This window comes from Streptomyces sp. NPDC104761 (assembly GCF_055583445.1).
This window is the reverse complement of sequence record NZ_JBVJNZ010000001.1, coordinates 1-54,745: the sequence shown is the minus strand read 5'-3', so window position 1 is coordinate 54,745 and position 54,745 is coordinate 1. Positions and strand designations below refer to the sequence as shown.

The following is a 54,745-nucleotide window of genomic DNA, read 5'->3' as shown; positions in this document are numbered from 1 at the left end:
CTCGTCGGGCCGGTGCGAGGGCACCGGGCAGGAGGTCTCCGGCGGCGGTGCGCACGAGCTGTCCGTCGACCGTCCAGCCGGGCCGTTTCGGCGCCGGGGCCCGGACCGCGTCCACGGCGTCCCGGCCGCGCAGCAGCCAGGCGGTGCGTACCGGTGCGCCGGCCACGGCCAGCTGGGCGAGCGCGTCGAGCCAGCCGCGCAGTCCGCTGCCCGCACGGGGCTCGCAGGCCACCGTGGTGTGCGGGCGGTCGCCGAGGATCTGCCCGACGAGCCGGGTGAGGACGGTCCCGGGCCCGGCCTCCACGAAGACGCGGGCCCCGGCCTCGTACATCGCCTCGATCTGGGCGGCGAACGCGACGGGTGAGCCGATCTGGGCCGCGAGTTCGGCGCGTACCGCGTCGGCGTCGGGCCGGTAGGGTGCCGCCGTGCGGTTGGACCACACCGGGAACTCGGGCGGTCGCACGGCCGAGTCCGCGAGGACCTCCGCGAACCGGTCGCCCGCCCCGGCCACGACCGGGCTGTGGAAGGCGCAGGCCACCGGGATCCGCTTGGCGCCGAGACCGGCCGCGCGCAACGCCCGTACGGCTTCGGTCACTTCGCCGGTCGGGCCGGAGATGACGGTCTGCCGGGGCGAGTTGTGGTTGGCGACGACCACGGAGGCCGGGGCGTCGGCGGTCCGCAGCGCGCGCTCGACCTCGTCCGCCGCGCCGGACACGGCGGCCATGGTGCCGGGTTCGTCGCCGGCGGCGGCCAGGATCGCGGCCGCGCGTTCGCCGCTCAGCCGCAGCAGGGTCTCTGGCGTGAAGGCACCGGCCGCGCTGAGGGCGACGAGTTCGCCGTAGCTGTGTCCGGCGGCCATGTCGGGGTGGACGCCGGCCGCCGTCAGGAAGGCGTGGGCGGCGAGGCCGGTGATGCCGAGGGCGGGCTGGGCGGCCCGGGTGTCGGTGAGGGCGGCCCGGCGGCGCTCGCGGGTGTCCTCGTCGAAGGCGGCCGGCGGGTAGAGGGTGTCGGCGTGGGCGCGGCCGAGCTGGAGGTAGTACTGCAGTTCGGGGAATGCGATGAGGAGGTCGGCGAGCATGCCGGGGCGCTGGCTGCCCTGGCCGGGGAAGAGGAAGGCGACCTTGGCATCGGCGTCGCGGGGCCCGTCGGCCAGGTGGATCCCGGCGCCGGGGTCATGCTCCCCCGCGAGGACCCGGCGCAGCTGTGCGGCCAGCCCGGCGACGTCGGCCGCGACCACCGCGGCCCGTACCGGCTCATGGGAGGCGTCCGCGCGGCGGGCGGCGGCGAGCGCCAGGTCGCGCAGCCGCCAGGAACCGGTCGAGGCGGCCCGCAGGATCTCCTCCACGCCCCGGTGCGCGGCCTTGTCGTCCCGCCCGCGGAACACGAACAGCTCGGCGGGCCAGGCGTCCAGCCCCTGCTCGGGCGGTACGGCGCTGTCGTACGCGCCCAGCACCACGTGGAAGTTGGTGCCGCCGAAGCCGAACGCGCTGACCCCGGCGACCCGTTCGCCGGGCGGGACCGCCCAGGGCCGGGCCTCGGTGTGGAAGGCGAACGGGCTGTCCGCCTCCTTCCAGGCCGGATTGGGGCGGTCGAGGTGCAGGGTGGGCGGCTTGACGCCGGTGTGCAGGGCGAGGGTGGTCTTGATCAGCCCGGCGAGCCCGGCGGCGCACTTGGTGTGCCCGATCTGGGACTTGACCGACCCGAGGCCGCAACCGCCGCCGGCCGCGCCGGCTTCCGCGAACACCTTGCTGAGGATGGTGAGTTCGGTTCGGTCGCCGACGACGGTCCCGGTGCCGTGCGCCTCCACCAGGCCGACCTGCGCGGGCGAGATGCCGGCGTTGCGGTACGCGCGGAGCAGCGCAGCCCGCTGGCCCTCGGGGCGGGGTGCGGTCAGGCCCAGGGAGCGGCCGTCGCTGGACGAACCGAGCCCCTTGATCACGCCGTAGATCCGGTCGCCGTCCCGCTCGGCGTCGGCCAGTCGTTTCAGGACGACGCAGGCCACGCCCTCGCCGAGGGCGATGCCGTCGGCGGAGCCGTCGAAGGCGCGGGAGCGGCCGGTCGGGGACAGGGCGTGCACCGAGGAGAAGAGCACGTAGTCGTTGATGCCGTTGTGCAGGTCGGCGCCGCCGCAGAGGACGACGTCGCTGGTGCCGGCGGTGAGTTCCTTGCAGGCGACGTCGACGGCGGCCAGCGAGGAGGCGCAGGCCGCGTCCACGGTGTAGTTGGCGCCGCCCAGGTCCAGGCGGTTGGCGATCCGCCCGGAGATGACGTTGGCGAGCATGCCCGGGAAGGAGTCCTCGGTGAGCCCGGGCAGCTGGTCCGCCAGGCCGTCGGGGACCCTGCCGTAGTAGGAGGGCAGTACGGCGCGCAGGGTGGCCGCGTTGGAGAGGTCGCTGCCGGCCTCGGCGCCGAAGACGACGGAGGTGCGCGACCGGTCGAACTCCCGTCCCCGTGTGCCGTATCCGGCGTCGTCCAGGGCGCGCCGGGCGGCCTCAAGGGCCAGCAGCTGGACGGGCTCGATGTGGCCGAGGGAGGCGGGCGGGATGCCGTAGCCCAGCGGGTCGAAGGGGATGGGCGGCAGGAACCCGCCCCACTTCGAGGTGGTGGAGCCGTCGGCGTGGTGCACGGCCGGGTCCCAGCGCTCCACGGGCACCTCGGTCACCGCGTCGTGTCCGGCGACCACGTTCGCCCAGAAGGTGGCGAGGTCGGGGGCCCCGGGGAACATGCAGGCCATGCCGACGATCGCGATGTCGAGCGGGGCGGGCGCCGGGAGCTGGGCCGGCCGCGCCGCCGCCGTCGTGCGCCGGGCCAGGAAGTCGGCGGCTCCGGCGGTCACGGCGTGGTGCAGGGCGGCCACGGTGGTGGCCGCCGAGCGCAGGACGGCGACCTCTCCGGCCATGAACATCCCGTCGGCGAACTGGCGTTGCTCGTCCACGGCGGTCAGCTCGCCGCCGGCCGTCCGGTCGACGCCCTTGCTGGCGATGCGCAGCCGGCCGACGTTGAGCCGTTCCAGCTCCTCCCACACCCGCCGGTCGGGCACCCCCCTGTCCCGCAACTCGGCCTCGCGCTCGCGGTAGGTGAAGGTGAACGGGCTGGGCACGCAGCGGGTGGCGTGGCCGGGTGCGGTCTCCAGCAGGGCGGTCGAGGCGGCCGCCATGACCTGGCGCTGGAACAGGGGCTGGATCGCCCCCCGGTCCACGGCCTCCTCGGTGAAGAGGTAGGCGGTGCCCATGAGCAGGCCGACGGCCGCGCCCCGGGCGGTGAGCGGCTCGGCGAGCGCGGCGACCATCGCCGCCGAGCGTTCGTCGTGGATGCCGCCCGCGAAGAAGACCTCCAGGCCGTCGACGTCGGGGAAGTCCTCCAGGACGGCGAGCTGGGCCTCCCAGAGCGGGAAGCTCGCGCGCGGTCCGACATGGCCGCCGCACTCGGAGCCCTCGAACACGAACTTCCGGGCCCCGGCCTCCAGGAACTGCCGCAGCAGCCCGGGCGAGGGCACGTGCAGGAAGGTGCTGATCCCGGCCCGCTCCAGCGCATCGGCCTGCGCGGGCCGGCCGCCCGCGACGATGACGTGGCTGGGCCGCAGCTCCCGCACCGCCTCGAGCTGGGCGTTCCTGAGTTCCTCGGGCGCGAAGCCCAGGACGCCGACGCCCCAGGGCCGTCCGTCGAGCGCGGCCCTGGCCTCGGTCAGCATCTCGCGGGTGAGCGCGCCGTCGGCGAGGGCCAGGGCCAGGAAGGGCAGCGCCCCGTCGTCGGCGACGGCGGCGGCGAAGGCGGCCCGGTCGCTCACCCGGGTCATCGGGCCCTGCGCGACGGGCAGCCGGGTGCCGAGGGCACGGCTCATGGCGGAGGTGCCGGGCCGCAGCGCCTCGACGGCGTCGGAGTCCACGCCGATCGCCGCCGTCAACTCCTTCACGGTCCGCCGTACGTCGCCCCAGCGCTCGGCGAACCGCGCGGCGAGGAAGCCGTCCTGGCCCATCGGGAGCAGCTGGGTGCGCAGGTCCTCGGCGCCGAGCAGCGCGGTGACCGCGGCCGGGTCGTCGGCGGCCGGGCGCACGGCGTCCGGGCCGCGGCGGTGCAGGACCCGGTGACCGGCCACGACGGCCGTCTCGGAGCCGTCCAGGGAGCGCAGTGCGGCCGCCGTCGCCTCGGGGAGCCGGGACTCGGCGAGCAGGGCCAGCTGGCTGTCGAGGACCACTCCGGCCGCGCCGCCGGCCACCGCGGCCGCCGCCGTGCGCGGCCCGATACCGCCGGCGGCCCAGACCGGCACGTCCAACTCGGCTGCAGCGAGCAGCTGTTGGAGGAGGACGAAGGTGCTCAGGTGGCCGACCCGGCCGCCGCTCTCGGCGCCCCGGGCGATCAGCCCGTGCGCTCCGGCCGCGACCGCCGCGCGCGCTTCGGCGAGGTCGGTCACCTCGGCCAGCACGCGCGTGTGCGGGGCGAGTTCGGCGATGCCCCAGGGTGCGTCGGCGGCCCGGACCACGGTGTCGGGCGCCGGGCCGAGCTCGTCCGGGGCGAGGACACAGCCGGCGGCGACCCGCACGCCGTACGGCCCCGGTGCCGCCCGTCTCAGGCGGGCCAGCGCCTCCCGGGTTCTTCGGTCGCCGCGGCCCAGGTCGAGGACGCCGAGTCCGCCGGCGGCACAGACCGCTGTGGCGAGCCTGGCATCGGGTTCTCCGAAAGGGGTGATGCACATGATCAGGTCGACGGCACGCACAGGGGACGTCATGACGCTCCGAATAATCGGGAGGACAGCACGGTGGGGGATGTGTGCGGCGGAAAGCTCTGGTGAGGCCACCGGAAACTAGCGAGTTCATTACTCGCGGGTCAATAACGGAGGGGACCCGTCACGTCCGGTAGTATTGATTCGGCCAGCGGGAGGAATTCACCGCAAGAGCCGAAAATCCGAGCAATCCACTGCGGATCGGCGACCACCCGGGACCCGCATCACCGACGGCACAACGCCACAAGCCCGTCATAGCGCACCGGCCATTCACCCGGTACTCACCACGGCGCAACGCACCGTGCGGCCGCGCCGAGCTCTGTAAATTCGGGATGACTTCGGTCCACTGGCTCGATCGTGGCACACCGGAAACCCGCGGCGAACGCCGCTGCGCAACCCCTCACCCAATCCTGACAAAAATCTGTCGTCAACCACATCGCTTCAAATGAAACACACACCGGGGAAAATTCTTGTAAACCCTTGAAGTAAAGGGCCGGAAAGCCCTTGCTCGCCGGCCGTTCATTGACAGGAATTCAGTGGTGGTCGCCGCCCACCCGCACGCCCGTGCGCAGCTTCAGGTCACCCGCCGAGGCGCCGACCCAGACCGTCCGCCGCCCGGTGCCGAGCGTCCAGCGGTGCTGCCGGGCGTCCCAGGAGGACAGGGTGCGCGCGGCGACCCGCACGGTCACCCGCCGCCGCTCCCCGGCCCGCAGCTCCAGGCGCCGGTAGCCGCCCAGCACCCGTACCGCCTGGTCGAGCCGGAGCTCCGGGGAGGGCCCGACGTACACCTGCGGCACCGCGATCCCGGTGCGGCGCCCGGTGTTGTGCACGGTGAAGGTGACCTCCAGTGCGCCGTGCGTCCACCGGGTCTGCGGGTCGGAGTAGGCGAAGGAGGTGTAGGAAAGCCCGTGCCCGAAGGGGAACAGGGGCCGCACCCCCCGTGCGTCGTACCAGCGGTAGCCCGCATGGATGCCCTCCGAGTACTCCTCGACACCGTCGACGCCGGGGTAGCGGCGCGGGTCGCCCGCGACCGGGTGGTGGTCGTCGTCGGCCGGGAACGACTGGGTGAGACGTCCGCCCGGATCGGTGTCGCCGAAGAGGACGGCGGCGGTGGCGGCCGCACCCTCCTGGCCGGGGTAGTACATCTGGAGCACGGCTCCGGTCCCCGCCAGCCACGGCATCGAGGTGCACGAGGAGGTGTTGAGGACGACGGTGGTGCGCGGGTTGGCCGCCGTCACCGCGCGGATCAGCTGTTCCTGGTGGCCGGGCAGGGCGACGGTGGTGCGGTCGAGTCCCTCGGTGGCGTCCTCGTAGGCGAAGAGCACGACATGGCGGGCCGCCCGGGCCGCGCCGACCGCGTCGGCGACGTCCTGGGCGCGGGTCGCGCCGGTGATGCGGCGCAGCCGGAACAGCAGACCGGAGTCGCCGCCGTCGGCGGATATCCGCACCGTGTGGGCGCCCCGGCCGAGTCGGAGTGTCCTACGGCGGACGCCCAGACCGTCGGGGGCCGCGGCGACCAGGCCGCCGGAGAAGTACTCGCCGTATCCGGCGGCGAGCGGGAAGAGCTCCTCGCCGTCGAGCAGCACCTTGGGGCGGGCGGTGGCCGCGGAGGAGAAGTGGAGCACGAAGGTCCACTCGTCGTCCTCGGCGACGGTGAGCGTGCCGTCGTACACCCAGGTCTTCCCGGCGCCCACCTGCTGCCCCTCGCTGGTGAAGCCGGGGCTGAGGGCACCGGCCGGCAGGGTCTTGCCGAACAGGTCCTCGCCGAGGGCGTAGCCGACCGGGCCGCGCGTCCGGGCCCTGATGGCGTCGAGCGGGCTGTCGGCATGGTCGGGGACGACATGGGCGCTGCCGCCGCCGCTGACGAAGGGCAGCGATCCGGTCGGTCCGATCACCGCGACGCTGCCGCCGTCCAGGGGCAGGGTGCCGTGCTCGTTGCGCAGCAGGGTCGCGCCGGCCTTGGCGACCTCCAGGGCCACGGCGGCGCCCGCCCGGACATCGCGGTCCGGGCGGGGCGGGGCGCTGCCGTCGAGGAGGCCGAAGCGGTCCATCACCGCGAGGATCCGCCGTACCGCCCGGTCGACGTACCGCTCCGGCACGCTGCCGTTCTGCACCGCCGACCTGAGGGCCGTACCGAAGTACGTGCCGTCGGGCATCTCCATGTCGAGGCCGGCGGTGATCGCGGCGACGGTGCTGTGGGCGGCGAACCAGTCGGTCATCACCCAGCCCGCGAAGCCCCACTGGTCGCGGAGGATGTCGCTGAGCAAGGTCTTGTTCTCGCAGGCGAAGGTGCCGTTGACCCGGTTGTAGGAGCCCATGACCGCGCCGGTGCCGGCCGCCACCGCCGCCTCGAAGCCCCGCAGTTCGAGTTCGTGCATGGTCTGTTCGCCGGCGTGCACGTCGATCGTGTCGCGGTCCTGCTCCTGGTTGTTGAGCGCGAAGTGCTTGACGGTCGCGATCAGGCCCTCGCCCTGGATGCCGCGGATCTCGGCGGCGACCAGGTCGGAGGCGAGCAGCGGGTCCTCGCTGAACGTCTCGAAGTTGCGGCCCGCGTACGGGGTGCGGATGAGGTTGACCATCGGGGAGAGCAGCACGTCCTGGCCGAGGGCGCGGCCCTCACGGCCGATCACCCGGCCGTAGCGGCGGGCCAGTTCGGGGTCGAAGGCGGAGGCGAGCAGTACCGGGGCGGGCAGTGCGGTGGCGTGTTCGGTGATGCGGACACCGGCCGGGCCGTCGGCGAGCCTGAGGGGCGGGATGCTCAGGCGGGGGACGCCGGGCACGTAGCCGGCCTGGCCGAGCGAGTCGGGGTCGTCCGCCCCGTGCAGCAGGGAGATCTTCTCGTCGAGCGTGAGTCTGGCGAGCAGCCCCTCGACGCGGGGGCCGGCCCCGGTCTCGGGTCTGCCTGCCGCCGCGGCGGGCGTGAGCGGGATGAGGCCGCCGGTGGCCGCGGCGGCGACCGCGACGGCACCGGCCGTGAGGCGCAGGGCGGATCGTCGGGAGAAGGTTTCGGACATGAGCCGTCACTCCTTCGGTGTGCGGGCACGACGATGTGGACCGCGGAGACGCCGAAGGCGTCCGGAGCGCGTTCGGCCTGTGAACGCATCAACCGCCACAGGACCTTGACGAGCCGTCAGCCGTACCACCGGCGCGTCGGAAACGTAGAATCCGGTGGTGACTCGTGTCAACGATCCGAACAGGAAAAGGGCCCGGCTCCGACAAGAACCGAAGACGAGGGGGGTGGCCTCTTGGGGACCGGGGCCGGGGCCGGGGCGGTGGGCCGTCCGCCGAAACGGATCGGCTCGGCCGCCGTCCGCCGAAACGGATCGGACCGGGACCGGCCGCCGCCCCACCGAAACGGATCGGATCCGACCGGCCGCCGTCCGCCGAAACGGATCGGACCGCCCGACGCCCGCCGCCCGCCGCCCGCCGCCCGCCGCCCGCCGCCCGCCGCCCGCCGCCCGCCGCCCGCCGCCCGCCGAACGGATCAGCCCCGCCGGCCGTCGTCCGCCGAAACGGATCGGACCGGGACCGGCCGCCGCCCCACCGAAACGGATCGGATCCGACCGGCCGCCGTCCGCCGAGACGGATCGGATCGGACCGCCCGCCGCCCGCCGCCCGCGTCCGCCGTCCGCCGAACGGATCAGCCCCGCCGTCCGCCGCCCGCCGAACGGATCAGCTCCGCCGTCCGTCGTCCGCCGAGACGGATCAGCTCGGCCGGCCGCCGGGGCGGGCCGGGCGCCGCCGTCCGTCAGGTGTGGTCCGCGCCCGCCCGTTTGCGTGCCCGGTAGTTGCGCAGGTTGGCCGCGTTGCCGCAGACGTGGACGTCGTGCCAGACGCCGCTGTTGTTGCGGGAGCGGTCGTAGAAGGCGGTCTGGCAGCGGGGGTTGCGGCAGGACTTGAGGCGGCGCAGCATGTCGGTGCACTGCGCCTGGTAGATCTCCGTGAGGGCGAGTGAAGCCACCTGCCGCCAGCCCGTGCCGCGGGGCTCGGCGTGGACGACCCCGTGCCCGTCGAGCCGCAGCGCCGTGGGCAGGGTCAGCACCGACGCCGCCGGGCCGGGTCCGGCCGCCGGGTCGCCGTGCCCGCCGTGCAGGCTCCGGCCCAGGTCATGACGGAAGTCGCGGAGGCCCTCCACGTCCTCGGCCGTCAGTTCGATGCCGGGTGCGGTCCGGTGGGTGACGCCGCTCCAGCTCCGCAACGCCTGGTCGAGCCAGGCACGGGCGTCCTCGGCGGTCTGCAGCAGGTCGGGCTTGCGCGGCTTGCCGGCGGACAGCGTGTTCAGCAGGTCCTGCACGAAGGCCAGGCCGCCCGGGGCGGGCTCCAGGCCGTATCGGGCGGTGGCGGTCCAGGACATCGGCGGGATCTCTTTTCGTGAGGGAGCCACGGCATCGCACCTTTTCAGCTCCTCCAGTCGAAGTTAACCCAGGTCACAGACATGGTCAAAATCCACACACCTATGTCGCCGGTAGGAGCAGCATCCGGCATCCGGTGCACCCCGGGCGAGGCCAGCGTCACATCAGATCGACATATCCATGGGGCATACACTTCTGTCTATCGGCGTTGTGTCCGATATCGGGCGTTCGGCACCGCCCCACGAGTCGCTCCTCTCCGGCACGGAGCGCGCCGCCATCCGATGGAGGTCCAAAGATGATCATTGATGCTGCGGAACTCGACGCCGCTCACGCCTACAAACTGCTGATCGGAAGCATCATTCCGCGGCCGGTCGCCTGGGTCAGCACGGTGTCCGCCGAGGGCGTGGCCAACCTCGCGCCCATCTCGTTCTTCACCGCCGTCGGCAGGAAGCCGCCCATGGTCTCGATCACGCTGCAGCCGCAGGCGGACGGCGTCACGCCGAAGGACACCTTCGTCAACATCCGTGACACCGGCGAGTTCGTCACCAACCTGGTGACGCTGCCGCAGGCGGACGCCATGCACGGTTCGGCGTTCGGGTACGAGGCGGACGTGGACGAGTTCGAGGCGCTCGGCCTGGGCAAGTCGCCGTCCGAGGTGGTCCGCGCCCCCCGGGTGGAGGATGCGCCGATCTCCTTCGAATGCGTCGTCGACCGGATCATCCCCGTCGGCGACGACAAGGTCGACCACGTGGTGTGGGGGCGGGTCGTGCGCTTCCACGTCCGGGACGACCTCTACCTGGACCGGGGCCGGATCGACACCGCCGCCCTGCCGGCCGTGGGACGCCTGGCCGCCGAGTACACGCTGGTCGAGAACGTCTTCACCACCCCCCTGGACAGGGAACTGCTGACGGCGAGGGACGGCCGGCGGATGCGGCGCCTGGACGGGCAACCCACCGACTGGTCCCCGATCGACACCGAGCAGTGGTCCCCGTCCGGAGCCACGACCGCCCCCTGAAGATGAGCGCGGCGCCGGCTTCCAGGGCCGCCCGCCGTCCCGGCCCCCGGCCGCCCCACACGGCCCCGCTGCCGTCGGTCCACCACACGTCATGGAGAAACCCCGAGTGCGCCCCAGGTCCCACCCGCACCAGTCCCACCCGCCCCACCCCGCCCAGCACCGGCGCCGCCGTCCCGTTCGGGTGTGGCTGCAGCCGTTCCTGATCGGCCTGGTCATCGTCTCGGCGTTCGTCAGCTGTTACATCGGGCTCATGCGCGATCCCCAGCCCCACCGGATCCCCGTGGCGGTCACGGCTCCCGAGCTGGCGGACAAGGTCCAGCAGGCCATGGGGGACTCGCTCGACGTCCGGCACGCCCACTCGACCGCCGAGGCACGCGACGCGCTGCGCCACCGTGACGTCGTGGCCGTGCTCGGCAGCGGCCCGCACGGCAAGGGCCTCGAACTCGACGTCGCGAGCGCGAACGGTCTGTCGACGACCACCGCGGTCACCAAGCTCGCCACGGCCTACGCGCACGGCGCCGGCCGGCACCTCGGCGTCTCCGACCTCGTGCCGCTCGCCCGGTACGACGCCCGGGGCCTGGCCGGGTTCTACGTCTCCTTCGGAGTGACCCTCTCCGGGTTCGCCCTCGCGCAGAACGTCGTGGGACTGAGCGGCCTGCTCCAGCTCCGGCACCGCTTCGCCCTGATGGCCGCGTTCGCCGCGGCGTCCGGCCTGGTCGCGGCCGCCATCGCCGGCCCCGTTCTCGGAGCCGTCCCCGCCCCGTATCTGCCCCTCGCCTTCGTCCTGGCCCTGCTGGCCGCCGCCGCGGCCTTCACCACGAAGATGCTGGCCACCTACGTCGGCCCGCTCGGCATCCCCCTCGCCACCCTGTTGCTGCTGACCGTCGGCAACTCCACCAGCGGCGCCACCATCGGCGCCGACCTGATGCCGAGCGGCGCCCGGGCCCTGTCGGAGCTGCTGCCACCGGGCGCCGCCGTCCGTGCCATCTCCGATCTCAGCTACTTCCGCGGCTCCCACGTCCTCGCCCCACTGGCCACACTCGTCCTGTGGGCCGCGGCCTCCGCAGTCCTGCTGGCCTTCCGCACCGCCAAGCAGAGCCCGGCCGCGGCAACCGGCTCATGACCCGGGCCGGCGCAGCAGCCACTGCGCGAAGGTCCGTCGCGGGGGCCGCACCACCACACGGCCGTGGGCCTTCTGACCGGACAGTTCCACGCGCAGAGTGACCGGCGTTCCCGGACTCGCAGGCGGCTGACGGTACTTGACCTTGGTGTGCACCAGTTGCAGGCCATCGGTGTCGACCACGATGCCCGGCCTCGTGATCAGCGTCAGCGTCTTCCCCGTCATGGCCACGTCGATCCGCAGGGTGTCGTGCGTGATCACGGCATCGGTGAAGTCGAGCGTCACCTCGCAGTACGTCACGGCGAGTTCCAGCCTGCGCGGTACCACCCAGCGCCCGGTGCGCTCGACCGCTCCGCTGTGGACCTGTTCGATCCGCACCACGTCCTTGACTTCCGCCCCGAGCGCCCCGACCGTGGCCGAGACGGGCGGCAAGTCGGCGGTGAGCGTCGCCAGTTCGCTGAGAGTCCGCGCCGACAGGGCGGCTTCCAGGCGCTCGTCCAACTCGTCCGCGGTCAGCAGACCGTCCCCGGCCGCGATACGCAGCACGTCCACCACCCGGTCCCGGTCGGCGTGCGAGGCCCGCAACTCGGGCGGCGCGCCGGGGCCGGACTGCTTCCCGGTGGGCGAGATCTCTCCCGGCATGGTTCCGTCCTGGTCCTGTCGAAAGCTGTCCGCGCGACGCGGGCAGCGGCGCGGACAGCAGAGTAACGCCATGTCGCGACATCACTCCCGGGCCGGCCGGACCGCCTCCGGCCACAGCGGCTCAGGACGCGTGTCCGCCACGCACCGCGCACTGTCGCGACCAGCCCGGACGTCGTACAGGGCCGGCGTCAGCCGAGCAGGCCGCCCACCCCGTTCACCGCGTTCACGGTGGCCGGAACGGAGTCGAGGACGTCCTTGACGGTCGTCGGTGCGGAGTCCAGGACGTCGGCGACCGCGTCGCCGGCCGACGACGGTCGTGAGCCGACGGGTTCGCGGGGAGCGGTCGGTGTGGGGGTGCCGGGAGGGTGCCGGTCCGAGGCCTGTGCGACCCGTGTGCTGTAGGTCCCACCCGGTTCGGCGGACTGTTCCTGTGGAACGGGCGGCGGGGTGGAGGTCCCCGTCGGCCCGGCCTTGCGGGGGCCGGGCGGTGTGGAGGGGGTGGCGCCCGGCGCCTCGGGTGTCTGCGCCGAGCCGCCGCTCCCGGAGGCCAACTCCCATCGCTGGCGCACCGATCCGTTCCGCCCGGCCACGACCACCCGGGTGCCGTCGGCGGCCAGCGCGAGGTTCTTGTCCCAGCGGAGCAGGAGCTCGCCGCGCACCGTCAGGTCGTAGGAGACCTCCCCCGCGTGCACCAGGCAGCCGGAGACCACGACGCTGCGCGCACCTGGGTCGGCGGCCAGGCAGAGGGTGGGGTCGAGCGCGCTGCGCAGCATGCCGTCGTCCTGGTAGGACCACTGCTGGGAACCGGCGTCCGAACACCGGCCGAGCAGCAGTTCCGCCCCGGTCCGCACCCGGCCCCCGCGCACGTCGACGCAGCGCCCGGCGTCGAGGCTGCGCAGCCTGCCGTGGGCGATCTCGACGGGCTCGCCCACCGAGGCCGGGGACGCGGAGCCCGCGGAAGGCGGGTTCACGACGGAGCCGGACCCGGTGGTGCCTCCGACGGGGGCTCCCCAGGTGGTGGTGCCGGGGCGGGGTACACCGTTGTCGTCGGACCAGCCCTTGGCCACCAGCACGGTGGCGAGGAGGACAAGGGAGACCAGGCCCGCACCGGCCAGCAGGGCCGTGCGCCGTCCGCTCCCGGCCTCGATGCGGTGCCGTCCGCCGGGCACCGCGGCGGTGCCCGCGTCCTCGTCTCCGGCCGGCCAGGCCTCGACGGCCCCGCCGGGTCCGGGCCGCGAGTCGAGATAGCGGCGGGCGCCCCAGCCGAGCACGGTCTCGGCGAGCAGCACCTCGAGACCGCCGTCGAAATGGCTGAGTTGTTCGGCGGCGTGCCGGCAGTACCGGCACTCGGTGAGATGCCGTTGCACATCGGGGAGCAGAGCGCCGCCCCGGCGAATGGGGACATCGAGCAGCCGGTTGTAGAAGCGGCATTCCTTCGAGGGCGCGAGTTCCCGGTGGGCGCGCACCAATCCGGTCCTGAATTGTTCGCGGGCCTGACCGAGGGCGGCCGTCGCGGTGACGGTGTCGACGCCCAGCAGACCAGCGGGTATGTTTATGGGTTCGGCTTCGACCTCGGTGTGCCAGAGGAGGCATTGCGAGGCCCCGGGAAGAGCCTGGAAAGCGCGTTCGGCAAGTTGCCGCCTTTCCGGGGTGCCGGGTCTTGCGGCGCTGAGTCCGCGGCCACCGGTGGTCTTGCGCAGTTCCGGTGCGACCACCGATACGGCCTCGTCGGCGGCCCATGTGCGGACAGTCTCCCGTACCGCCACCAGCAGCTGCGGGCGCAGGGCGCCGCCCACCGCGCCGCCGGCCAGCCGGCCGAGGACCCGCTCGAAGGCGGCGCTGGCGACGAGTTGGGCGGTGGGGGTGGCCGCGGCGAGGCAGACCACGGCGTAGTCGCAGGTGGCACGCCAGTGCCGGGCGAGCAGCAGGGCGACGGCATGATGCCTGGCCGCGGGGGCACCGGCGAGCTGGGCGATGAGATTGCGGTCGGACTCCGCCGGGGTCGAACCGGGGCGGGGCGAGTAAGGCGGGCGTGGGGGGTAGGGCGATGGCACTGAACCATTTCCTTCCGAGCCGCAGGACGGCATGCGAAATGGCGCCCTGACGGAATGCAGTGCTGATTGGTGCGTACCTTTTGGATCCATAGCGGGCGGCCGACCTGCCGGCCGTACCGTTCGGTGGACCCTCCCGCGGGGTGGCTCACCTTTGCACACAGGTCTCGCGGGAAACAAGAAGTTGAGGTGACCGAAGTTCAAAGAACAGGGAATTCAGATAAGTTACCGGCGGTATCCGCATCCGGCCCGGATTCAGCGGCCGCGCAGGTTCAACTTGTGCACGCCCGGGACCCGATGGCACACGAAATCTTCAACTCCCGGACGGTCGGGGTCACCAAGGGCGCAGCGCCGGGTTCCACAGCCGTCTCCCACGTTTCTCCCGGCCCCCTCTCATCCCGGTGGGCCAGCATGTGCCGCATGATCGCCCCCCACTCCCCCGCCCCCTCGTCCCCCCGGCAGGTCCGCAAGGCCGTCGTCCCGGCCGCCGGGCTCGGCACCCGGTTCCTGCCCGCCACCAAGGCGACACCGAAGGAGATGCTGCCGGTCGTCGACAAGCCGGCCATCCAGTACGTCGTCGAGGAGGCCGCCAAGGCCGGGCTCGACGACATCCTCATGGTCACCGGCCGGCACAAGCGGGCCATCGAGGACCACTTCGACAACGCCTTCGAGCTGGAGCAGGCACTGGCCGCCAAGGGCGACACCGTGCGCCTGGACGCCGTACGCGACCCCGCTCGGCTCGCCGACATCCACCACATCCGCCAGGGCGACCCGCTCGGCCTCGGCCACGCCGTGCTGTGCGCCAGGCACCACGTGGGCGACCAGCCCTTCGCGGTGCTCCTCGGCGACGACCTGATCGACGCCCGCGAGACCCTGCTCAGCCGGATGCTGGACGTCCGCGACCGCCACCAGGGCAGTGTCGTCGCGCTGATGGAGGTCGACCCGTCACAGGTCCACCTGTACGGCTGCGCCGCCGTCGAACCGACCGGCGAGCACGGTGTGGTCCGGGTGACCGGCCTGGTGGAGAAGCCGTCCCCGCAGAACGCTCCCAGCACCTACGCGGTCATCGGCCGCTACGTCCTCGACCCCGAGGTGTTCGACGTCCTGGAACGGACCGCCCCCGGCCGCGGCGGCGAGATCCAGCTGACGGACGCGCTGCAGGACCTGGCAGCGGCAGGCACGGTCCACGGGGTGGTCTTCGACGGACTGCGCTACGACACCGGCGACAAGGCCGACTACCTGCGCACGGTGGTCCGGCTCGCCTGCGAACGCCCGGATCTGGGGCCGGAGTTCACGGCCTGGCTCAAGGAGTTCGTGGCGGGCCTGACGGAGACGGGGGCCGGGCACGAGGAGAGCCGCGCCGCCTGAGCGGCCCCGACGAAGGACGGGGTGAGGGGTCGGCACCCCTCACCCCGTCCGACAGGTGACAACGCAATGCGACGCCGACGTCCGGCACCGGCGTCCGGCACCGCCGGGCGTCGGGTACCAGCGGACGTCCGATACCAGCGGACGGCCGACGTCGCCGGCCCGCCGGCCGGTCAGCTGTTGGGACGCAGCGTCCAGACGACTGTCATCTCACCGGTGACCGCGCCGTCCTCGCGCGTGATGGCGACGGCGACCGGGAACTCGGGGCGCTCGCCCGCGTCGAGTTCGGCGACGACGTCCGCGATCGGACGGCCGAGGGTCGCGGTGGCCTTGACCGGGCCGAGGGCGACCTTCTTGTAGGCGATCTCGGCGCTGACGGCCAGCGGCACGGCCCGCGAGAGCTGGTCGCCGAAGGCGGCGAGCACGATCGCGCCGCTCGCGGACTCGGCGAGGGTGAACATCGCGCCCGCGTGCGGGCCGCCGATGTGGTTGTGGAAGTCGCCCTGGTCCGGCAGCGACAGCACGGCCCGCTCCGGAGTGGTCTCCAGGTACTCCAGGTTGAGGGTCCGCACCATCGGGACCGTGGCGGCGAGCATCTCGCCGATCGACATCTGGTCAGTGCTCATGACGGTTATGTTACTAGTGAGTAGCAGGGTCTGACCAGAGCGGTTCCCGTGATCGTCCGGTGACGGCCGTCATGGCGGGGGCACGGTCCCCGCCATGGACCGGACCGGCCGCCGCTAGGGTTACGGGCCATGTGGCCAGAACAGCAGCCGCCAGGGGGCGAGCAGTACCCGCAGGGCAACCCGTATCAGCAACCGGGTTACCAGCAGCCGAATCCGTATCAGCAGCCCGGCTACCAGCAGTATCCGCCGCAGGGCGGGTACGGGCAGCAGCCGCAGTGGGGCCCGTCCGGCCCCGCCGGCGCTCCGCAGCCACCGCAGGGCGGGGGCGGGGGCGGCGACCGCACGAAGCTGGTCGCGGTCATCGCGGCGGCGGCCGTCGTGGTGGCGGCCGGGGTGACCGGGTTCCTCGTCCTCGGCGGCAAGAAGGACGACAAGGCGGACACCGGCGGGAACCGGCAGGTGAGCCGATCGCCCACCGTCACCGCCTCCGCCTCCGCGCCGGCGGACGACGATCCGCGCGGCGGCGACGCGGCCGAGAAGCCGACGATCGCGGGCTGGAAGACCGTCGTGAACCCCAAGTGGGGGACGGCCTTCGACGTACCGGCCGACTGGGAGGTCCTCACCCCGGGGACGTCCATCGGTTTCGAGGACAAGGACGGCAAGCCGATCATCACGATGTCGGCGCCGGCCCAGTACAAGTCGAAGTGGTGCACGAGCGACGACGACAAGGACGGCAGGACCGAGGACACGTCCCTGGCGGGGGTGGGCACGAAGGGCGAGAGCGGCGCGAAGACCCCGGGCGACGCGGCCGTCACGGAGGTCCCCTGGTGGGTGTACGGCGGCTACACGTACCCGGACAAGAAGAGCATCACCTACGACAAGAAGGCCACCGCCTACACCACCGCGTCGGGGCTCAAGGGCGCCTACGCCTGGGCGCGTTCGACGAACAGCCCGCAGAAGGGCAAGTGCGCGAGCGACGGCAGGGCGATCACCTTCGGGTTCGAGAACTCGGCCGGCGACCTGGTGTCGTGGGACTTCTACGGCGCCCAGGGAGTCGACGGCGAGGTCCCGACGGCGACGATCATGAAGATCCTCAGCACGGTCCGGCTGCACGGCACCCCGACCGGCAACTGACCGCGGCCGGGGCCCGGATACCGAAGGCGCTGCTACCGAAGGACCGGACAGCGAAGGCCCGGGCAGCGAAGCATCGGATACCGAAGGACCGGACAGCCGAGGACCGGACACCCGAGGACCGGACGCCCCGGAATCGGATTGCAAGGCGGCCACCCGGCAGGGATAGTCGGGCGGTGACCTCAGCCTCCGACTCCCCCGGCTCCCCGGGTGCCCCCGGCACCGCCTCCCGCCTGCGCAGACCTGCCTGGGCGGGCCGCAACTACAGCCTCCTGACCGCGGCGACGATCGTCACGAGCCTGGGTGCCAACGGCTCCCTGATCGCCGCCGCGTTCGCGGTGCTGGACGCGGGCGGCGACGCCGGGGACGTCGGGCTGGTGGCCGCCGCCCGTACCTTCCCGCTGGTGCTGTTCCTGCTCGTCGGCGGCGCCGTGGCGGACCGTTTCCCCCGCCACCGCGTGATGGTCGCGGCGAACGCCCTCAACTTCCTCTCCCAGGGCGCCTTCGCCGTCCTCGTGCTCACCGGCGACCCCCGCCTGTGGCAGATGATGCTGCTCACCGCGCTGGGCGGCACCGGCCAGGCGTTCTTCAGCCCGGCGGCGGAGGGCATGCTGCTCTCCTCGGTGAGCGGCGAACAGGCGGGCCGCGCGTTCGCCGTGTTCCGGATGGCGATGCAGAGCGCCGCCCTCGGAGGCGCGGCCCTGGGCGGCGCGCTGGTGGCGGCGGTGGGCCCCGGCTGGGTACTGGCGGTGGACTCGGCGGCGTTCGCGGTGGCCGGTGCGCTGCGGTCCTTCCTCGACGTCGGCCATATCCCGCCGCGCGCACCGGGCGGGGGGATGCTGGCGGATCTCCGAGAGGGCTGGCGGGAGTTCACGGGCCGCCCCTGGCTCTGGGGCATCGTCGTCCAGTTCTCGATCGCGAACGCGGTGGTGGGCGCCGCCGACGCGGTCTACGGCCCGCTGGTCGCCCGCGACAGCCTGGGCGGACCGGGGCCCTGGGGCCTGGCGCTGGCCACGTTCGGCGCGGGTACGGTGGCCGGCGCCCTGCTGATGACCCGCTGGAAACCCCGTCGGCTCCTGTTCGTCGGCACCCTGTGCGTCTTCCCGCTGGCGCTCCCCTCCGCGGCGCTCGCGGTCCCCACCTCCGTGGAAGTCCTCTGCGCGGTGATGTTCGTGGCGGGCACGACGGTCGAGGTCTTCGGCGTCTCCTGGATGACCGCGCTGCACCAGGAGATCCCCGAGGAGAAGCTCTCGCGGGTCTCGGCCTACGACTGGTTCGGCTCCGTCTCCCTGCTGCCCCTGGCCACGGCGCTGGCGGGCCCCGCCGAGCAGGGCTTCGGCCGGGGCCCGGCGCTGTGGGGCTGCGCGGGCCTGGTCGTCGCCGTCACGGCCGCGGTGCTGCTCGTCCCGGACGTACGCAACCTCACCCGCCGCACGGTCCCGGTCACCGCCAGCCCGTCGGCCGTCTCAGCCGATCCCGAACGTTCCGCCGGGGGGCTCGGGTGACGGCACGGCGTCCGCGTCCCCGACCGGCCGGGCCGCGCCGACGAACTCCCGCAACGCGGCCCCGTGTTCGACCCGCGCCGGAAAGGCGTCGGCGGCCGTACGACGGGCCAGCGCGCCGGCGTCGACCGGCCGGTGCGAGGCGATGAGCACCGCGTTGCCGAACCGCCGCCCGCGCAGCACACCGGGCTCGGCGATCAGCGCCAGTTCCTCGAAGACGGTGGCGAACGTGGCGAGTTGGGAGCGCAGGAAGCCGAAGGGGGCGGAGTCCGCGAGGTTCGCGAGGTAGACCCCGTCGCCGCGCAGCACCCGCTCGGCCTCCCGCGCGTACCCCAGCGAGGTCAGATGCGCGGGGATCCGGGAGCCGCCGAAGACGTCGGCGACGATCACGTCCGCCGAATCCGCGGGCGCCGCTTCCAGCCAGCTCCGCGCGTCGGCGGCGTGCAGGGCGATCCCGGTGCCGTCCGCCAGCGGCAGATGCTCGGTGACCAGCTCCAGCAGCTCCCGGTCGGCGTCCACGACGTCCTGCCGGGACCCGGGCCGGGTCGCCGCCACGTACCGGGGCAGCGTGCAGGCACCGCCGCCGAGATGCAGCACGTCCAGCGGCACGCCGGTCTCCGCCACGGCGTCCAGTACGTACCCGAGCCGCCGGGCGTACTCGAACTCGAGGTGCGTCGGCTCGTCGAGGTCCACGTACGACTGCGGCGCCCCGTCGACGGTCAGCAACCAGGCCCGCTCCCGATCGACATCGGGCATCAGCTTGGCGGTCCCGTGCCCGGTGACCCGGACGACGGGTATGGATTCGTTCACTTCTCCATTGTGCGGTGCCGATGCCTGCCCGGGGGCGCGGGGAACCGCGCGACCGGCCCCCCACCGGCCCGCGGCCCCCCGCACACCGCGCACCGCAACCTCACTCCACGGAGGTCACGGTCCCCGCCCCCACGGTCCGGCCGCCCTCACGGATGGCGAACCCCAGCCCCGCCTCCAGCGGAACGTCCCGCCCCAGCTCCACGGTCATCTCCACCGTGTCCCCGGGCCGGGCGACCGCCGTCTCGCCGAGGTCGACGTCCCCGACCACATCCGCCGTACGGATGTAGAACTGCGGCCGGTACCCCGTCGAGACGGGGGTCGTGCGACCCCCTTCGCGCCCCGACAGGACGTAGACCCGCGCCGAGAACCGCCGGGCCGGCACCACGCTCCCCGGCGCCGCGACCACGTGCCCCCGCCGCACCGCGTCCCGGGGCACGCCCCGCAGCAGCAGCGCCACGTTGTCCCCGGCCTGCGCCTCGTCCATCGGCTTCCCGAAGGTCTCCAGGCCGGTGACGACCGTCTCGACGTCCGCGCCGAGCACCTCGACCCGGTCCCCGACCCGCACGGTCCCCCGCTCGACCGCACCGGTCACGACGGTCCCGCGCCCGGTGATGGTGAGCACGTTCTCCACCGGCAGCAGGAACGGCGCGTCCAGGTACCGCTCGGGCATCGGCACGTACGTGTCCACCGCGTCGAGCAGTGCCTCGATGGACGCGGTCCACCGCGGGTCGCCCTCCAGCGCCTTCAGCCCGGAGACCCGTACGACGGGTACGGAGTCGCCGCCGTAGCCGTGCGCGGTGAGCAGCTCGCGGACCTCCAGTTCGACGAGCTCGACCAGTTCCTCGTCGGCCGAGTCCGCCTTGTTCAGCGCGACCACCACGTGGTCGACGCCCACCTGCCGGGCGAGCAGCACGTGTTCGGCGGTCTGCGGCATGATCCCGTCGAGCGCGGAGACCACGAGGATCGCGCCGTCCAGCTGCGCGGCCCCGGTGACCATGTTCTTGACGTAGTCGGCATGGCCCGGCATGTCCACATGGGCGTAGTGCCGGGTGTCGGTCTCGTACTCGACGTGCGCGATGTTGATGGTGATGCCGCGGGCGGCCTCCTCGGGGGCCCGGTCGATGCGGTCGAACGGCACGAACGTGCCGGTGCCGCGCTCGGCGAGGACCTTGGTGATGGCGGCGGTCAGGGTGGTCTTGCCGTGGTCGACGTGGCCCATCGTGCCGATGTTGAGATGCGGCTTGGTGCGGACGTATGCCGTCTTGGGCATGGCTGTACCTCGAAGCTTGTCCGTAGGAAGAGCGGGGACCCCGAGGAACTGCCCGACCCTCCCCCTGCGGGGTCCGCCGGACTTTCCGGGGAGGGTCAGCTTCGGGCGCCGTCGACAGCGGCCGTGAGAACGGGAACGGCAGCCTTCGGCGCATCCGCGACTGCGGATGCTGCGACGAGGAAGGCGAACCGGAACATGAGACAGATCATGTCCGACGCGTCGCCCCACGTCGAACGGTTTTCCGCGGCTCCGGTTCACCCAAGGGACGGGAACCGTACGGCGATCACACATCCGCATCGGTTAGTGTCACCGAATGCTCGATGCCAACCGCTCTGGCACCGCCACGGCCTCTCCCCGGGCCGCTGCCCAGGAGCTGGCCATCGCCGTGCCCGCTCCGCCGGGCTTCGGTGCCCGCTGCACCCGCGTGCTGCTGTCGCCGTGGTCCCGGCTGTCCCTGCTCGTCGCGCTGCTGGCGGCGGCCGGGGCGTCGGTGCTGCTCTTCGAGCCCCAGAAGCTGATGACACAGGGCTGGCCGCCACACGTGGCGGGCACCACCGCGGTGGTGGTCTTCGCCGTGGCGTACGGCCTGATCACGGTGGCGTTCGTGCCACGGCCGATCCTGAACCTCGCGGCCGGTGCGCTGTTCGGCTCGGCCCTGGGCATGGGTGCGGCGATGGCCGGCACGGTGCTCGGGGCGTGGATCTCCTTCGTGCTCGGCCGGATGCTCGGCCAGGAGGCGCTGCGCCCGCTGCTGCGCGGCCGGCTCCTCAAGGCGGCGGACAACCAGTTCAGCAAGCACGGCTTCCGCTCGATGCTGGCGGTACGCCTGTTCCCCGGCGTTCCCTTCTGGGCCGCGAACTACGCGGCCGCCGTCTCGCGCATGCGCTGCACGCCGTTCCTGGTCGCGACCGCCCTGGGCTCGATCCCGAACGTCGCCGCCTACGTCGTCGCAGGCGCCCGCGCCTCGACCCCGACCTCACCGGTCTTCCTGATCTCGGTGGCGGCGATCGTCGTCCCGGCGGTGGCGGGAGCAGTGGTGGCCTGGCGCAAGCGCCACCACCTACGCCCCAAGCGATAGCGCCCCGCCCCCCGCGCAACACCCCGTACTGCAGCGCCCCGTAAGGGGCGCGGGGAACTGCGCGACCAGCCCCCACCACGCCGCAGCCGCCCGACGACACCACGCGGCACCCCCTCAGGCGCCCGGCACCCCCCTACCGAACCGCCTCCAGAATCATCGCGTTGGCCAGCCCACCCGCCTCACACATCGTCTGAAGGCCGAAGCGAGCGCCGCGTTCCCGCATCGCGTGCACGAGCGTCGTCGTCAGCCGAGTCCCGCTCGCCCCCAGCGGATGCCCCAGCGCGATGGCCCCGCCGTTCACGTTCACCTTCGCCAGATCCGCCCCGGTCTCCTGCCGCCAGGCCAGCACCACACTGGAGAACGCCTCGTTCACCTCGAACAGGTCGATGTCCCCGATGCCGAGCCCGGCCCGCCGCAGCACCTTCTCCGTCGCCGGGATCACGCCGGTCAGCATGAGCAGTGGGTCGGAGCCGGTGACGGCGAAGTCGCGCAGGCGGGCCAGTGGCCGCAGCCCGAGCCGGGCCGCGGTCTCACCGGAGGTGATCAGCACGGCGGACGCGCCGTCGTTGATCGGGCTCGCGTTGCCCGCGGTCACGTTCCACTCGATCTGCGGGAACCGCTCGGCGAACCCGGGGTCGTAGTAGGCGGGCTTGAGCCCGGCGAGGATCTCGGCGGTGGTGCCGGGCCGTACCGACTCGTCGCGGGCGACCCCGTCCAGCGGCGCGACCTGCGCGTCGAAGAGTCCCGCTGCCCACGCGGCCGCCGCCTTCTGGTGCGAGGAGACCGCGAAGTCGTCCATCTCGGCCCGGCTGATCGACCACTTCGCGGCGATGAGCTCGGCGCTGATGCCCTGCGGGACCAGGCCCTCCGGGTAGCGCGCGGCGACTCCGGGCCCGAAGGGGTCCTTGCCGGCCGGCACGTTGGACCACATCGGCACCCGGCTCATCGACTCGACACCGCAGGCGATCACGATGTCGTAGGCACCGGACATGACGCCCTGCGCGGCGAAGTGCACGGCCTGCTGGGAGGAGCCGCACTGGCGGTCCACGGTGGTCGCCGGGACCGTCTCGGGGAAGCCGGCGGACAGCAGGGCGTACCGGGTGGTGTTCATGGCCTGCTCGCCGACCTGGTCGACGGTGCCGCCGATCACGTCGTCGACGAGGGCGGGGTCGATGCCGGAGCGCTCGACGAGGCTGCGCAGGGTGTGGGCGAGGAGTTCGACGGGGTGGACGTGCGCCAGGGACCCGTTCGGCTTGCCCTTGCCGACGGGGGTGCGTACGGCTTCGACGATGACTGCGTCACGCATCTCGGGGACCTCGATTGCCAGTCTCGATTACCGGTGAGTAGGAAATCCGAACCCACCATAACTCCGAGGGTTGGAAAATCCAACCCTCTACTAGACTGGCCCCATGGCCGCCCCCAAGGACCCCCGCCCGTGTTCGATCGCCGACGCCCTGGCGGTCGTCGGCGAGAAGTACTCCCTGCTGGTCCTGCGGGAGGTGAGCCTGGGCAACGGCCGCTTCGACCAGCTGGTGCGCAACATCGGTGCCCCGCGCGACATCCTGGCCACCCGGCTGCGCCGGCTCGTCGACGCGGGGATCCTCACCAAACGCCTCTACAGCGAGCGGCCGCAGCGCTTCGAGTACCTGGCCACGCAGGCGGGCCTCGAACTGCAGCCGGTCCTGTTGACCCTGATGGCCTGGGGCGACCGCCATCTCCACCCGGACGGCGACCGCCCGATGGTCATCGAGCACCGCTGCGGTGAGACGCTCACCCCGGTCGTCACCTGCGCGGCCTGCGGCGACCCGGTGCGCCACGGGGACTCGACGGCCCACCCGCAGACACCGGGCTGGACCGTCAGCGGGCCGGAAGCCGCCTGAGGGGCCGCTTCCCCGCCCTCACCACGGATGCGCCGCCAGGTATCCGGCGATCTCCGCGCGCTCCCAGGCGCCGTCGGCGACGACGACCCGGTAGCGGCGCCGGAGGGTGTCGCCGGGGGCCAGCTCCAGCTCGTCGTGGAAGGCCCACGAGGGAGCGATGCCGGCGAACGGGTCGTTGCGCACGAACCAGTGGGAGGGGTGGCTGCCGCCGGTGCCCAGATGGTCGTTCTCCGGGGCGTGTTCGAAGACGACGGTGGCATGGCCGTCGGCGCCGTCGTGCTCGCCGGACAGGGCCAGCCAGGGGGACTGGGAGCCCATGTGCTCCGGGCCCTCACCCTCCGGGCCGACGATCCGGCCGTCCCGGAAGGCGCGCGGGCCGCGCCAGAACAGGCCGGTGTAGCCCGCCTGTTCACGACCGGCGGTGGTCGGGCTGCCGAACAGCAGCGGCTCGGCACGGCGGTTGGTGATCGCGCTGGTCCACGTCAGCGCCCAGGACCGCGCGCCGGGATCCACGTCGTGGACCTCGATTCGGCGCCGCTCCTCCGCCCACAGCGTCCCGTCGTACGGATGCCAGGTCAGCCGCTCCGCGACCACTACGCGGCCGTCGGCCGAGGACAGCTCGTCGAACCCGGCGTGCCGCATCGAGCCGACGCGCTCCGGGACGGCCACGTAACCCTGCCCGTGGATGTACGAGTTGCCGCCCCACAGGTTCGCGCCCGACAGGTGCGAGGCGGTCAGGGAGATGCCCTTGTGCCAGCGGTGGTCGTTGGGCCGGTAGTCGGTGACGACGTCCCCGGCGAGGGTGCGCACCGGATGGAGGTAGGGCCGCGGCGCCTCCCACGCCCGCTCGGGCCGGTAGACGTACGAGAAGAGCTGCACCCCGGTGACCGGCTCGGTCACGGTGACCCGGTCGCCGTGGGTGTGCGTGATCCGCAGCTCGTCACTCACGCGGACACCTCCGCGCGGACGGTGGTGTCCGTGGGCGCCGCCTTGTCCGGCGCGGTGATCGGCGCCAGGCCGGTGTGCCGGATGCCGCCGACGAGGGCGGCCCAGAGGCGGAGGCCGGCGAAGGGGGCCGTGGAGCGGGGGGAGCGGGGCATGTACGTGATCAGCACTCCTCGGGCGTGTACCGGCGGTGGGCGAACTCCCGCCCGAAGCGCGCCGCACACGCACCCCCAGGTGCGGAGCAAGCGCTTTCTCCTGCAGAAACGTAAGCGGCGGCACCTTGACCGGTCAACACCCCGTGGCCGCCGGTCCGCCTGCCGAACCCCTGTGTCCCCGCTGTCGCCCCGGCCCGCTACGCTGCGGTTGCACGCGCATGATCACGTGCGCCCGACTGTTTCACGCACAGCCGCGTGAGCATCCGTGACCGCGTGTGCCCGCGCCACCGCCAGCCCCCTCCTCACCCCTGGGACGCCGTACCTTCATGTCTTGGTTTGAATCGCTGGTCCTCGGACTCGTCCAGGGGCTGACCGAGTTCCTGCCCGTCTCCTCCAGCGCGCATCTGCGGCTGACCGCGGCCTTCTCCGGCTGGAAGGACCCGGGGGCCGCCTTCACGGCGATCACCCAGATCGGCACGGAGACCGCGGTGCTGATCTATTTCCGCAAGGACATCGGGCGGATCGTCTCGGCCTGGTTCCGCTCGCTGTTCGACAGGACGATGCGGCGCAACCACGACGCCCAGACGGGCTGGCTGGTGATCGTGGGCTCCCTCCCGATCGGTCTGCTGGGCGTGACGCTGAAGGACCAGATCGAGGGCCCGTTCCGCGACCTGCGCATCACCGCGACCATGCTCATCGTCGTCGGCGTCGTCATCGGCATCGCCGACCGGCTCGCCGCCCGCGACGAGACCGGCGGCAGGCACCGCGCCCCCAAGCAGCGCAAGACGCTGGAGAACCTCGGCGTCAAGGACGGCCTGATCTACGGCCTCTGCCAGGCCTGCGCCCTGATCCCCGGCGTCTCCCGCTCCGGCGCCACCATCAGCGGCGGCCTGTTCATGGGCTACAAGCGCGAGGCGGCGGCCCGCTACTCCTTCCTGCTCGCCATCCCGGCGGTGCTGGCCTCCGGCGCCTTCGAGGTCAAGGACTCGGTGGGCGAGGGCCAGGTGGACTGGGGCCCGACCCTGTTCGCGACGGTGATCGCGTTCGCGTCCGGCTACGCGGTGATCGCGTGGTTCATGAAGTGGATCTCCAACAAGAGCTTCATGCCGTTCGTCTGGTACCGCGTCGCCCTCGGCGTCGTCATCATCGCCCTGGTCTCGGCGGACGTACTGAGCCCGCACGCGGCGGAGTCGGCGAGCTAGGAGCGTCGCGGGGAGTGCCGGGAGGGCGGCGCCCTAGCGCCCAATTGCATCACCACGCCATGATCGTCTCCCACGGTTGATGGAGACCTTGGGTTCTGGCCCTGCCGCTTCAGCGGCAGGGCCGGACTCGTCATGTGCCGATGGGTGAGTGGGTCGGCCAGGTGGTCGGGCCGGATGTGTGGGAGACATGTCGGGAAGTGATTCCGGCAAGGAGCGTTCGCATTCCTGGTCGGGCACCGCGGTGCCCTGCTTCCGGCTGAGATGTTCGCGGACATCACCAGGAACTGCTGGTCCCCACCCCCGGCTATGAAGGCAGCGCCAAGGTCACGGGCACCTACGACCATCGCAAGGTCACCGGCAACACGTATGCCGAAATGACCAGCGGAAAGTAGCACCGGACAGTCGACGGCCTCGGCGCCGCCCCCTTGAGGGTGGCCCCGAGGCCGTCGGCGGGTACGGGCTGCGGCAAGCCCTAAGGCAGCGTGATGCCGAGGCGCTCCGCGAGTTCACCGGCGTCGACGCCGAACGTCTCACGGATCCGTACGCCCTCACGGCCGACGTCGAAGACGCCGTGGTCGGTGTAGACGCGGCCGACGCAGCCGAGGCCGGTGAGCGGATAGGTGCAGTGCGGCACGAGCTTCGGCTCACCGGAGCGGGTGAAGAGGCTCATCATCACATAGACGTCCTTGGCGCCGATGGCGAGGTCCATGGCGCCGCCGACGGCGGGGATGTCGTCGGGTTTGCCGGTGTGCCAGTTGGCGAGGTCGCCGTCGAAGGCGACCTGGTAGGCGCCGAGGACGCAGACGTCGAGGTGGCCGCCACGCATCATGGCGAAGGAGTCGGCGTGGTGGAAGTACGCCGCGCCCGGCAGCTCGGTCACCGGAACCTTGCCGGCGTTGGTCAGGTCGGGGTCAACCGCGTCGCCCTCGGCCTTCGGCCCCATGTTGAGCATCCCGTTCTCGGTGTGCAGCACCACCCCAGAGCCGTCCGGCAGATGATCGGCGATCTTCGTGGGCTGCCCGATACCGAGATTGACGAAAGCGCCGGCCGGGATGTCGCGTGCGATGACGGCGGCCAGTTCGTCCATGGAGAGACGACGATCGGTCGGCGTGGTGGTCATCGTGCCCCCTGCACGGTGTAATGACGGGCCGCCACCTGGACAACCCGGTCGACGTAGATGGACGGGGTAACGACGGCCTCTGGGTCGAGCATCCCGGGCGCGACGACCTCGTCGACCTGGACGATGGTTGTCGTCGCGGCCGTGGCCATCACGGGTCCGAAGTTGCGCGCCGTCTTGCGGTAGACGAGGTTGCCCATCGCATCCGCGACGTGCGCGCCGATCAGCGCGTAGTCGCCCTTGATCGGGTACTCCAGCAGGTACGTGCGGCCGTCGATCTCCCGGACTTCCTTGCCCTCGGCCAGCGGTGTGCCGACCGCGGTCGGGCAGTAGAAGGCGCCGATGCCGGCACCGGCCGCGCGCATCCGCTCCGCGAGGTTGCCCTGCGGCACGACCTCCAGCTCGATCCTCCCCGCTCGGTAGAGGTCGTCGAAGACCCAGGAGTCGGCCTGGCGCGGAAAGGAGCACAGCACCTTGCGCACCCGGCCCGCGGCGAGCAGCGCGGCCAGGCCGACGTCGCCGTTGCCGGCGTTGTTGGACACGATGGTGAGGTCCTTCGCGCCTTGGCGGATGAGCGCGTCGATCAGGTCGAACGGCATCCCGGCCAGCCCGAACCCGCCGACCAGGACGGTGGACCCGTCCTCGATCCCGGCGACCGCGGCATCGGCGTTCTCGACGATCTCCGCCCGGCTCACTGGGCCGCCTCCGTGGCTGCGCAGTTCTCCAGGACGACGGCCAGGCCCTGACCGACGCCGATGCAGATCGCGGCGACGCCGTAGCGCTGCCGCGTCTCCCGCAGGACCTTGGCCAGTGTGGCGAGGATGCGGCCGCCCGAGGCGCCGAGCGGGTGGCCGATCGCGATGGCGCCGCCCTTCTGGTTGACGATGGCGGGGTCGATCTTCCATGCGTCGAGGCAGGCGAGCGACTGCACGGCGTAGGCCTCGTTGAGCTCGACGGCGCCCACCTGGTCCCAGCCGATCCCGGCCCGGGCCAGCGCACGGTTCGCCGCCTCGACCGGGGCGTAGCCGAAGGCCTGCGGCTCCAGGGCCATCACGCCGCGGCCGGCGATACGGGCGACCGGATCGGCTCCGATCGCGGCAGCCGCCTTCTCGCTGCCCAACAGCACTGCTGCCGCACCGTCGTTGAGCGGACTGGCGTTGCCCGCCGTGATGGTGCCGCCCTGCTCCGGGGTGCGGAAGGCCGGCTTGAGCCCCGCCAGCACCTCCGGTGTGGAGCCGGGCCGTATGCCCTCGTCGCGGGTGAGGTCGACGCCTTCCACCGGAGCCACCAGGTCGTCGTAGAAGCCCGACTCCCAGGCCGCGTGGGCGAGTTGGTGGGAGCGGGCGGCGAACTCGTCCTGCCGTTCTCGGGAGATCCCGAAGCGTTCCCGGAGCTGCTCGTTGGCCTCGCCGAGGCTGACCGTCCACTCCTTCGGCATCCGCGGGTTGACCAGCCGCCAGCCGAGCGTGGTCGACACCGCGGTGACGTCGCCGACCGGGAACGGCTTCGCCTGCTTGGGCAGCACCCAGGGTGCGCGCGTCATCGACTCCACACCCCCGGTCAGCACGACCTCGGCGTCCCCGGACTCGATCGCCCGACTGGCGATCATCGCCGCGTCGAGGCTCGATCCGCACAGCCGGTTGACCGTGGTACCGGGCACGCTCACCGGAAGGCCCGCGAGCAGCGCCGCCATACGGCCGACGTCGCGGTTCTCCTCCCCCGCGCCGTTGGCGTTGCCCCACACCACGTCGCCGATCGCGGCAGGGTCGAGAGCAGGCACACGGGCGAGCGTCGAGGTGATCGCGGCGGCGGCCAGGTCGTCGGGGCGGACGCCGGACAGCGCGCCGTTGAAGCGGCCGAACGGCGTCCGGGTCGCGGCATAGAGGAAAGCGCTCATGGCAGCGACGCTAGCTCCGGGGAGCGATATTCTGAAGTACGTATATCTGCGACAATTGATATGGACGACATATGGATCTGCGGCACCTGCGGTACTTCGTGGCGGTGGCCGAGGAGTGCCACTTCGGTCGCGCCGCCGAGCGACTGCACATGGCCCAGCCTCCGCTGTCCCAGCAGATCCGCCAGCTGGAGACGGAGCTCGGCGTCGAGCTGCTGCACCGCACCACGCGGCGCGTCGACCTCACCGAGGCGGGCCGGGCCTACCTCGAGCGGGCGCGCGCGATCCTCGCCGACGTCGGCGAGGCCGCCCAGCATGCACGGCTCGTGGCGGCCGGATCGGTGGGCCATCTCGCGATCGGGTGCGTGGGCTCGGCGACGTACAGCCTCCTGCCCGCGCTCTCGCGCCGGCTCACGGAGGAACTGCCCGGCGTCGACTTCTCCTTCCGCGGCGAGATGCTCGCGCCCGACCAGGTCGAGGCGCTGCGCACCGGAGCGATCGACGTCGGGCTGCTGCGCCCGCCGGCGGCCGACCTCTCCCTCGCCCTGCGCATCCTGCGTCGGGACCGGCTCGTCGTCGCCGTTCCGGTCGGCCACCCCCTCGCCCGCCGGAAGCGGCTGCGGGCCGTGGACCTGGCCGGTGCCGACCTGATCGTGCACTCCGCCGACCGCCGGTCGGTGATGTACGACGTCGTCCTGGGTCTGCTGCGTGACGCCGGCGTCGAGCCGAGCATCCGCCACGAGGTCGGCGAGACCTCGACGCTCATCACGCTCGTGGCGGGGGGCCTCGGCGTCGCGGTCGTACCGGAACCGGTGACGGCACTGGCACTCGATGGCGTCGTCTATCTACCGCTGACCGGGGCCGACGCGCGCGTGGAGCTGGCCGTGGCCCACCGCGCCGACCGCACCGAGCCGCACCTGGTCCGCACCGTGGGGATCATCCAGGCGATGTTCTGAGGCATCCCCCCCGAGCCGGGCACAGCCGGCCGAGCGAGCAGGAGCAAGGCTTACGCGACGATTTCCACGACGGAGTCACGAGCCTGGTGGGCGATCCGTTCGTCCGTGGTGTCGTCCGCCCCGCCCACCCGGCGTCGCCGCCCAGCGAAGCTGCATGCAGACAAGGGCTACGACTTCGATCACCTGAGGAACTGGTTGCGACGACGGCAGATTGTGCCGCACATCGCACGCCGTGGCGTGGAGAGCTCTGACCGCCTTGACCGGCACCGCTGGGTCGTGGAAGGAACGATGTCGTGCCTGAACGGCTGCCGCCGCCCGCACCGCCGCTACGAGCGCAAGGCCGAGCACTTCCTTGCCTTCGCCGGTATCGGCGCCCTCACCTGCTACCGCCGGTTCCGCAAAAGGCGATACCCGCAGGGGTGAACGCTGCACCATGATGATCCGCGTGACCAGAAGACCTGCATTCGAGGCTGCCTCGCGCCTGTGGACGGAACACATGAACGCACCCTTTCCGGCGCGACTGCGCGGCGCGGACCGGGCAGGCTTCGACATGGTGCTGATCGACTCCGATACTGCAGGCTGCGTGGCGACCTGGCTTGAGAACGACGGCTCGCTCGACACGCGAGGACACGACATCCTGTTTCGATGCATCGACCGTCTGGAACAGATCCTGCCTGTGCTCAGCGACGTCGACGATCCCCAGTACTGGCAGCGACTGCACGACCTGGCCCGACTCATCGCTGATATCCCGCCACAGCCCACCAACTGAGACAACCTCCAAGGTCTACCGCTGCTGGGTCCACCACACGAGGCCCGCCACGAGGGCCGAGCCCAGGGCCCGGCACGCGCCGCGGACCAGGCTGAAGAGCGCGGCATGGCCCAGCTCTCGGGCAATGGGCGTGGTCACGGTGACGCGGTCATCATCGCCCTCGTCTCGGCGGACGTACCGAGCCCGCACGCGGCGGAGTCCGCCGGCCCGGCACCAGCGCGCCCGAAGGGACGCGGGGAACTGCGCGGCCGGCCACGCCGACACCGCAGCCGAAAACGTGGCAGCACCTGCGGCTGAGCGCTCAGTCGGGGTCGGCGGCCAGGGTGCCCTGGTGGTAGTAGACGCGCCAGCCCGTGTCCGTGAGTCGCCACAGGGAGCTGCGCCAGGCGCGCCGGCCCTGGTTGTCCGCGAAGTAGGTCAGGTGCACGATGCCCGGGGCCAGGACGGTCCCGGACATCTCGCTCACCTCGACAGGTGACTCGGGGGACACCGATCCGCCGCTGGTCACCGTCAGGATCGACGTCGCGTCCCAGTGGCGGCCGGAGACCCCGACCTCGGTGAACTCCGGATCCAGCAGTTCCAGGACGAGGTCCGGGCGGGCGCGCACCTCGGGGTCGAGGAGCCTGAGCTCCGCGTCGATGGCCGCCTGTACCGCCCGCTGGTCCTCGTCCGTCATACGGCGACCTTATGGACGGGTGGTCGCCGGGCCCAGCGAATATTCCGCCCGGCATCAGCCCAGCTTGAGCAGCAGACCGGTGAGTTCGGCCGGCATGGTGATCATGCAGTCGTGGCCGGTGGGCAGTTCCCACACCTGCTGGTCCGCCGGGACCGGACGCCGGACGATGCCCTCCGGGACGTTCGCCACGCAGTGGATGTGGGTGCGCGGGATCGCGCCCACGGCAGGATCGTCCAGGCGCACCGGCTGCTGCAGGGTGCGCACCGGCTGGTCGGACAGCAGGCCGCGCAGCCACGCCACGTCCGCCGCCTCGGTCACCCCGAACAGGCCGTAGGGCGGCGGCAGTTCGGGCAGTGGCGGGACCCGCCAGCCGTCGTCGGACGCGAGGGCCCTGTCGATCAGCTCCCGGGTCGCGGGCTGGACGTCGGCCGCGGTCTCGCCGTGTTCCGGGACCATCGCGTCGAGGTAGACCAAGTGCCCGATGCGGTCGGGGACTTCGTTGGCGGCGGCCGTGACGACGAGTCCCGCGTAGCTGTGCCCGACGAGGACGACGTCGGTGAGGTCCTCGTCCCTGATCAGCCCGACCACGTCGGCCACGTGGGTGTCGAGGCCGACGTCCGGACCGAGCAGACGGGCCTTGTCGCCGTGACCGGTCAGGGAGGGTGCGTACACCCGGTGCCCGGCCGCCGCCAGCAGGGGGACCACCCGCTGCCAGCACTCCCCGCTGTGCCAGGCGCCGTGCACCAGCAGATACGTCGACATGATCGTGCTCCTCGGTAGGTTCGCCGCTGTCACCGGTCACCCTCGCGGCCCGGCCCCGGACGGGGCAGAGCCCTGCTGTTCCTGGGGGTGACAGGACCAGGCACGAGCGGGGCGGCGGCGTTACGGTGGCGGGATGACCGACGAACCGAACCTGCTGGGCTCGTACGTGCGCGCCCGCCGCGAGCTGGTCACGCCGGAGCAGGTCGGCATCCCCGTGCTGGGGGCTCGGCGGGTACCGGGCCTGCGCCGGGAGGAGGTCGCGATGCTGGCGGGCATCAGCGCCGACTACTACCTGCGCCTGGAACAGGGCCGCGACCGCAATCCCTCCGTGCAGGTCCTGGAGTCGCTCGCGCGCGTGCTGCGGCTCGACGAGGACGCGACGGCGTACTTGCTCCGCCTGGGCGCCGAGCGGCCCCGAAGGCGCCGGCGCCGGGCCCGGAAGGAGACCGTCCCGCCCGGCGTCGCCCAGCTCGTCACCGCACTCCCGCTGCCCGCGCTGGTCGAGGGCCGGTACTTCGACGTCCTCGCCGTCAACGCCCTCGCGACCGCCCTGTCACCGCGTTTCTCGGTCGGCGCCAACCGGCTGCGGGACATCTTCCTCGACCCCGCCGAGCAGGCCCTGCACCCCGGCTGGGAGGAGGCCGGTGCCGGCATGGTCGCCGGGTTCCGGAGCTCCGTCGGGACCGACGCGGACGATCCGCGGGTCATCGAGCTGGTCGGCGAACTCTCCGTCGCCAGCCCGCACTTCAGCCGCCTCTGGGCCCGCCACGACGTGGCGTCCTGCGACGGCGCGGCCAAGGTCGTCGACCACCCCCGGGTCGGCCGGCTGCGGCTGAACCGGGAGCGGCTCGACGTCAGCGGCGCGGCGGGGCAGACCCTCGTCGTCTACCACCCGGACCCGGGGAGCAGCAGTGCCGAGAAGCTCGCCCTGCTCGCCTCGGCGCTGCCGACGGGGTGACGACGGGGTGACGACGGCCGCCGCATCTCGGCCAACCCTGGACTTCCGTCGTTCTCCGGGGATTTGGGGCCACCGCACCCGTTCCGGCAGGGGCGAAGCCCTGGACAGGGGCACAAGGGCCGCCCGGAGCCCCGCCGATACGCCTGGCACATGCCACGGCGCGGCCACCCGTCCGCCGTGCCGCCCGTGACCAACCCCATACGGTCTGCGTAGTGGCCCGGTGGCGCACGGTCAGTTCTTGCCCCTACGCTGTTGCGCATGTCCCCCGATTCCCGAACCCCTGGTTCCGTGCGGTCTGCTGCCGAGGTCAACGAGCACATCCGGGCGCTGTGGCTGCGTGCGGGCGGAACCCTGTCGGCGCAGGAACGGTCGGAGTACGAGCTTCTGGTGGTCGAGTGGGCCGCGGCGATCCGCGAGCAGATCATCGAGGCGGCCTGACCGGGCAGGGTTCAGCGGCCGCCGGAGACGCGCAGCACGGTGCCCGTCGTGTAGGACGCCTCGGGCGACAGCAGCCAGGCGATCGCGGCGGCGATCTCCTCGGGACGGCCGGCCCGGCCCAACGGCGTGGTGTGACCGACCCGTTCGGCCCGGCCCGGATCGCCCATCGCCGCGTGGATCTCGGTGTCGATCACGCCGGGCGCCACGGCGTTGACCCGCACGCCGTCGGGGCCGAGTTCCTTGGCGAGGCCCACGGTGAGGGCGTCGACGGCCGCCTTGGTCGCCGCGTAGTGGACGTACTCGCCGGGGCTGCCGAGGGTGGCCGCCGCCGAGGACACGTTCACGATGGCGCCGCTCCCCCGGGCCGCCATCAGCCGGGCGGCACGGCGCGAACACAGCAGCGTGCCCAGCAGGTTGACCTCCACCACCCGGCGGAGGTCCGCGGTCGCGGCGTCGGCCAGCCGTCCGAACGGCCCGGTCACGGCGGCGTTGTTCACCAGCCCGGTGACGGCCCCCAGCTCCCGCTCCGCCGCGTCGAACAGCCCCTCCACCTCGGCCTCCACGGACGTGTCCACGCGGACGACGGCACAGCGCGCCCCGTCCTTCCGCACCCCCTCCGCGACCGCCTCGGCGGCGTCGGCGTCCCGGACGTAGCCGATCACCAGGTCGTGCCCGTCCGCCGCGAGCCGCAGACAGGTCGCCGCGCCGATACCCCGGCTGCCACCGGTGACCACCGTGACGGGACGTGCCATCTCAGACCTCCTCGAACCGACCGGACAACGATCTTACGTCCGCCCCCGCCCGCGCACGGGCTCCCCGGTCAGCGCCGGACATCCGGGCCGTCGAGGCCACGAGCCGCCCGGATCCGACCGAGCCGCTCCGTGGCCGGCCGCCGCCCGCCGGGGAACTGGTCGTCCTTGTCCCAGCGCCACGCTGTGATCATCGCCGGCACGAGGGTCCGGCACCGAGTGCGGCCACCGGGCATCCGACCGCGGTGAGTCGCTGGGCGAGCTCGATCTCGAACCGCGCGACCTGCTGCGCCGCAGTGCCACCCGGGCCAGCACGTCACATGGCAGCAGCTGCAGGGTGGGCTCGTTGGAGTCCTGCAGAACGGTCACGTCGTCAACGGCCAGGCCGAGCGACCCGGCGGTCGGGACGGCCGCAGCCGCGGCACGCCGGGCTTCTGACGCCTGCACGCTCCCTGGTTCCCTTCCCCGCATGCCGTCCCGTTCCGTGTCACCGGCGGCGCGGACGGTCAGTCCGTCCGGCGGGCCACGCGGTAGCGCAGGTAGACGACTTTCGAGCCGAAGGTGCGGGATTCGACGAGTTCGAGGTCCACGCGGCGCTCGTTGCGGGCAAAGTACGGGATGCCACCGCCGACCAGCACCGGGTAGACCCTGATCCGGTACTCGTCGATCAGATCGAGCTCGGCCGCCTCCGCGGCGAGCGCCGCGCCGCCGATCGCGATGTCGCCCTCCCCCGGCTCGTCCCGCAGCCGCCGGATCTCCTCCGCCAGACCGCAGGAGGCCAGGCGGGCGTTGCCCTGTACCGCGGACAGCGTGGTGGAGAACACCACCTTGGGGAGCTGCTTCCAGATCTCGGCGAACTCGCGCGTCGAGAAGCCGAGCGACGGATCCTCCTCTGCTGTCTCCCAGTACAGCATCGTCTCGTACAGCCGTCGCCCCAGCAGGTGGGCGCCGGCCCCCCGGACCTCCTCGGTGGCGAGGCGGAAGACCTCCTCGTCGGGCTCCCCCCAGCCGAAGTCGCCGTCCGGTCCGACGATGTAGCCGTCGAGCGAGACACTCAACGAGTAGGTCACCTTGCGCATCGGATGTCCCTCCTGGGTAACGGGTTCGAAAGTACGACCGCCGGAACCCGCAGAACTCATCGACACGACGCGGCGGACAACCTGGCGTCCGTGCGGTCCGGTTCGAACATCACCGAATATCGTCCGTGCCCCTTGGCTCCGCCCGCCCGGTGCCCAACACTGAGCCGATGACGCAGCGTGTGGAGCTCGCGACCGTGATGGACCGGCTGGCCGTGGACGAGATGGTCACCGAGTACGCGGTGGCCGTCGACGACGGTGACTGGGCGGCGTACCGGAGGCTGTTCACGGCGGACGGGCGGGCCGACTACCGCTCCGCCGGCGGGATAGAGGGCGATGCCGGACAGGTGGCCGGGTGGCTCGCGGAGAACCTGACCCTGTTCTCGATGCGGCAGCATCTGATCGTCAACCGCCGGGTGCGGTTCGGGATCCTGGACCACGACACCGGCGACACCGCCCGTCTGCAGGCCGACTACGTCAACCCGATGCGCTTCGCCGGCGGCGACGCCGCCTCCACCGCGCCGGACTTCGTGTGCGGCGGCCGCTACTCCTTCGCGTTTCTGCGCACCCGGGACGGCTGGCGGCTGCGTCAGGTCGTCGTCGAGGAGCGGTGGCGCAGGCTGCCCGAGCCGCGTGCGGTGGCCGTGTCCGACTGACCCCGCCCCCCTGCCCCCTGTCGGAGCTGCGGTCCGGTCCCGCACACTGGATGGACCCGCAGGCAGGAGGCGATGGATGAGGACCGTCGAGCGCTGGCTCACCTCCCCGTGGCGGCGTTCCTGCGCCGGGGCGCTCGCCGGGGCGCTGCCGGTGCTGGCCTTTCCGGCGCCGTCGCTGTGGTGGTTCGCCTACGTCGCGCTGGTGCCGTGGCTGCTGCTGGCCCGCTCGGCGCCGACGGGGCGGCGGGCGGCGTACGACGGCTGGTGCGGCGGGTTCGGGTTCATGGTCGCCGTGCACCACTGGCTGCTGCCGAGCCTGCACGTCTTCATCTTCCTGATCGCCGGTCTGCTGAGCGTGTTCTGGGCGCCCTGGGGCTGGGTGACGCGCCGGCTGCTTGGCGGGGTGCCGTCGCCGGGGCGGGCCGCGGCCGCGGTGCTGGTGCTGCCCTCGGGCTGGCTGATGGTGGAGCTGGTGCGGTCCTGGCAGGGGCTCGGCGGCCCGTGGGGGATGCTCGGCGCCACCCAGTGGCAGGTGACACCGGCGCTGCGGCTGGCCTCGGTCGGCGGGGTGTGGCTGCTGAGCTTCCTGGTGGTGGCGGTCAACGTCGCGGTCACCGTGCTGGTGTCCGTGCGGGAGGTCCGGGTCCCCGCGGTGGCCTCGCTGGTGGCCACGGCGGCCGCGACCTCGGCGGCCTGGGTGTGGTCGCCGCGCCCGGACGTCGACGGTCACGTCCGGATCGCCGTCGTCCAGCCCGGCGTCGTCGACGGCGCCAACAGCGGCGACCGGCGGTTCGACCGGGAGGAGCAGCTGACCCGGCAGCTGGCGGGGCGGCATCCGGACCTGATCGTCTGGGGCGAGAGCAGCGTCGGGTACGACCTCGGGGACCGGCCCGGTCTGGCGCGGCGGATCGCCGCTCTCTCCCGCGAGACCGGCGCGGACATCCTGGTCAACGTGGATGCCCGGCGTTCCGACCGGCCCGGCATCTACAAGAGCTCCATCCTGGTCGGCGCCGACGGCCCGACCGGCGACCGGTACGACAAGATGCGGCTTGTTCCGTTCGGCGAGTACATACCGGCCCGCTCGCTGCTCGGCTGGGCCACCTCGGTCGGCAAGGCGGCCGGAGAGGACCGGCGGCGCGGTACCGAGCAGGTGGTGATGGACGTCGGCCACGGGCTGCGGATCGGCCCGATGATCTGCTTCGAGACGGCGTTCCCCGACATGAGCCGGCACCTCGCCCAGGACGGCGCCCAGGTGCTGGTCGGCCAGTCGTCGACCTCGTCCTTCCAGGACAGCTGGGCCCCCGAGCAGCACGCCTCGCTGGCCGCGCTCCGGGCCGCCGAGACCGGCCGGACGATGGTGCACGCCACGCTGACCGGGGTGTCCGCCGTGTACGGACCGGGCGGCGAGCGCATCGGCCCGTGGCTCGGCACCGACGCGAGCACCGCCCGGGTCTACGAGGTGCCGCTCGCCCGCGGGGTCACCCCGTTCGTGCGGTTCGGCGACTGGCCGGTGGACGGCGCGCTGCTGGTGCTGGCCGCGTACTGCCTGGCCGAGGGGGTGCGGACGGTCAGGCTGCGCCGGACTGCCGCCGAACCTCTCGTACCACGTGCTCGCACAGCTCATGAGTCGCCAGTGCGTCCCGGGCGCTGAGCACCTTCCCGGCGCGGACGGCGTCCAGGAAGGCGAGGACGGCCTGTTCGATGCCACGCTGCCGGGCGACCGGCACCCAGTCGCCGCGTCGGCGGACCGTCGGCTGGCCCTTGTGGTCGACGACCTCGGCGAGGTTGAGGACCTGGCGCTTGGTGTCCTGTCCCGAGACCTCCAGGATCTCCTCCGCCGAGCCGCTGAGCCTGTTCATCACGCCGAGCGCCGTGAAGCCGTCGCCGGCGAGCTGCAGGACGACGTGGTGCAGCAGGCCGTCGGCGGCCCGGGCACGGACGGTCACGTCCTCGACCGGACCGGGGGCGAGGAAGCGCAGGGTGTCGACGACGTGGATGAAGTCGTCGAGGATCATCGTGCGGGGTTCCTCGGGCAGCCCGACGCGGTTCTTCTGCATCAGGATCAGCTCGCGCGGGTGGTCGGCGCACTGCACGTAGCCGGGGGCGTGGCGCCGGTTGAAGCCGACGGCCAGCGACACGTTCCGCGCCTCGGCGAGCGTCACGAGCCGCTCGGAGTCGGCCAGCCGGTAGGCGAGGGGCTTGTCGACGTACGTCGGTACGCCCGCCTCGAGCAGCCGGGTGACGATTTCGGGGTGGGCGACCGTGGCCGCGTGCACGAAGGCGGCGTCGAGGTCCTGGGCGAGGAGGTCGTCGAGGGTCGCGTGCCTGCGGTCCTCGGGCAGGTGGAGGCTGTCTCCGACCCGGGCCAGGGTGGCGGGGGTGCGGGTCTGCAGGTGGAGTTCGAGCCCCGGCTGCACGGCCAGCACCGGCAGGTACGCCTTCTGCGCGATGTCGCCGAGTCCGATGCAGCCGACCTTCACTGACGCTCCCCTAGCGGTTGCCCACACATGCCTGTGCGAAAGCATACGGGCCGATAATCCGTGGTGGGATCGGCCGTGGTGGGCCAGGATGCCGGGCATGACGACCGAACGCCGCATGCCCGCCGTGGACGCCGACGAACGCACCATGCTGGAGGGCTGGCTGGAGTTCCACCGGCAGACCCTCGCGGTGAAGTGCGAGGGACTGACCGACGCCGAGCTCAGGACCGCCTCCGTGGAACCCTCTCCGCTGTCCCTGATGGGGCTGGTGCGCCACATGGCCGACGTGGAGCGGTCCTGGTACCGCAGGGTCCTCGCCGGGGAGGAGGCACCGCCGCTGTACTTCAGCGACGAGGACCCGGACGCCGATTTCCGGATCACCGAGGTGGACACCTGGCAGGAGGCGTACACGGCCTGGCAGGCCGAGATCGACGCCGCCCGGCAGGCCGCGGCCGGCTTCGGGCTCGACGACCTCTCCAAGGGCCGCCACCGCCGCTCCGGGGAGCAGATGACCCTGCGCTGGATCCACACCCACATGATCGAGGAGTACGCCCGGCACAACGGCCACGCCGACCTGATCCGCGAGCGGATCGACGGCGCGACCGGCGACTGACGTCAGCCTGGCGACCACCCGTCCCCCGTACGGGGCACGAGATCACCCGTGCGGGGCACCAAAGTCTTGTCGACGGTGTCAACCCCCGCGCCGAACCAGCAGAGTTGCGCGGGTGCATCGAACGACGACCACCGCAGCGCTCCTGGTCACCGTGACCGTCTCGGCCCTCTCCGGCTGTGTGACCGTCCAGCACCCGGCGGCACCCGGCCCGCCTCCGGGTACGGCGCCCTCGCTGCCGTCGGTGCCCCGCCCGGACGGCAGCGCCGCGCCGCGAGTGGTGCAGGCGCCGGTCAAGGAGGCCCTGGAGATGGTCGGCCCGTCCCGACCGCCCCACCGCGCCGCACCAGCCGCTCCGCACGCCCCGGCGCCCGCTCCCCCGGCCGGCCGCCGCCCGCCGGCGGCTCCGCGCGCCGTCCCGCCGCAGCCCCCCGCCGCTCGCCGGTCGCACAGCCCGCAGGCCGGCCTCCCCGGCCTCCCCCGCTCCGTCCCGAAGGCCCCGGACGTGTGCGCCCTCGGTGAGCAGTACGGCGGCTGGGCCGCGGACAGCACGCAGGCACGCGTCTGCGCGCAGGCGTACGGGCACTGAGAACCCGGTGCGGCGCTACTCCGGCCGCTGTCGCGGTGGGCCCCAGGACTCGCCCGGGCCGCCTGCGTCGCCGAGCCGCAGTTCCAGGCGGCCGATCGCGGCCCGGACCCCGTTGCCGTACCCGTCGTCGCCGAGGGCCACGGCAGCGCCACGGGCCCGGTGCAGGTGGCTGCGGGCGGCCTCGGTACGGCCGAGCTTCACGTAGTCGGCGGCGAGGTTCAGGTGCAGGGAGGGATAGAAGCCGCGCAGCCGCGCATCTCCCTGCGCCTCGTCCGCCGCGGACAACGCCCGCAGGTCCCAGGCGAGTTCGTCGGACGGGTCGTCCTGGGTGTCGGCGAGGTAGTGGGCCAGGGTGCAGCGGTGCAGCGGCTCACCGTGCTCGCCGAACTCCGCCCACAGGTCGAGCAGGCGCCCCCGGGCCTCCTCGCGGTCCCCGGCATGGTGCAGCATCACCACCTGCCCGATCCGCGTGAGTACGGCATCGGGTGCCGTGCGCTCCTGTCGCTCCGCCACGGGGCCCTCCGGGCTGTAAGCCGTTGTGTGCTGCCGACGGTAAACGGCGCCGTCAGCTTTTCTTGTCAGGCGGCGCCGCTGGACCATGGGCCGGTGGTCGGCCGCGGGCCCGCGGGGGGCTGGTCGCGCAGTTCCCCGCGCCCCCTACGGGGCGCGTTGCCCCACGGTCCGCTGCGAGGCGCCCTCGTGGTGGCGACGCTTGACGGCGGCGCCAGGGGTGACCGGCAGACGGCGGCGCTGGACCGCGGGCCGGTGGTCGGCCGCGAGTCCGTGGGGGCTGGTCGCGCAGTTCCCCGCGCCCCCTACGGGGCGCGTTGCCCCACGGTCGGCTGCGAGGTCAGCCCAGGTTCGGGATCCGCCAGTCGATCGGCTCGTGGCCCTGGGCCGCCACCGCCTCGTTGATCTGGGTGAAGGGGCGGGAGCCGAAGAACTTCTTCGCGGAGAGCGGGGACGGGTGCGCGCCCTGGATCACCACGTGCCGGGTCTCGTCGATCAGCCGGAGCTTCTTCTGCGCGTAACCGCCCCAGAGGACGAAGACGGCCGGGTCGGGACGCTCGGCGACCGCGCGGATCACCGCGTCCGTGAACTTCTCCCAGCCCTTGTTCTTGTGCGAGTTGGCCTCACCGGCACGGACCGTGAGCACCGCGTTGAGCAGCAGCACACCCTGCCGGGCCCACGGCATCAGATATCCGTTGTCCGGCACGGACTCCCAGCCCAGCTCCTCGCGCATCTCCTTGTAGATGTTCCGCAGGGACGGCGGGATCCGCACGCCGGGGCGGACGGAGAAGCACAGCCCGTGGCCCTGGCCCTCGCCGTGGTAGGGGTCCTGGCCGAGGACGAACACCTTGACCTGGTCGAACGGCGTCGCCTCCAGCGCGGCGAAGACCTCCTCGCGCGGCGGGTAGACGGGACCCTTCGCCCGCTCCTCCTCGACGAACTCGGTCAGCTCCTTGAAGTAGGGCTGCTGCAGCTCGTCGCCCAGAACCCCGCGCCAGGACTCGGGCAGCATGGCGATGTCGGTCACGTCAACGTCCTCACGAATTGCGGTCACTTGCAGATCCTGCCAGTACGGAAAACCTACAGGCGACCACTGACAACCGGTGCCGGACGGGTTTCACCAGCTGGTCTTGCGGTGCAGCTCCCACATCATCATGATCGTCGACGGGTCGAGCGCCTTCTCGCCGCCGGAGATGTCGTCGCTGGCCGCGACGTACTGCCGCCCCTGCCACAGCGGGATCAGCCGGGTGTCGTTGACGAGGATCTGCTGCGCCTCCTCGAAGTCCTTGACGACCTCGGCGCGGTTGCTCTCGCTGCGGGACCGCGGCAGCAGCCTGCCGGTGATCACCGGGGACGGGTAGGGCGTGCCGAGGGCGTTCTGCTCGCCGACGAAGGGCGCGATGAAGTTGTCCGCGTCGGGGAAGTCCGGGAACCAGCCGCGGCCGAACACCGGGTACTCGCCCTTCTGGTAGCCGACGACGTAGGTCTTCCAGGGCCGGCTCCTGAGGGTGATGGTGAACAGCCCGGAGTCGTCCAGCTGCTGCTTGAGCTCCTGGAACATCCGGCCGGTCTCGGAGCCGTAGCGGTCGGTGGTGTACCAGAAGGTGAGCGGGACGCGCCGGCTGATGCCGGCGTCGGCGAGGATCTTGCGGGCCTTGGAGGTGCTGGGGTCGCCGTAGTCGTCGAAGAAGCTGGTGGTGTGGCCGGTCAGGCCGGCCGGGACCATGGAGTACAGCGGGTCGACGGTGTCCCTGTAGACGGAGTGGGCGATCGCGGCGCGGTCGACGAGCTGGGCGACGGCCTTGCGCACGGCGGGCAGCTTGGCCCACGGGTCCCTGGGGTTGAAGACCAGGTAGCTGATGTCGGTGCCGGTGCCGTCGATCAGCTGCAGGTCGGTGCTGCGGCGCGCCTCCAGGGCCACGATGTCGGAGGCGGCGAGACCGCGGTAGGTGACGTCGATGTCCCCGGAGCGCAGGGCCTTGACCATGGTGGCCGAGTCCTGGAAGTAGCGGATGGTCACGGCGTCGTTCTGCCGGTCGGCGAAGCCCTGGTAGTTGTCGTTGCGGACCAGCTCGGCCCGTTTGCCGTCCTCGTAGGACCTGAGGGTGTAGGGCCCGGAGCCGTGCACGGAGGCGTCCTTGCGCAGCGAGTGGGCGGGGTAGTCGTCCGGATCGACGATCGACATGGCCGGGGTGGCGAGCACGAACGGGAAGGTGGCGTCGGGCTTGTTCAGGTGGAAGACCACCTCGCGGTCGCCGGTCGCCTGCACCCGGTCGAGGCTGCCGAGCAGTCCGGCCGGGCCGCTGGGCGCGTTGATGCTCCGGATCCGGTCGATGGAGTACTTGACGGCCCGGGCGTCGAGCTTGTCGCCGTCGGCGAACTTCAGGCCGGAGCGCAGTTCGCAGCGGTAGGTGCGGGAGCCGGAGTCCGTGAAGGCGCAGTTCCGCGCGGCGTCGGGCTGCGGGGTGGTGGCGCCGTCGGGGTAGGCGAGCAGGGTCTGGTAGACGTTGCGGAACAGCTCCCAGGAGCCGTCCCACGATCCCGCCGGGTCAAGGGTGCTGGGGGCACTCGTGGTGCCGACGACGATCGGTCCGCTGTTGTCCGCGCTGCTGCCGGAGAGCACTCCGCACCCGGCCACCAGGGAGATGGACGCGACCGCGGCGGCTCTTCGCAGACCTCGGTTCCGGTTGAACACGCGCACGCTCCTCGATCCGCCGTACCAGGGGTCGGCGGCAGACCATACCGCAGCGTTGCGCGCGTGGAAGCACCCCGGAAACACGGGCGTTGATCGAATGCGCTATGACGACGTTGTCATTCCCCTGTGCGGATCTTGTACGATCGCGTGGGCGCCGTTTTCCTCACAGATGCGGCAAATATCTGTGACGAAGACGACGCCCGACGCTCCGTCAGGCCATGCCGGCGTTGAGGAAGATGCCCCCGTCGACGACGAGCGTCTGGCCGGTGATCCAGTCGGACTGCTCCGAGGTGAGGAACGCGGCGGCGCCGCCGATGTCGGAGGGCACGCCGAGCCGCTTCAGCGGGTAGCCCGCGGCGGCCTCCGCCTCGCGGCCCTCGTACAGGGCCTCGGCGAACTTGGTCTTGACGACGGCCGGAGCGATCGAGTTGACCCGGACCCCGGGGGCGAACTCGTGGGCCAGCTGCTGGGTCAGGTTGATCATCGCGGCCTTGCTGATGCCGTACGCGCCGATGAACGGCGAGGCCGAGAGGCCGGCGACGGAGGCGATGTTGACGATGGCGCCGCCGTTGTCCTTCTGCCAGGCGTGCCAGGTCTTCTGGGCGAAGCCGAGGGCGGAGACCACGTTGGTCTCGAACACCTTGCGGGCCACGTCCAGGTCGACGTCGGCGATCGGGCCGAACACCGGGTTGGTTCCGGCGTTGTTGACCAGGTAGTCCACGCGGCCGAAGGCCGCCATGGCGCGTTCGACGACCTCGCTCTGGTGGGCCAGGTCGTGCGCCTTGCCGGCGACGCCGACGACACGCTCGGCGCCGAGGCTCTCGACGGCCTCCTTGAGGGCTTCCTCGTTGCGGCCGGTGATGACGACGCGGTCGCCGCGGGCGATCATCGCCTCGGCGACGCCGTAGCCGATGCCGCGGCTCGCGCCGGTGACGATGGCGACCTTGCCGGAAAGCTCGGGCAGTTCAGTCATGTCAGTGTTCCTCAGGTTCCCCGGTGTGCTGCTAGTCGAGCGGTCCGCCGGCCACGTACAGCACCTGGCCGGAGACGAAGCCCGCGGCCTCGTTCGTGAAGAAGGCGATGGCGTTGGCGATGTCCTCGGGCTCGCCGACGCGCTGCACGGGGATCTGGGTGGCCGCGGCGGCCTTGAACTCCTCGAAGCCCATCTTCACGCGCTCCGCGGTGGCCTTGGTCATCTCGGTGGCGATGAAGCCGGGGGCGACGGCGTTGGCGGTGATGCCGAACTTGCCGAGCTCGATGGCGAGGGTCTTGGTGAAGCCCTGCAGACCGGCCTTGGCGGCGGAGTAGTTGGCCTGGCCGCGGTTGCCGAGCGCCGAGGAGGAGGACAGGTTGACCACCCGGCCCCAGCCGGCCTCGACCATGTGCTGCTGGACGGCCTTGGTCATCAGGAAGGAGCCGCGCAGGTGCACGTTGAGGACCGTGTCCCAGTCGGACGCGGACATCTTGAACAGCAGGTTGTCGCGGAGCACGCCGGCGTTGTTGACCAGGATGGTCGGGGCGCCCAGTTCCTCGACGACCCGCGCGATCGCCGCGGCCACCTGGGCCTCGTCGGAGACGTCGGCGCCGACCGCGATCGCCTTGCCGCCGGCCGCGGTGATCTTCTCGACGGTGTCCTTGCAGGCGGCCTCGTCGAGGTCGATCACGGCGACCGCGCGGCCCTCGGCGGCCAGTCGTACGGCGGTGGCGGCGCCGATGCCGCGTGCGGCCCCGGTGACGACGGCCACCCGCTGCTCAGTGCTGGACATGCTGTTTCTCCTCGCCCTTGAGAACACCTGGGTACACCTGGTCGAGAACCCGGCCGACGGGTGAGCGACCGCTTAGTACCTTCGACAGACGTGACGCTAGAAGCCCTGGCACGCGGTGTCAACGTCACTCCGCGCCAGTGTGATCCATTACCTCACCAGGAGGTCCAGCAACCGCTCCGTCTCGGCGGCCGGGTCGCGGGTGAGCCCGGTGTGCACGGGGCCCGGCTGCACGACGGTGGAGCGGGGCGCGACCAGCCAGCGGAACCGCCGCCCCGGGTCGTCGCCGGCCGCGTGTCCCGCCGCCGCCCCGCCCGCGCAGATCCCCTCCACCGCCCCGAGCGCGGCCCGCACCCCGGCGACGTCCGCCTCCGGATGCAGGGCCAGCAGCCGGGCCTCGTCGAGATGGGTGCGGGCGCCGACGTAGCCCTTGGCCCGGCAGTACACGAGCACGCCCGCGTTGATGCACTCGCCGCGCTCCACGCGGGGTACGACGCGCAGCAGGGCGTACTCGAAGACGTCCCGGTCGCCGCCCTGGCCCGTCCGGGTGATGTGGCGCTCGGTCATGTGTCCGGCCACGTTGATGTGGGTCTCGCTCACTTGGCCCCCTCGATGCCGGTGATGCGCTCGTGGATGACGGCGGCCCGGGTGAGCAGCGGCCGCGCGTAGGTGCGCCGCAGGTCGTCGGGGGTGTCGAAGCCGGGCTCGGCGGCGAGCCAGACGTCCGGGATCTCGGCGGTGACCTCGGCGAGCAGGTCCTCGGTGACCAGGGGCGCCAACTCGGCGGCGGCCGCGCGGACGTCGGGGCCGAACCCGCTCAGTGCGTGGTCGGCGGCGTCGTACGGGCGGGCCGCGGAGGCCTCGGCGGACGGCCAGTTGTGCTGCCAGATCATGGTGGCGCCGTGGTCGATGAGCCACAGGTCGCCCTGGTGGACCAGCAGGTTGGGGTTGCGCCAGGAACGGTCGACGTTGTTGACCAGCGCGTCGAACCAGACGATCCGCCCGGCCTCCGCGGGGCTCACGGAGAAGGCGAGCGGGTCGAAGCCGAGGGCACCGGAGAGGAAGTCCATGCCGAGGTTGGTGCCGCCGCTGCCCCGCAGCAGGTCCTGCACCTGCTGCTCGGGTTCGCCGAGTCCCAGCACCGGATCCAGTTCGACGGTGACCAGACGGGGCATCCGGAACCCGAGCCGGCGCGCGAGTTCACCGCAGACGACCTCGGCGACCAGCGTCTTGCGGCCCTGCCCCGCACCGGTGAACTTCATGACGTACGTGCCGAGATCGTCGGCCTCGACGAGCCCCGGCAGCGAACCGCCCTCGCGCAGGGGCGTGATGTAGCGGGTCGCGGTGACTTCTCGCAGCATTTTCCCAGGCCATCCAGCTTCTCAACCAGGCAGTCGTCGACCGGGGGCCTCCGGCACGAAGTGAGCATAGTAACCGAGCGTGACAGCGGTGAGGTCCGGGCCCGGCCATGCGACGACGCGGCTCGCTGCGTCCCAGGTCAGGACCGACAGCGAACCGACAGCGCTGTTTTACCGAAGCCTCATGTCCAGGTGGTCACTATCTGGATGCCGTCTGAACAGGTGGTGCCCGAAGACCGTACCCCTGGACGGATCAACGAGAAGCTCCGCGGAAGGGAACCCCTCACATGACCAGCGCACCGCTCAACCCCTCGGCCAGCCCGGCTCGCCGCACCGTCATGGTGGCGGCCGGAGCGGCAGGGCTCGCCGCCGCGCTGACCGCCTGCGGGTCGTCGGACGACGGCTCGTCGAGCACGACCACCACGAACGGCAACGCGGGCGGTGGCTCCACCACGCAGGACAGCAACGGCTCGGCCGGCGGCTCCACGGCCGCGGCCGGTGGCACCGCGCTCGCCAAGACCACGGACATCCCCGAGGGCGGCGGCACGATCTACAAGGACCAGGCCGTGGTCGTCACCCAGCCCACGTCGGGCACGTACAAGGCGTTCTCGACGAAGTGCCCGCACGCCGGCTGCGCGGTGACCAGCATCGCCAACGGCGAGATCGTCTGCCCCTGCCACGGCAGCAAGTTCGCCATAGCGGACGGCAGCGTGAAGCAGGGCCCGGCGACCACGGGCCTGACGGCCGCGAACATCACGGTCTCCGGCGACCAGATCTCGCTGGCCTGATCCTCAGGACCGCCGACGCGGTTCTCCGAGGCAGCCGAGCACCTCGTCCGTGGTCGCGACCGTGGCGACCAACGCGAGGGTGTTGCGGACCATCGCGGGGGTGTACTCGGGGGGCACTCCCGCTACGGCGTCGGCCGGGACGACGGCCGTGTAGCCCCGGTTGACCGCGTCGAACACGGCATTGGGAACGGCCACGTTGGCCGAGACACCGGTGACGACCAGGGTGCGGCAGCCGAGGTTGCGCAGCAGCGGGTCGACGTCGGTGCCCTGGATCGGCGACAGGCCGTGCAGCCGTCGTACGACGAGGTCCTCCTGCGAGACCTCGATGGGGGGCGCGACGCGGACCGCCGCGGTGCCGGAGAGCTGCTGGACGGGCAGCCGTTCGGCGGCGCGGAACAGGCGGGCGTTGCGGTTCGCGCCGCGGCCGTCCGGGCGGCGTTCGGCGATCGCGTGGATCACCTGGACACCGGTGTCGTGCGCGGCGGCGACCAGGCGGGCGATGTTGTTGAGGGCCCCTGACGTCCGTGCCTCACGGGCGAGTTCGGGCAGCGCGCTGTCCGGGCCCACCACACCCTGCTGGCACTCGACGGTGAGCAGCACGGTGCTCTCGGGGTCGAGGAGTTCCGCGAGCCGCTCGTACGACGACGGCATGACGCCCCCTTCCGCCTTGGTGCGGGGCGGGTGACACTAACCGCCATCGCGCGGGAACGGAAGAAGAGACAGAAGAAGAGGGGGCCGCATGACCGTCACTCAGCGCCGGGGCCGGAAGATCATGATGACGCCCGGTGAGCTGGACGAGTTCCTCACCACACAGCGCACCTGCCGGGTCGCGACCGTCTCGGCGTCCGGCGCCCCGCACGTGAGCGCCCTGTGGTTCGCCTGGGACGGCACGTCCCTGTGGCTCTACTCAGTGGTGCGCAGCCAGCGCTGGAAGGACCTCAGCCGTGATCCGCGGGTGGCGGTCGTCGTCGACTCCGGTGAGGAGTACGACCAGTTGCGCGGCGTCGAGCTGAGAGGGAGCGTCGAGTTCGTGGGCGAGGTCCCGCGCACCGGCGAACTGGTCGCCGAACTCGACTACATCGAGACGGTGTTCGCCCGCAAGAACTTCGGCCTGGACGAGATGCCGCACGACGGCCGGCACGCCTGGGCCCGGCTCACCCCGACGAAGACCGCCTCCTGGGACTTCCGCAAGCTGGGCTCGGCGTAACGCGGTTCGAGGGGGCCGCCTCAGGCGATCGCCCCGGCCGCGCCGCGCAGCTCCTGCACCGCCGCCCGGATCGAGGGGCGGCGGTCGGCGTCGGCCCGCCAGACGACGTACACATGGCGGCGCACCCGCTGCTTCAGCGGCACCATGACCACGCCCTCCGGCACCGGGTGCCGGCCCAGCAGCGGGGCGATGCAGACGCCCAGTCCGGCTGCCACCAGGTTGAGTTGCGTGTGCGTCTCGGCCGCGCGGTGCCCGACGATGGGCTCGATGCCGCGCGAGCGCAGCGTGAACATCAGCCATTCGTGGCAGAACTCGCCCTCGCCCCAGGTGATCCACTCGTCCTCGGCGAACTCCCCCAGGTCCACCTCCTCGCGGCCGGCGAGCCGGTGCCCGGCCGGCAGCGCCACCTCGGCCGGGTCGTCCAGCAGGGGCGCCTTGACCAGCCCGTCGGGCACCGGCATCGGCTTGTTGTACCAGTCCAGGACGACGGCGAGGTCGAGGTCGCCGCGGACGACCCCGGCGACGCCGTTCTCCGGTTCCAGTTCGCTGGAGCGGACGCGCAGCGCCGGGTGCCGGGCGCGCAGGGCGGCCAGTGCGGCCGGGAACAGGCCGCGGGCTGCCGTCGGGAACGCGGACAGCCGCAGCTCGCCGACGACCTGGCCCCGGTGCGCCTCCAGGTCGGACTGGGCCAGCTCGACCTGGGAGAGGATGCGGGCCGCGTGCTCGGCGAGCAGCCGCCCGGCGTCGGTGAGCCGGATGCCCCGGCCGTTCTTCGCGAGGAGCTGCTGGTCCACCTCGCGCTCCAGCTTGCCCATCTGCTGCGACACCGCCGACGTGGTCACGTGCAGGGCCTCGGCGGCGCCGCTGACCGAGCCGTGCCGGGCGAGGGCGTCGAGGGTGCGCAGGCGCTCCAGGTTCAACATGTAAGTGATTCTAAGAGGTACCCCGTGGGAAGTCTCGATTGTGCTACGATGTTGCCTCCGGCATCGTTGCGGGCATGAGTACCGTGACCTCCGCCGCGACCGGCAAGCCCGCGCTTGTCACCACCGACTCCCGCCCCCGCCTCGACTGGCGGCTGCGCTTCGGCGTCCTCTCCCTGATCTGGGGCTTCAGCTTCCTCTTCATCAAGGTCGGGACGGAGGGCTACGCACCGTTCCAGGTCACGCTCGGCAGGCTGGTGTTCGGTACGGCGGTCCTCGCGGCGGCGATGGCCGTGAAGCGGCAGCGGCTGCCGCGGGGCGCCCGCACCTGGGGGCACCTGGCGGTCGCCGCGTTCCTGCTCAACGCGCTGCCGTTCTCCCTCTTCGCCTACGCCGAGCTGACCATTCCGTCCACCCTGGCCGGGATCTGCAACGCGACCTCGCCGCTGTGGGGGATGGCGCTGTCGCTGGTGGCCCTGTCGGAGGACCGGCCGACGCGGGTCCGGTTCGCCGGGCTCGGCCTGGGGTTCATCGGTGTCCTGACGGTGCTGGGCGCCTGGGAGGGCTTCCACGGCCTGGACGTTTCGGGGACGCTCATGGCGCTGCTGGCGTCGCTGAGTTACCCGGTCGGATGGATCCACGTGCGGCGGACGCTGGCCGGGACGGGCGACTCGCACCTGGCGATGACCGGCGCGCAGCTGCTGCTGGCGACCGCGCAACTGGCCGTGGTGACACCGCTGTTCACGTCCTTCCCGGCGCACTTCGCCCTCGTCCCGCTGCTGGCGGTCGCCGCGCTCGGCGCACTGGGGACGGGACTCGCGGTGCTCGTCCAGTACGGGCTGGTGGCGGAAGTGGGTCCGACCACCGCCCAGATGGTCACCTACTTCATCCCGGTCATCGCCGCCGCGGCGGGGGTCGCGGTGCTGGGCGAGTCGCTGCGGTGGAGCACGCCGGTGGGCGCGGTGATCGTCCTCGCGGGGGCGGCCCTCACCCAGGTACGGCAGCGCCCCGCGGGGGCGCGGGGAACTGCGCGACCAGCCCCCACCGGCCCGCGGTGAACGAACGGCACAGCCGGCGGAGCGCTCAGGCCTGGATCCGGCCCCCCTTCGCCGGCGTCACCGCTCTCGCCACCGCCGCCGCCAGCGGCCCCGCCTCCTCGGGGGTCAGCGTGGAGACGGTGACCCGGATGCCCGGCGGGGTCGCCAGGCGGTAGCGGGCGCCCGGGGCCACCGCCCAGCCTTCGAGCAGCAGCAGGGACACCGCGCCCGTCTCGTCCGGGACCGGTACCCAGACGTTCATGCCGCTGCGGCCGTGCGCCTCGATGCCGTGGTCCGCGAGCGCGTCGACGAGGAGCTCGCGACGGGCCCGGTACGCCGCCGCCACCGCCGGGCCGTCCACCACGCCGTCGGCCCACATCCGGACCACCGTGCGCTGCAGCAGGCGGCTCACCCACCCCGGTCCCAGGCGCTGACGCCCCCGCACCCGGTCGACCGTCACCTCGTCGCCGGTCAGGGTGGCCAGGCGCAGGTCCGGGCCGTAGGCCTTGGCGACCGAGCGGATGAAGGCCCAGTGGTGCGTGACGCCCGCCAGGGCGTGCAGGGGGAGGTCGACGATGCCGTGGCCGTGGTCGTCCTCGATCAGCAGGGTGTGCGGGTGTGCGCGCAGGACGGCCCGCAGGGCACGCGCGCGTGCCGCGCTCACCGCGGCACCGGTGGGGTTGTGCGCCCGGGCCGTGACGAGCAGGGCGCGCGCCCCGGACTCCAGGGCCCGGCGCACGGCGTCCGCACGCGGCCCCTCGTCGTCGACGGCCACCGGGACGGTGCGCAGCCCCAGCGCCGGGATCAGGTCGAGGGTGCGGCTCCAGCCGGGGTCCTCGACAGCGACCGCGTCGCCGGGCCTGAGATGCGCCAGCAGGACGCGTTCGGCCGCGTCCAGGGAGCCCGAGGTGACGGTGAGCGGAGCGTCGGGCACGTCCTCGGCGGCCAGTTCGGCGCGCGCCATCCGCTCCAGCTCCGGCTCGACCGGCTCGGCGCCGTAGAGGACCGGGGCACGGTCGCACTCGGCCGCCACCACCCCCAGGACCGGTGCGAGGGCGGGGAGCAGCGCGGGGTCGGGGTTGCCGGAGGACAGGTCGCGCACCCCGGCCGGGACGTCGGGGAGCTGGTCGCGTCCGGTGGTGGCCGGCTTCGGCCGGACCCGGCTGCCCCGCCGGCCGGCCGTCTCGATGACCCCGCGCTCGCGCAGCGTGCGGTACGCGGCCGCGACCGTGTTGGGATTCACCCCGAGCCTGCCCGCCAGCTCCCGCATCGGGGGCAGCAGTTGCCCCGGCTCCAGCTCCCCGGCAGCCACCGCGCGCTCGACGCTGGCCGCAATCTCTGCTGCGCCGCGCCCTTCGATCCGATATTCTCCTAGCACAAACAACATTATGCACTAGTGCAAGGGAGATCCGCAATGGAGACAGCCGTACCGGGAACCGTCCCGGCCCAGCCCGCCGCCTACGCGCAGACCGACCGCACCGTTCCCACCCGCTCCGCCGAGCGCGCCTCGTACGACAGGGAGCTGGTGCACGCGATCCTCGACGAGGGCTACCTCTGCCACCTCGGCTTCGTGCGGGACGGCGCGCCGGTGGTGCTGCCGACGCTGTACGGCCGGGTCGGCGAGGTCCTCTACCTGCACGGTTCGACGGGTTCGCGGCCGCTGCGGATGACCGGCCAGGCCGATCCCGGACTCGCGGTGTGTGTCACGGTCACCCACGTCGACGGCCTCGTGCTGGCCCGCTCGGCCTTCCACCACTCGGTCAACTACCGCTCCGTGGTGGTGCACGGCATCGCCCACCAGGTCACCGACCCCGAGGAGAAGAGCCGCGCGCTGGACGCCCTGGTCGACCACGTGGTGCCGGGCCGGGCCGCCGACTCCCGCCCCGCCAACAAGAGGGAGCTGGCCGCCACCGCGGTGATCCGCCTCGACCTGAACGAGGTCTCCGCCAAGACCCGCACGGGCGGGGCGAACGACGACCCCGAGGACATGGACCTCCCGCACTGGGCGGGCGTACTGCCGCTGCGCAAGGGATACGACGCTCCGGTGGCGAACGGCGACCTGGCGGCGGACGTTCCGGTGCCGCCGTACCTGACGGGCGCCTGAGACGGCGCTGGGAGGGATGCCCCCGGCCGAAGGCCGGGGGCGGGAACTGCGTGACAGCCACGACGGGCCGCGGCAACTGCCGCGGCGCGCTCAGGCCGAGGCGACCGGCTCCTTCGCCGCGCTCCGGCTCACCACCGACTCCGGCACCGGAGTCGAGGACTGTGCGATGAACGCCCCCAGCAGGACCACGGCTCCCCCCACCACCTGCGGCACACCCAGCCGCTCCCCCAGCAGCACCCACGCCAGCACGGTCGCCACCACCGCCTCCAGGCAGGCCACCACCCCGGCCACCTGCGGCGACAACCGCCGTACCGACACCACACCCGTGACATACGCGACGACCGTCGCGACCAGCACGATCCACCCCAGCAGGACGACCGCCGGCACGGCAGCCCCGTTCATCCGGGCGGAGCCGCCCAGCACCGACCAGTCCAGCTCCCACGGCCGGGCCACCACGGTGAGCAGGCCCGCCCCTACCAGCAGCCCGTAGGCGATCACCCCCAGCGGATCCGCCCCCTCGCCCCCGCCGTGGTCGGCCAGCACGAAGTACCCCACCTGGCAGCACGCCGCCGCCAGCGCCAGCACCAGCCCCAGCGCGTCGAACCGCAGCCCCGACCACACCTCCACCACACAGGCGAGGCCGCCCGCCGCGAGGACGACACCGAACGCGGCGGCACGGGTGACCGGCCGCCGCTGCACGAACCGGACCCAGCCGAGCACCAGCGCGGGCGCGAGGTACTCCACGAGCAGCGCCACGCCCACCGGTATCCGGGAGATGGCGGCGAAGTAGCAGGCCTGGACGCCGGCCACGGCGAGCAGGCCGAACCCGGCGAGCAGCGCCGGCCGGCGGCGGGGCAGGTCGCGCTGGCGGACGGCGAGCGGCAGCATCACCAGGGCGGCACCCGCCACCCTGAGCCACACCACCTGCAGCGGCGCAAGCCCGGCCTCGATCAGGGGCTTGGCCGCGACGCCGGAGCCGCCGAAGGCGAGCGCCGACGCGAGGGCGAGGGAGAGCCCGAGGCCCTTTCCATGGCTGCTGTCAGTGGTGTGCACCGGCACATGATGCCAGCACAGGACATGAGCGTCACCCCTGATGACACCTGTCTCAACGGCTGGACGTGCGGTGTTCCCCGCGCTCCCCCTCGGCGTCCCGGACCGCTCCGGCCGCGCCGACCGCCCCGTCGCCGTCTATCCGCACGGCCAGTTCACGCGCGGCGACCCCGGCCCGCTCCAGCACCTCGACGGCCCGGGACTCGGGGTCGAGGACCAGGCCCGCGAGCAGGTCGATGCCGTCCGAGTGGGCCGCGCCGCGGCGCCGGGCACGGCTGCGGGCGTACTCCAGGGCGGCCGCGGCCACCGGGGACCAGGCGCCGTCGCCCCTGCCCTCGGCTCTTCCCCCGGCGTACGGGAGGGCGGGCAGCGCGCCGGAGTCCTCGACCCCGCCCTGCCAGCGCAGGCCGTAGCCGATGCTGCGCTGCACGAGGTAGCCGAGCAGGCGGGCCAGTTGCGGAGCGTCGCCGATGACGGCGCGCACGTCGGCGTCGTGCTCGATCAACGAGTGCAGCAGATGGGCGGTGTCGACCTGGCGGTCCCCGTCCCGCACGGCCCGGCGGCGGGCACCGGCGACCACCGCCGCCGACTCGGCACCGAGCCCGGCATCGTCGTCCGCGTGGATACCGCCCTGGTCCTGGGCGGGCTGGCGGGGAATACGGGGTTGCACACCCCTACCTCATCAATCCCACAGGCCTGAGTCATCGGCGGGGGGAAGCATCTTCACGTCCCACGCAGAGTGGACGCGGATGGCCGGAATCTCCTCCTTGCGGATGAGATCAGGCCGATTCCGGCCACCGGGGCGCGTGCCGTCTTGCCGCGCGCCCCATACGCAACCGTCGCGCATCCGCCGGACGTCTCCCCCTGACGTGGAGAGCGGGTGCTGTTGCTGGCTGGTCGCCCTGCCGGCGGTCGACGGCAGGCAGTACGTGTACCGGGTCTACGCCCCGGCGGACGCGCTGCTCGCGGACCTGTTCTGGGACGCCTGGCACTGCCACGACGAGAGCGCGTTGCCGCGCGCGTGGGACCTGTTCGACGCGGCGCTGATACGACGGGTCGGCTGACCGGCCCGGGCGCCCCCGATCGGCACATTTCCTGACGGTTCATCAGTATTGAATGTTCGAGGCCCTGCGGCTACGTTCCGCGACACCGTAGCCCGACACGAAGGGGTGGCCCGATGGCCGAAGTCAGCGCGGAGGCACGCATCCAGGCACCGGCCGAGAAGGTGTGGGCACAGCTCACCGACTGGTCGGCGTACGGCGAGTGGAACGCGACCCACACCAACTTTCCCAAGGGCGGCCCCGAGACCCTGGCGGTGGGCGGCACCTTCCAGGAGAACATGAAGCTGATGGGCTTCCCGGCGGAGGTCGAGTGGACCGTCGAGGAACTGGAGCCGGCGCGGGTGCTGGCGATCCGCGGCAAGGGCCCGATGGCGGTGACCGTCGCCACGCGTTACACGCTCACCCCGGACGGGGACGCGACGGTGGTGCGGATCGACGGCGAGTTCACCGGCGCCGCCGTGTCGCTGATGGCGGGCAAGCTCAAGGACTCGGCGACGGCCGCCCTCGACGAGTCGCTGCGCAAGCTGGGCGGCCTGGTGGCCTAGGGGCTGCCCGGCAGAGACGGAGGCGGGGGGGGGGGGGGGGGGGGGGGGGGGGGGGGGGGGGGGGGGGGGGGGGGGGGGGGGGGGGGGGGGGGGGGGGGGGGGGGGGGGGGGGGGGG

54 protein-coding genes and 1 pseudogene (1 of these 55 cut by a window edge) are annotated in these 54,745 nt (G+C 72.6%); 23 read left to right on the top strand and 32 right to left on the bottom strand.

The features are described 5' to 3' along the window. From ACZ63F_RS00275 to ACZ63F_RS00265, 3 genes are all read right to left on the bottom strand, one after another. Positions 1–4,726: the 5' portion of an SDR family NAD(P)-dependent oxidoreductase gene (locus tag ACZ63F_RS00275; protein ID WP_469707279.1), read on the bottom strand. Its footprint begins 2,156 nt before the window's first position; the window shows 4,726 of its 6,882 coding nt (coding positions 1–4,726); its start codon is at positions 4,724–4,726; its stop codon lies off the left edge, out of view. A 527-nt stretch (positions 4,727–5,253) separates the two neighbouring features. After that, positions 5,254–7,734, bottom strand: a complete 2,481-nt coding sequence (locus ACZ63F_RS00270) for a beta-glucosidase (RefSeq protein ID WP_469707277.1) — start codon at positions 7,732–7,734, stop codon at positions 5,254–5,256. Between the two features lie 734 nt (positions 7,735–8,468). After that, complete coding sequence (locus tag ACZ63F_RS00265; RefSeq protein WP_469707275.1) at positions 8,469–9,104, bottom strand: CGNR zinc finger domain-containing protein; 636 nt, start codon at positions 9,102–9,104, stop codon at positions 8,469–8,471. A gap of 263 nt (positions 9,105–9,367) precedes the next feature. Here ACZ63F_RS00265 and ACZ63F_RS00260 point away from each other — a divergent pair, with 263 nt between their 5' ends. After that, positions 9,368–10,087, top strand: coding sequence for a flavin reductase family protein (locus ACZ63F_RS00260; protein WP_469707274.1), 720 nt, complete (start codon positions 9,368–9,370; stop codon positions 10,085–10,087). Between the two features lie 106 nt (positions 10,088–10,193). Beyond that, a complete protein-coding gene (locus ACZ63F_RS00255) occupies positions 10,194–11,210 on the top strand; it encodes a hypothetical protein (RefSeq protein WP_469707272.1) in 1,017 nt (338 codons plus the stop codon). Here the strand turns inward: ACZ63F_RS00255 and ACZ63F_RS00250 are convergent. Then, positions 11,205–11,849 carry a DUF1707 SHOCT-like domain-containing protein gene (locus ACZ63F_RS00250; RefSeq protein ID WP_469707270.1) on the bottom strand — a complete coding sequence of 215 codons (645 nt, stop codon included), beginning with the start codon at positions 11,847–11,849 and terminating at the stop codon, positions 11,205–11,207. The genes ACZ63F_RS00255 and ACZ63F_RS00250 overlap by 6 nt on opposite strands. 188 nt (positions 11,850–12,037) lie before the next feature. Further along, positions 12,038–13,903, bottom strand: coding sequence for an RICIN domain-containing protein (locus ACZ63F_RS00245; RefSeq protein ID WP_469707268.1), 1,866 nt, complete (start codon positions 13,901–13,903; stop codon positions 12,038–12,040). A 417-nt stretch (positions 13,904–14,320) separates the two neighbouring features. On the opposite strand from ACZ63F_RS00245, the gene galU reads away from it, so the two are divergent. Further along, on the top strand, positions 14,321–15,268 hold the full coding sequence (galU, locus tag ACZ63F_RS00240; protein WP_469707267.1) for a UTP--glucose-1-phosphate uridylyltransferase GalU: 948 nt from the start codon (positions 14,321–14,323) through the stop codon (positions 15,266–15,268). A 170-nt stretch (positions 15,269–15,438) separates the two neighbouring features. Here the strand turns inward: galU and ACZ63F_RS00235 are convergent, their stop codons facing one another. Then, positions 15,439–15,891, bottom strand: coding sequence for a DUF4442 domain-containing protein (locus ACZ63F_RS00235; RefSeq protein ID WP_352361424.1), 453 nt, complete (start codon positions 15,889–15,891; stop codon positions 15,439–15,441). A gap of 129 nt (positions 15,892–16,020) precedes the next feature. Here ACZ63F_RS00235 and ACZ63F_RS00230 point away from each other — a divergent pair, with 129 nt between their 5' ends. Then, positions 16,021–17,025: a DUF8017 domain-containing protein gene (locus ACZ63F_RS00230; RefSeq protein WP_469707266.1), complete on the top strand. Its 1,005-nt coding sequence runs from the start codon at positions 16,021–16,023 to the stop codon at positions 17,023–17,025. Positions 17,026–17,198: 173 nt separating this feature from the next. Continuing rightward, on the top strand, positions 17,199–18,527 hold the full coding sequence (locus tag ACZ63F_RS00225; RefSeq protein ID WP_469707264.1) for an MFS transporter: 1,329 nt from the start codon (positions 17,199–17,201) through the stop codon (positions 18,525–18,527). Here the strand turns inward: ACZ63F_RS00225 and ACZ63F_RS00220 are convergent. Continuing rightward, positions 18,489–19,334 carry a spermidine synthase gene (locus ACZ63F_RS00220; RefSeq protein WP_469707262.1) on the bottom strand — a complete coding sequence of 282 codons (846 nt, stop codon included), beginning with the start codon at positions 19,332–19,334 and terminating at the stop codon, positions 18,489–18,491. The two genes, ACZ63F_RS00225 and ACZ63F_RS00220, sit on opposite strands and share 39 nt — an antisense overlap. Before the next feature lie 100 nt (positions 19,335–19,434). Continuing rightward, a complete protein-coding gene (gene tuf / locus ACZ63F_RS00215; RefSeq protein WP_469707261.1) occupies positions 19,435–20,604 on the bottom strand; it encodes an elongation factor Tu in 1,170 nt (389 codons plus the stop codon). Positions 20,605–20,917: 313 nt separating this feature from the next. Here tuf and ACZ63F_RS00210 point away from each other — a divergent pair, with 313 nt between their 5' ends. Further along, positions 20,918–21,682 (top strand): TVP38/TMEM64 family protein, encoded by a 765-nt coding sequence (locus ACZ63F_RS00210; protein ID WP_469707259.1) that lies wholly within the window; start codon positions 20,918–20,920, stop codon positions 21,680–21,682. 133 nt (positions 21,683–21,815) lie between these two features. Here the strand turns inward: ACZ63F_RS00210 and ACZ63F_RS00205 are convergent, their stop codons facing one another. Continuing rightward, positions 21,816–22,988, bottom strand: a complete 1,173-nt coding sequence (locus ACZ63F_RS00205) for a thiolase family protein (protein WP_469707258.1) — start codon at positions 22,986–22,988, stop codon at positions 21,816–21,818. Positions 22,989–23,091: 103 nt separating this feature from the next. Between ACZ63F_RS00205 and ACZ63F_RS00200 the strand changes: the two genes are divergently transcribed. Beyond that, positions 23,092–23,562 (top strand): winged helix-turn-helix transcriptional regulator, encoded by a 471-nt coding sequence (locus ACZ63F_RS00200; protein WP_469707256.1) that lies wholly within the window; start codon positions 23,092–23,094, stop codon positions 23,560–23,562. An 18-nt stretch (positions 23,563–23,580) separates the two neighbouring features. On the opposite strand, the gene ACZ63F_RS00195 is transcribed toward ACZ63F_RS00200, so the two are convergent. Both ACZ63F_RS00195 and ACZ63F_RS00190 read right to left on the bottom strand, forming a co-directional pair. Continuing rightward, complete coding sequence (locus ACZ63F_RS00195) at positions 23,581–24,510, bottom strand: DUF6807 domain-containing protein (RefSeq protein ID WP_469707255.1); 930 nt, start codon at positions 24,508–24,510, stop codon at positions 23,581–23,583. Further along, complete coding sequence (locus tag ACZ63F_RS00190) at positions 24,507–24,662, bottom strand: hypothetical protein (protein WP_469707254.1); 156 nt, start codon at positions 24,660–24,662, stop codon at positions 24,507–24,509. The genes ACZ63F_RS00195 and ACZ63F_RS00190 overlap by 4 nt, the downstream gene beginning before the upstream one ends. Positions 24,663–24,988: 326 nt before the next feature. Here ACZ63F_RS00190 and ACZ63F_RS00185 point away from each other — a divergent pair, with 326 nt between their 5' ends. Beyond that, positions 24,989–25,864, top strand: coding sequence for an undecaprenyl-diphosphate phosphatase (locus ACZ63F_RS00185; protein WP_469707253.1), 876 nt, complete (start codon positions 24,989–24,991; stop codon positions 25,862–25,864). A 472-nt stretch (positions 25,865–26,336) separates the two neighbouring features. On the opposite strand, the gene ACZ63F_RS00180 is transcribed toward ACZ63F_RS00185, so the two are convergent. From ACZ63F_RS00180 to ACZ63F_RS00170, 3 genes are read right to left on the bottom strand one after another with little or no spacing between them, the layout of a single operon-like run. Next, entirely contained in the window at positions 26,337–26,984 is a 648-nt protein-coding gene (locus ACZ63F_RS00180; RefSeq protein ID WP_469707252.1) for a 3-oxoacid CoA-transferase subunit B, read from the bottom strand. After that, positions 26,981–27,676, bottom strand: coding sequence for a 3-oxoacid CoA-transferase subunit A (locus ACZ63F_RS00175; RefSeq protein WP_469707250.1), 696 nt, complete (start codon positions 27,674–27,676; stop codon positions 26,981–26,983). The genes ACZ63F_RS00180 and ACZ63F_RS00175 overlap by 4 nt, the downstream gene beginning before the upstream one ends. Next, entirely contained in the window at positions 27,673–28,878 is a 1,206-nt protein-coding gene (locus ACZ63F_RS00170; protein ID WP_469707249.1) for a thiolase family protein, read from the bottom strand. Before ACZ63F_RS00170 ends, ACZ63F_RS00175 begins: the two co-directional genes overlap by 4 nt. Positions 28,879–28,949: 71 nt before the next feature. Here ACZ63F_RS00170 and ACZ63F_RS00165 point away from each other — a divergent pair, with 71 nt between their 5' ends. From ACZ63F_RS00165 to ACZ63F_RS00155, 3 genes and pseudogenes are all read left to right on the top strand, one after another. After that, positions 28,950–29,831, top strand: a complete 882-nt coding sequence (locus ACZ63F_RS00165) for a LysR substrate-binding domain-containing protein (RefSeq protein ID WP_469707247.1) — start codon at positions 28,950–28,952, stop codon at positions 29,829–29,831. A gap of 132 nt (positions 29,832–29,963) precedes the next feature. Next, positions 29,964–30,254, top strand: a pseudogene (locus ACZ63F_RS00160) (transposase); the annotation flags it as partial. A 22-nt stretch (positions 30,255–30,276) separates the two neighbouring features. Continuing rightward, the gene (locus ACZ63F_RS00155; protein WP_469707245.1) at positions 30,277–30,600 is read left to right on the top strand and encodes a hypothetical protein; all 324 of its coding nucleotides are present in this window, start codon (positions 30,277–30,279) and stop codon (positions 30,598–30,600) included. A gap of 15 nt (positions 30,601–30,615) precedes the next feature. Here the strand turns inward: ACZ63F_RS00155 and ACZ63F_RS00150 are convergent, their stop codons facing one another. The 3 genes from ACZ63F_RS00150 to ACZ63F_RS00140 all read right to left on the bottom strand — a co-directional run bounded on the left by ACZ63F_RS00150 (position 30,616) and on the right by ACZ63F_RS00140 (position 32,038). After that, on the bottom strand, positions 30,616–30,738 hold the full coding sequence (locus tag ACZ63F_RS00150; protein WP_469707243.1) for a hypothetical protein: 123 nt from the start codon (positions 30,736–30,738) through the stop codon (positions 30,616–30,618). 163 nt (positions 30,739–30,901) lie between these two features. After that, a complete protein-coding gene (locus ACZ63F_RS00145) occupies positions 30,902–31,276 on the bottom strand; it encodes a nuclear transport factor 2 family protein (RefSeq protein WP_469707241.1) in 375 nt (124 codons plus the stop codon). Positions 31,277–31,330: 54 nt separating this feature from the next. Continuing rightward, the gene (locus tag ACZ63F_RS00140; protein WP_469707240.1) at positions 31,331–32,038 is read right to left on the bottom strand and encodes an alpha/beta fold hydrolase; all 708 of its coding nucleotides are present in this window, start codon (positions 32,036–32,038) and stop codon (positions 31,331–31,333) included. Positions 32,039–32,171: 133 nt separating this feature from the next. On the opposite strand from ACZ63F_RS00140, the gene ACZ63F_RS00135 reads away from it, so the two are divergent. Continuing rightward, on the top strand, positions 32,172–32,996 hold the full coding sequence (locus ACZ63F_RS00135; protein ID WP_469707239.1) for a helix-turn-helix domain-containing protein: 825 nt from the start codon (positions 32,172–32,174) through the stop codon (positions 32,994–32,996). Positions 32,997–33,254: 258 nt separating this feature from the next. Then, positions 33,255–33,434 carry a hypothetical protein gene (locus ACZ63F_RS00130; protein WP_350778494.1) on the top strand — a complete coding sequence of 60 codons (180 nt, stop codon included), beginning with the start codon at positions 33,255–33,257 and terminating at the stop codon, positions 33,432–33,434. A gap of 11 nt (positions 33,435–33,445) precedes the next feature. Here the strand turns inward: ACZ63F_RS00130 and ACZ63F_RS00125 are convergent, their stop codons facing one another. Then, positions 33,446–34,186, bottom strand: a complete 741-nt coding sequence (locus ACZ63F_RS00125; RefSeq protein WP_469707237.1) for an SDR family oxidoreductase — start codon at positions 34,184–34,186, stop codon at positions 33,446–33,448. A 503-nt stretch (positions 34,187–34,689) separates the two neighbouring features. Next, on the bottom strand, positions 34,690–35,262 hold the full coding sequence (locus ACZ63F_RS00120; protein ID WP_469707235.1) for a dihydrofolate reductase family protein: 573 nt from the start codon (positions 35,260–35,262) through the stop codon (positions 34,690–34,692). A gap of 167 nt (positions 35,263–35,429) precedes the next feature. Between ACZ63F_RS00120 and ACZ63F_RS00115 the strand changes: the two genes are divergently transcribed. Further along, positions 35,430–35,915, top strand: a complete 486-nt coding sequence (locus tag ACZ63F_RS00115) for a nuclear transport factor 2 family protein (RefSeq protein ID WP_469707233.1) — start codon at positions 35,430–35,432, stop codon at positions 35,913–35,915. Positions 35,916–35,991: 76 nt separating this feature from the next. Next, positions 35,992–37,566 carry an apolipoprotein N-acyltransferase gene (gene lnt / locus ACZ63F_RS00110; RefSeq protein WP_469707231.1) on the top strand — a complete coding sequence of 525 codons (1,575 nt, stop codon included), beginning with the start codon at positions 35,992–35,994 and terminating at the stop codon, positions 37,564–37,566. Here the strand turns inward: lnt and ACZ63F_RS00105 are convergent. Beyond that, positions 37,484–38,395 carry a Gfo/Idh/MocA family protein gene (locus ACZ63F_RS00105; RefSeq protein WP_469707229.1) on the bottom strand — a complete coding sequence of 304 codons (912 nt, stop codon included), beginning with the start codon at positions 38,393–38,395 and terminating at the stop codon, positions 37,484–37,486. The genes lnt and ACZ63F_RS00105 overlap by 83 nt on opposite strands. Before the next feature lie 97 nt (positions 38,396–38,492). On the opposite strand from ACZ63F_RS00105, the gene ACZ63F_RS00100 reads away from it, so the two are divergent. Both ACZ63F_RS00100 and ACZ63F_RS00095 read left to right on the top strand, forming a co-directional pair. Continuing rightward, a complete protein-coding gene (locus ACZ63F_RS00100; RefSeq protein ID WP_469707227.1) occupies positions 38,493–39,005 on the top strand; it encodes a DinB family protein in 513 nt (170 codons plus the stop codon). 112 nt (positions 39,006–39,117) lie between these two features. Continuing rightward, positions 39,118–39,591, top strand: coding sequence for a hypothetical protein (locus ACZ63F_RS00095; RefSeq protein WP_469707224.1), 474 nt, complete (start codon positions 39,118–39,120; stop codon positions 39,589–39,591). A 15-nt stretch (positions 39,592–39,606) separates the two neighbouring features. Here ACZ63F_RS00095 and ACZ63F_RS00090 read toward each other — a convergent pair whose 3' ends face one another. The 7 genes from ACZ63F_RS00090 to ACZ63F_RS00060 form a co-directional block, all read right to left on the bottom strand. After that, positions 39,607–40,104, bottom strand: coding sequence for a hypothetical protein (locus ACZ63F_RS00090; protein WP_469707222.1), 498 nt, complete (start codon positions 40,102–40,104; stop codon positions 39,607–39,609). Positions 40,105–40,441: 337 nt separating this feature from the next. Next, positions 40,442–41,128 carry a uracil-DNA glycosylase gene (gene ung / locus ACZ63F_RS00085; protein WP_469709256.1) on the bottom strand — a complete coding sequence of 229 codons (687 nt, stop codon included), beginning with the start codon at positions 41,126–41,128 and terminating at the stop codon, positions 40,442–40,444. 90 nt (positions 41,129–41,218) lie between these two features. Next, on the bottom strand, positions 41,219–42,796 hold the full coding sequence (locus ACZ63F_RS00080) for an ABC transporter substrate-binding protein (RefSeq protein ID WP_469707220.1): 1,578 nt from the start codon (positions 42,794–42,796) through the stop codon (positions 41,219–41,221). A 211-nt stretch (positions 42,797–43,007) separates the two neighbouring features. Further along, entirely contained in the window at positions 43,008–43,769 is a 762-nt protein-coding gene (locus tag ACZ63F_RS00075; RefSeq protein WP_457740000.1) for an SDR family oxidoreductase, read from the bottom strand. Positions 43,770–43,800: 31 nt separating this feature from the next. Beyond that, positions 43,801–44,562: a 3-oxoacyl-ACP reductase FabG gene (gene fabG / locus ACZ63F_RS00070; RefSeq protein ID WP_089105586.1), complete on the bottom strand. Its 762-nt coding sequence runs from the start codon at positions 44,560–44,562 to the stop codon at positions 43,801–43,803. A 147-nt stretch (positions 44,563–44,709) separates the two neighbouring features. Beyond that, complete coding sequence (locus tag ACZ63F_RS00065; RefSeq protein WP_469709254.1) at positions 44,710–45,126, bottom strand: DUF3037 domain-containing protein; 417 nt, start codon at positions 45,124–45,126, stop codon at positions 44,710–44,712. Between the two features lie 29 nt (positions 45,127–45,155). After that, on the bottom strand, positions 45,156–45,920 hold the full coding sequence (locus ACZ63F_RS00060; RefSeq protein WP_469707217.1) for a HipA family kinase: 765 nt from the start codon (positions 45,918–45,920) through the stop codon (positions 45,156–45,158). A gap of 284 nt (positions 45,921–46,204) precedes the next feature. On the opposite strand from ACZ63F_RS00060, the gene ACZ63F_RS00055 reads away from it, so the two are divergent. After that, positions 46,205–46,705, top strand: coding sequence for a Rieske (2Fe-2S) protein (locus tag ACZ63F_RS00055; RefSeq protein ID WP_469707215.1), 501 nt, complete (start codon positions 46,205–46,207; stop codon positions 46,703–46,705). Positions 46,706–46,708: 3 nt separating this feature from the next. Here ACZ63F_RS00055 and ACZ63F_RS00050 read toward each other — a convergent pair whose 3' ends face one another. Next, positions 46,709–47,356 carry a cysteine hydrolase family protein gene (locus ACZ63F_RS00050; RefSeq protein WP_469707214.1) on the bottom strand — a complete coding sequence of 216 codons (648 nt, stop codon included), beginning with the start codon at positions 47,354–47,356 and terminating at the stop codon, positions 46,709–46,711. A gap of 88 nt (positions 47,357–47,444) precedes the next feature. Between ACZ63F_RS00050 and ACZ63F_RS00045 the strand changes: the two genes are divergently transcribed. Next, positions 47,445–47,912 carry a pyridoxamine 5'-phosphate oxidase family protein gene (locus ACZ63F_RS00045; protein WP_468365458.1) on the top strand — a complete coding sequence of 156 codons (468 nt, stop codon included), beginning with the start codon at positions 47,445–47,447 and terminating at the stop codon, positions 47,910–47,912. 20 nt (positions 47,913–47,932) lie between these two features. Here the strand turns inward: ACZ63F_RS00045 and ACZ63F_RS00040 are convergent, their stop codons facing one another. Further along, complete coding sequence (locus tag ACZ63F_RS00040) at positions 47,933–48,835, bottom strand: LysR family transcriptional regulator (RefSeq protein ID WP_351961229.1); 903 nt, start codon at positions 48,833–48,835, stop codon at positions 47,933–47,935. Between the two features lie 74 nt (positions 48,836–48,909). Between ACZ63F_RS00040 and ACZ63F_RS00035 the strand changes: the two genes are divergently transcribed. Further along, positions 48,910–49,890, top strand: coding sequence for a DMT family transporter (locus tag ACZ63F_RS00035; RefSeq protein ID WP_469707212.1), 981 nt, complete (start codon positions 48,910–48,912; stop codon positions 49,888–49,890). A gap of 25 nt (positions 49,891–49,915) precedes the next feature. Here the strand turns inward: ACZ63F_RS00035 and ACZ63F_RS00030 are convergent, their stop codons facing one another. Continuing rightward, entirely contained in the window at positions 49,916–51,247 is a 1,332-nt protein-coding gene (locus ACZ63F_RS00030) for an aminotransferase class I/II-fold pyridoxal phosphate-dependent enzyme (protein ID WP_469707210.1), read from the bottom strand. Positions 51,248–51,283: 36 nt separating this feature from the next. On the opposite strand from ACZ63F_RS00030, the gene ACZ63F_RS00025 reads away from it, so the two are divergent. Next, positions 51,284–51,973: a pyridoxamine 5'-phosphate oxidase family protein gene (locus ACZ63F_RS00025; protein WP_469707208.1), complete on the top strand. Its 690-nt coding sequence runs from the start codon at positions 51,284–51,286 to the stop codon at positions 51,971–51,973. A 90-nt stretch (positions 51,974–52,063) separates the two neighbouring features. Here ACZ63F_RS00025 and ACZ63F_RS00020 read toward each other — a convergent pair whose 3' ends face one another. Together ACZ63F_RS00020 and ACZ63F_RS00015 are read right to left on the bottom strand one after the other, a co-directional pair. Next, positions 52,064–53,032 (bottom strand): EamA family transporter, encoded by a 969-nt coding sequence (locus ACZ63F_RS00020; RefSeq protein WP_469707206.1) that lies wholly within the window; start codon positions 53,030–53,032, stop codon positions 52,064–52,066. A 46-nt stretch (positions 53,033–53,078) separates the two neighbouring features. Beyond that, the gene (locus ACZ63F_RS00015; RefSeq protein ID WP_469707204.1) at positions 53,079–53,693 is read right to left on the bottom strand and encodes a hypothetical protein; all 615 of its coding nucleotides are present in this window, start codon (positions 53,691–53,693) and stop codon (positions 53,079–53,081) included. Between the two features lie 199 nt (positions 53,694–53,892). Between ACZ63F_RS00015 and ACZ63F_RS00010 the strand changes: the two genes are divergently transcribed. Both ACZ63F_RS00010 and ACZ63F_RS00005 read left to right on the top strand, forming a co-directional pair. After that, positions 53,893–54,087 (top strand): hypothetical protein, encoded by a 195-nt coding sequence (locus ACZ63F_RS00010; RefSeq protein WP_177233345.1) that lies wholly within the window; start codon positions 53,893–53,895, stop codon positions 54,085–54,087. A gap of 113 nt (positions 54,088–54,200) precedes the next feature. Then, entirely contained in the window at positions 54,201–54,629 is a 429-nt protein-coding gene (locus ACZ63F_RS00005) for a type II toxin-antitoxin system Rv0910 family toxin (RefSeq protein ID WP_469707202.1), read from the top strand. The last annotated feature ends 116 nt before the right edge of the window (positions 54,630–54,745 follow it).

Excerpts from the sequence above, each read along its gene's own strand:
- ACZ63F_RS00025 (WP_469707208.1), top strand. The coding sequence starts at position 51,284 with ATGGAGACAGCCGTACCGGGAACCGTCCCGGCCCAGCCCGCCGCCTAC.
- ACZ63F_RS00120 (WP_469707235.1), bottom strand. The coding sequence starts at position 35,262 with ATGCGCAAGGTGACCTACTCGTTGAGTGTCTCGCTCGACGGCTACATC.
- ACZ63F_RS00075 (WP_457740000.1), bottom strand. The coding sequence starts at position 43,769 with ATGACTGAACTGCCCGAGCTTTCCGGCAAGGTCGCCATCGTCACCGGC.
- ACZ63F_RS00180 (WP_469707252.1), bottom strand. The coding sequence starts at position 26,984 with ATGACCACCACGCCGACCGATCGTCGTCTCTCCATGGACGAACTGGCC.
- ACZ63F_RS00125 (WP_469707237.1), bottom strand. The coding sequence starts at position 34,186 with ATGGCACGTCCCGTCACGGTGGTCACCGGTGGCAGCCGGGGTATCGGC.
- fabG (WP_089105586.1), bottom strand. The coding sequence starts at position 44,562 with ATGTCCAGCACTGAGCAGCGGGTGGCCGTCGTCACCGGGGCCGCACGC.
- ACZ63F_RS00260 (WP_469707274.1), top strand. The coding sequence starts at position 9,368 with ATGATCATTGATGCTGCGGAACTCGACGCCGCTCACGCCTACAAACTG.
- ACZ63F_RS00205 (WP_469707258.1), bottom strand. The coding sequence starts at position 22,988 with ATGCGTGACGCAGTCATCGTCGAAGCCGTACGCACCCCCGTCGGCAAG.
- ACZ63F_RS00065 (WP_469709254.1), bottom strand. The coding sequence starts at position 45,126 with ATGACCGAGCGCCACATCACCCGGACGGGCCAGGGCGGCGACCGGGAC.
- lnt (WP_469707231.1), top strand. The coding sequence starts at position 35,992 with ATGAGGACCGTCGAGCGCTGGCTCACCTCCCCGTGGCGGCGTTCCTGC.
- ACZ63F_RS00060 (WP_469707217.1), bottom strand. The coding sequence starts at position 45,920 with ATGCTGCGAGAAGTCACCGCGACCCGCTACATCACGCCCCTGCGCGAG.
- ACZ63F_RS00185 (WP_469707253.1), top strand. The coding sequence starts at position 24,989 with ATGTCTTGGTTTGAATCGCTGGTCCTCGGACTCGTCCAGGGGCTGACC.
- ACZ63F_RS00170 (WP_469707249.1), bottom strand. The coding sequence starts at position 28,878 with ATGAGCGCTTTCCTCTATGCCGCGACCCGGACGCCGTTCGGCCGCTTC.
- ACZ63F_RS00100 (WP_469707227.1), top strand. The coding sequence starts at position 38,493 with ATGACGACCGAACGCCGCATGCCCGCCGTGGACGCCGACGAACGCACC.
- ACZ63F_RS00140 (WP_469707240.1), bottom strand. The coding sequence starts at position 32,038 with ATGTCGACGTATCTGCTGGTGCACGGCGCCTGGCACAGCGGGGAGTGC.
- ACZ63F_RS00235 (WP_352361424.1), bottom strand. The coding sequence starts at position 15,891 with ATGAGCACTGACCAGATGTCGATCGGCGAGATGCTCGCCGCCACGGTC.
- ACZ63F_RS00210 (WP_469707259.1), top strand. The coding sequence starts at position 20,918 with ATGCTCGATGCCAACCGCTCTGGCACCGCCACGGCCTCTCCCCGGGCC.
- ACZ63F_RS00270 (WP_469707277.1), bottom strand. The coding sequence starts at position 7,734 with ATGTCCGAAACCTTCTCCCGACGATCCGCCCTGCGCCTCACGGCCGGT.
- ACZ63F_RS00200 (WP_469707256.1), top strand. The coding sequence starts at position 23,092 with ATGGCCGCCCCCAAGGACCCCCGCCCGTGTTCGATCGCCGACGCCCTG.
- ACZ63F_RS00050 (WP_469707214.1), bottom strand. The coding sequence starts at position 47,356 with ATGCCGTCGTCGTACGAGCGGCTCGCGGAACTCCTCGACCCCGAGAGC.
- ACZ63F_RS00045 (WP_468365458.1), top strand. The coding sequence starts at position 47,445 with ATGACCGTCACTCAGCGCCGGGGCCGGAAGATCATGATGACGCCCGGT.
- ACZ63F_RS00230 (WP_469707266.1), top strand. The coding sequence starts at position 16,021 with ATGTGGCCAGAACAGCAGCCGCCAGGGGGCGAGCAGTACCCGCAGGGC.
- ACZ63F_RS00115 (WP_469707233.1), top strand. The coding sequence starts at position 35,430 with ATGACGCAGCGTGTGGAGCTCGCGACCGTGATGGACCGGCTGGCCGTG.
- ACZ63F_RS00250 (WP_469707270.1), bottom strand. The coding sequence starts at position 11,849 with ATGCCGGGAGAGATCTCGCCCACCGGGAAGCAGTCCGGCCCCGGCGCG.
- ACZ63F_RS00035 (WP_469707212.1), top strand. The coding sequence starts at position 48,910 with ATGAGTACCGTGACCTCCGCCGCGACCGGCAAGCCCGCGCTTGTCACC.
- galU (WP_469707267.1), top strand. The coding sequence starts at position 14,321 with ATGATCGCCCCCCACTCCCCCGCCCCCTCGTCCCCCCGGCAGGTCCGC.
- tuf (WP_469707261.1), bottom strand. The coding sequence starts at position 20,604 with ATGCCCAAGACGGCATACGTCCGCACCAAGCCGCATCTCAACATCGGC.
- ACZ63F_RS00005 (WP_469707202.1), top strand. The coding sequence starts at position 54,201 with ATGGCCGAAGTCAGCGCGGAGGCACGCATCCAGGCACCGGCCGAGAAG.
- ACZ63F_RS00130 (WP_350778494.1), top strand. The coding sequence starts at position 33,255 with ATGTCCCCCGATTCCCGAACCCCTGGTTCCGTGCGGTCTGCTGCCGAG.
- ACZ63F_RS00135 (WP_469707239.1), top strand. The coding sequence starts at position 32,172 with ATGACCGACGAACCGAACCTGCTGGGCTCGTACGTGCGCGCCCGCCGC.
- ACZ63F_RS00165 (WP_469707247.1), top strand. The coding sequence starts at position 28,950 with ATGGATCTGCGGCACCTGCGGTACTTCGTGGCGGTGGCCGAGGAGTGC.
- ACZ63F_RS00145 (WP_469707241.1), bottom strand. The coding sequence starts at position 31,276 with ATGACGGACGAGGACCAGCGGGCGGTACAGGCGGCCATCGACGCGGAG.
- ACZ63F_RS00040 (WP_351961229.1), bottom strand. The coding sequence starts at position 48,835 with ATGTTGAACCTGGAGCGCCTGCGCACCCTCGACGCCCTCGCCCGGCAC.
- ACZ63F_RS00055 (WP_469707215.1), top strand. The coding sequence starts at position 46,205 with ATGACCAGCGCACCGCTCAACCCCTCGGCCAGCCCGGCTCGCCGCACC.
- ACZ63F_RS00190 (WP_469707254.1), bottom strand. The coding sequence starts at position 24,662 with ATGCCCCGCTCCCCCCGCTCCACGGCCCCCTTCGCCGGCCTCCGCCTC.